Source organism: uncultured Bacteroides sp., from assembly GCF_902472605.1.
GTDB lineage: Bacteria > Bacteroidota > Bacteroidia > Bacteroidales > Bacteroidaceae > Phocaeicola.
Genome location: NZ_CABROP010000032.1, coordinates 1 through 40,501 on the forward strand (window position 1 = coordinate 1; position 40,501 = coordinate 40,501).

Annotated in this window: 27 protein-coding genes; 11 read left to right on the top strand and 16 right to left on the bottom strand. The window is 48.2% G+C overall.

All coding sequences use genetic code 11. The annotated features are described in order from the left end of the window. Window positions 1-181 precede the first annotated feature (181 nt). Window positions 182-2,638 (bottom strand): TonB-dependent receptor domain-containing protein, encoded by a 2,457-nt coding sequence (locus RDP42_RS08625; protein ID WP_308763345.1) that lies wholly within the window; start codon window positions 2,636-2,638, stop codon window positions 182-184. Window positions 2,639-2,770: 132 nt separating this feature from the next. Between RDP42_RS08625 and RDP42_RS08630 the strand changes: the two genes are divergently transcribed. Beyond that, the gene (locus RDP42_RS08630) at window positions 2,771-3,967 is read left to right on the top strand and encodes an alpha/beta hydrolase-fold protein (protein ID WP_308763346.1); all 1,197 of its coding nucleotides are present in this window, start codon (window positions 2,771-2,773) and stop codon (window positions 3,965-3,967) included. A 1-nt stretch (window position 3,968) separates the two neighbouring features. Here RDP42_RS08630 and RDP42_RS08635 read toward each other — a convergent pair whose 3' ends face one another. Both RDP42_RS08635 and RDP42_RS08640 read right to left on the bottom strand, forming a co-directional pair. Next, window positions 3,969-4,553, bottom strand: a complete 585-nt coding sequence (locus tag RDP42_RS08635) for a response regulator transcription factor (protein WP_204476142.1) — start codon at window positions 4,551-4,553, stop codon at window positions 3,969-3,971. An 11-nt stretch (window positions 4,554-4,564) separates the two neighbouring features. Beyond that, a complete protein-coding gene (locus RDP42_RS08640) occupies window positions 4,565-6,211 on the bottom strand; it encodes an FAD-dependent protein (protein WP_308763347.1) in 1,647 nt (548 codons plus the stop codon). Window positions 6,212-6,433: 222 nt separating this feature from the next. On the opposite strand from RDP42_RS08640, the gene RDP42_RS08645 reads away from it, so the two are divergent. From RDP42_RS08645 to RDP42_RS08655, 3 genes are read left to right on the top strand one after another with little or no spacing between them, the layout of a single operon-like run. After that, window positions 6,434-8,155, top strand: coding sequence for a hypothetical protein (locus RDP42_RS08645; RefSeq protein ID WP_308763348.1), 1,722 nt, complete (start codon window positions 6,434-6,436; stop codon window positions 8,153-8,155). Window positions 8,156-8,180: 25 nt separating this feature from the next. Beyond that, window positions 8,181-9,713 carry a DUF5723 family protein gene (locus RDP42_RS08650; protein WP_308763349.1) on the top strand — a complete coding sequence of 511 codons (1,533 nt, stop codon included), beginning with the start codon at window positions 8,181-8,183 and terminating at the stop codon, window positions 9,711-9,713. A gap of 20 nt (window positions 9,714-9,733) precedes the next feature. Further along, the gene (locus RDP42_RS08655) at window positions 9,734-11,200 is read left to right on the top strand and encodes a DUF3868 domain-containing protein (RefSeq protein ID WP_308763350.1); all 1,467 of its coding nucleotides are present in this window, start codon (window positions 9,734-9,736) and stop codon (window positions 11,198-11,200) included. Window positions 11,201-11,359: 159 nt separating this feature from the next. On the opposite strand, the gene RDP42_RS08660 is transcribed toward RDP42_RS08655, so the two are convergent. Next, window positions 11,360-13,576, bottom strand: a complete 2,217-nt coding sequence (locus tag RDP42_RS08660; RefSeq protein WP_308763351.1) for a beta-N-acetylglucosaminidase — start codon at window positions 13,574-13,576, stop codon at window positions 11,360-11,362. A gap of 122 nt (window positions 13,577-13,698) precedes the next feature. After that, window positions 13,699-15,072 (bottom strand): DNA repair protein RadA, encoded by a 1,374-nt coding sequence (gene radA / locus RDP42_RS08665; protein WP_308763352.1) that lies wholly within the window; start codon window positions 15,070-15,072, stop codon window positions 13,699-13,701. Between the two features lie 403 nt (window positions 15,073-15,475). Here radA and thrA point away from each other — a divergent pair, with 403 nt between their 5' ends. From thrA to thrC, 3 genes are read left to right on the top strand one after another with little or no spacing between them, the layout of a single operon-like run. Next, window positions 15,476-17,908, top strand: coding sequence for a bifunctional aspartate kinase/homoserine dehydrogenase I (gene thrA, locus RDP42_RS08670; protein ID WP_308763353.1), 2,433 nt, complete (start codon window positions 15,476-15,478; stop codon window positions 17,906-17,908). 12 nt (window positions 17,909-17,920) lie between these two features. Continuing rightward, window positions 17,921-19,135 (top strand): cofactor-independent phosphoglycerate mutase, encoded by a 1,215-nt coding sequence (locus RDP42_RS08675; RefSeq protein ID WP_204476150.1) that lies wholly within the window; start codon window positions 17,921-17,923, stop codon window positions 19,133-19,135. A 13-nt stretch (window positions 19,136-19,148) separates the two neighbouring features. Beyond that, on the top strand, window positions 19,149-20,450 hold the full coding sequence (gene thrC, locus RDP42_RS08680; protein WP_308763354.1) for a threonine synthase: 1,302 nt from the start codon (window positions 19,149-19,151) through the stop codon (window positions 20,448-20,450). Window positions 20,451-20,706: 256 nt separating this feature from the next. Here the strand turns inward: thrC and RDP42_RS08685 are convergent, their stop codons facing one another. Together RDP42_RS08685 and RDP42_RS08690 are read right to left on the bottom strand one after the other, a co-directional pair. After that, on the bottom strand, window positions 20,707-21,336 hold the full coding sequence (locus RDP42_RS08685) for a cytidylate kinase-like family protein (protein WP_308763355.1): 630 nt from the start codon (window positions 21,334-21,336) through the stop codon (window positions 20,707-20,709). Window positions 21,337-21,400: 64 nt separating this feature from the next. Beyond that, on the bottom strand, window positions 21,401-22,786 hold the full coding sequence (locus RDP42_RS08690; protein WP_308763356.1) for an MATE family efflux transporter: 1,386 nt from the start codon (window positions 22,784-22,786) through the stop codon (window positions 21,401-21,403). Between the two features lie 131 nt (window positions 22,787-22,917). Between RDP42_RS08690 and RDP42_RS08695 the strand changes: the two genes are divergently transcribed. The 3 genes from RDP42_RS08695 to xseB are packed head-to-tail and all read left to right on the top strand — an operon-like array spanning window position 22,918 to window position 25,819. Beyond that, on the top strand, window positions 22,918-24,309 hold the full coding sequence (locus RDP42_RS08695) for a S8 family serine peptidase (protein ID WP_374046967.1): 1,392 nt from the start codon (window positions 22,918-22,920) through the stop codon (window positions 24,307-24,309). Then, complete coding sequence (gene xseA, locus RDP42_RS08700; RefSeq protein ID WP_308763358.1) at window positions 24,299-25,600, top strand: exodeoxyribonuclease VII large subunit; 1,302 nt, start codon at window positions 24,299-24,301, stop codon at window positions 25,598-25,600. Before RDP42_RS08695 ends, xseA begins: the two co-directional genes overlap by 11 nt. 9 nt (window positions 25,601-25,609) lie before the next feature. Next, window positions 25,610-25,819 carry an exodeoxyribonuclease VII small subunit gene (xseB, locus tag RDP42_RS08705; protein ID WP_022353962.1) on the top strand — a complete coding sequence of 70 codons (210 nt, stop codon included), beginning with the start codon at window positions 25,610-25,612 and terminating at the stop codon, window positions 25,817-25,819. A 51-nt stretch (window positions 25,820-25,870) separates the two neighbouring features. Here the strand turns inward: xseB and RDP42_RS08710 are convergent, their stop codons facing one another. Beyond that, window positions 25,871-28,033 (bottom strand): S46 family peptidase, encoded by a 2,163-nt coding sequence (locus tag RDP42_RS08710; protein WP_308763359.1) that lies wholly within the window; start codon window positions 28,031-28,033, stop codon window positions 25,871-25,873. After that, window positions 28,033-30,204, bottom strand: a complete 2,172-nt coding sequence (locus RDP42_RS08715; protein WP_308763360.1) for a S46 family peptidase — start codon at window positions 30,202-30,204, stop codon at window positions 28,033-28,035. Before RDP42_RS08715 ends, RDP42_RS08710 begins: the two co-directional genes overlap by 1 nt. Window positions 30,205-30,374: 170 nt before the next feature. Between RDP42_RS08715 and RDP42_RS08720 the strand changes: the two genes are divergently transcribed. Continuing rightward, the gene (locus tag RDP42_RS08720; RefSeq protein WP_204476498.1) at window positions 30,375-31,070 is read left to right on the top strand and encodes a DUF4369 domain-containing protein; all 696 of its coding nucleotides are present in this window, start codon (window positions 30,375-30,377) and stop codon (window positions 31,068-31,070) included. Window positions 31,071-31,135: 65 nt separating this feature from the next. Here the strand turns inward: RDP42_RS08720 and RDP42_RS08725 are convergent, their stop codons facing one another. From RDP42_RS08725 to RDP42_RS08755, 7 genes are all read right to left on the bottom strand, one after another. Further along, window positions 31,136-31,873: a 1-acyl-sn-glycerol-3-phosphate acyltransferase gene (locus RDP42_RS08725; protein ID WP_204476499.1), complete on the bottom strand. Its 738-nt coding sequence runs from the start codon at window positions 31,871-31,873 to the stop codon at window positions 31,136-31,138. Then, a complete protein-coding gene (locus RDP42_RS08730) occupies window positions 31,870-33,057 on the bottom strand; it encodes a metallophosphoesterase (protein WP_308763361.1) in 1,188 nt (395 codons plus the stop codon). Before RDP42_RS08730 ends, RDP42_RS08725 begins: the two co-directional genes overlap by 4 nt. Window positions 33,058-33,076: 19 nt before the next feature. Next, on the bottom strand, window positions 33,077-33,982 hold the full coding sequence (locus RDP42_RS08735; protein WP_308763362.1) for a vitamin B12 dependent-methionine synthase activation domain-containing protein: 906 nt from the start codon (window positions 33,980-33,982) through the stop codon (window positions 33,077-33,079). Window positions 33,983-33,992: 10 nt separating this feature from the next. Then, the gene (locus tag RDP42_RS08740; RefSeq protein WP_308763363.1) at window positions 33,993-35,333 is read right to left on the bottom strand and encodes a dihydroorotase; all 1,341 of its coding nucleotides are present in this window, start codon (window positions 35,331-35,333) and stop codon (window positions 33,993-33,995) included. A gap of 11 nt (window positions 35,334-35,344) precedes the next feature. Then, window positions 35,345-36,091 carry a polyprenol monophosphomannose synthase gene (locus RDP42_RS08745; protein ID WP_204476517.1) on the bottom strand — a complete coding sequence of 249 codons (747 nt, stop codon included), beginning with the start codon at window positions 36,089-36,091 and terminating at the stop codon, window positions 35,345-35,347. 1,129 nt (window positions 36,092-37,220) lie between these two features. After that, window positions 37,221-38,129: a DNA cytosine methyltransferase gene (locus RDP42_RS08750; RefSeq protein ID WP_308763364.1), complete on the bottom strand. Its 909-nt coding sequence runs from the start codon at window positions 38,127-38,129 to the stop codon at window positions 37,221-37,223. Window positions 38,130-38,134: 5 nt separating this feature from the next. Beyond that, the gene (locus RDP42_RS08755; protein ID WP_308763365.1) at window positions 38,135-39,214 is read right to left on the bottom strand and encodes a HindVP family restriction endonuclease; all 1,080 of its coding nucleotides are present in this window, start codon (window positions 39,212-39,214) and stop codon (window positions 38,135-38,137) included. Window positions 39,215-40,501 lie beyond the last annotated feature (1,287 nt).

Below are 40,501 nucleotides of genomic sequence, written 5' to 3' on the forward strand. Positions count from 1 at the left end.
GGGAAAGTCGGGGCGTTGTCATAAAAAAAGAGGGTATGCATTTTGACACACCCTCTTGTTCTAAACGCACTTGCGTTTCAAGTAAAACGCCCTTACGTTTCAGATGAAACGCAAAGGCGTTTTTTTATATGTGGTTGTGTAATTTTTAAATATTTATCAATCAGTCGGTTATGATTTTGTATCAGAATCGGCACCGTATGTCGATGCCCACTTGTACGGGACGTCCCTTTTGGGCAAAGCCTCGGCTCATGGTTTCGAAGTAGAACGCTTGGTAATCCTTGTTCAGGGCGTTGTTCACCCAGATACCGATTTGCCCGTTTCCTTTGTTCAGGCTGAGGCGTCCGTTCAGTGTGCCGTAGAGGGCCTGGCTGGCGTTGTTCTGCTCTGTCCAGTAGATACGTCCTGCTGCCCGGTAGTTGGCATCGAGGGTGATGTTGTCCAGAATGGCATTCTTACGGAACGGGAAGATGTACTGTCCGCCTACGGTAAAGGTATGCTTGGGTACGAACGGTACATAATTGCCGTTGTAGTTTTCCGTTTCGCTCACCACATAGTCGGTAAAAGTGGCATAAGTATAACCGTAGTTTCCGTTCAGGCTGAACTGGTCGGTGAGCTGGGCACGCAGGCTGGCTTCGGCTCCCAGACTCCGGCTCTTACCGGCATTGACGGTAATGCGTCCCAGTCCGCTTTCGGCGAAGCGTGACAGCTGCTGGTCGCGGGTATCCATGTAGAAGGCAGAAAGGTCGGCCTGCAGTTTGCCGTTCAGCAGGGTGAGGTGCGAACCGATTTCGTAGTTCCAGGAATATTCCGGCTTGTAGAGAGTGGCAGCCTTCACGTCGGTTTGAGGAGCCTGGGCCATGCTGTTCAGCATATTTGCAATCATCTGCTTCTTGTCCTCGCTCAGCATGGGCACGTTATTGACGATAGGAATCGTTACATCGGCCACATCTTTCATCATGCTGGCCTGCATGTCGTTTTGCAGCAGGTCGGAGAACATCTGGATGTTGTATCCTCCCGAGCGGTAACCTTTGCTCACGCTGGCATAAATGTTGTTGCGTGAATCAAAGTTGTATTGCAGGGCAAACTTGGGCAACAGCTGGATGTAGTCGTGCGACAGCTTTCCGTTGTAATTGTTGTTCACATTGAAATCTTGTGCCGGTACCATCGGAATGACTTTGTTGCCAGGAGTCAGTGTGCCGCTCAGTGAGTAGGTATGGGTAAACTGGCAACCGCTGTAATAATTTAGCTTCAGGCTTTCGTAGTCCATGCGGAGACCGGCGGTCAGTGAAAGTCCTTCCAGACCGAAGAGGTCGTTGAAAGTGGATTGATGGAACACGGCTGCATTCAGGATAGGCGTGCCGAACTGTCCCGGAATGACCAGCTGTTCGCCGTTGATGACGTCATTGAAAGTCATTTTCATGGTCATCGGACCGGCCGATATGGTCGGCATGTATTTGTTGGCGTTGGTGTTGATGGTGCTGTTCAGCCAGTTGACTCCGTCTTTCTGGAAAGTGACAGGTGCTTCCGTATCCAGCCATTGGTAGAAACCGCTCACTCCGGTGGTCCACTGCCAGCGGCGTCCGGGTTTGGATTTCAGGACAATTTCCTCGCTCAGGGTCTTGGAGTTCTGTTTCTGCATCATGGTATAGATGTTCTGTTCCGTGAAGTCCTGGTCCAGGTCCATGTGGTCGCGCAGGTACTGGAATCCCGTCACACTGCTCAGAATGAAGTTGTCGGCCTGATATTCTAAGTTCAATCCACTGTTCAGCAGGTTGCGCTTGTAGCCGCAGGCGTTGTCGTAGGAGATGCGTCCGATGTATTGCGCACGGTCTTCCTCGCCGCTTACCTTTCCGGTGTATTCATACGGATAGCCACCTTGGTTGGTGTATTCGTAGTTCACGGTGAAGTCGAGTTTCAGATTATCGGTGGGCAGGTAGATGGCACGGATACGTCCGCCGAATTCATTGTCCGTATCAATGCGTTTGCCGTTGAAGTCATTCTTGAAGAATCCGCCTTTGTGGTCGTAGAACATCCCTACACTGAAAGCAAACTGGCTGGAGATGCGGTGGTAGTGGGTGAGCGACGCATTGTAGTTGTTGTAAGTGGCTGCGCCCAGACGAAGGTCTGTGCCCTGATAGGTGAAAGGCGACTTGGTGAACACACGGATGAGTCCGCCCATGGTGTTGCGTCCGTAGAGGGTACCCTGCGGTCCGCGCATGACGTCGATACGCTCGATGTCCGAGTAGTTGAAGTCGAAAGCCGACTTATCGATGAAAGGAATGTTATCGACATAGAGACCTACTGCCGGCGTATTGATACGAGAACCGATACCGCGGATATAGACGGAAGTGGTCAGTTTGGAACCGTAGTCAGGAATGAACAGGTTCGGAACCAGAGCCGACAGGGATTTTACGGAAGTGACCGAGTTGTTGCGCAAGGCACTTTGTGAAAACGAGGTGGACGAAGCGGCCTGCTGGCGCAGACGGTTGTTTTCCTTCGGCGTGGCAATGACGACTACTTCTTCAATGTCGATGACCTTGGTCGTATCTTTAGGCAAGGCATCTACAGGAGAAGTTCCGGCCCATACACAGGGTGCTGAGACGGCCCATAGAAAAGCGATAGCGGTATTTTTTTTCATTCTGCTGTAATATAGTTTAGTTAACGGGTGCAAAGTAACGCCAATTTGTCGGGACGGGCAATCCTAATAAATGAGGATTTTGCTAATTTTGTGTATCATAAAAAGAAGGTACATATAAATAAGGTATAAGATATGAGAAGAATTTTAAGTTTGGCGGCGATGTGTGTATTTGCACTTGGCGTCTGGGCACAGGAAACTGTGGCTGTCAATACGGGCAATTTGGTATCGCCTGAAGTAAAGAACCAGACCGTGACTTTCCGTTTGTGGGCCCCGAATGCGAAAGAAGTTTGTGTGGAGGCCGATTTCTTTGAAAAGCAACGTCAGCAGACTCCGTTGGGCGAAATGGAAGTAGCTGGCAGAATCCCGATGCAGAAAGATGCGAACGGGGTGTGGTCGTATACCACTTCCATGCCGAATCCTGAGTTGCACACCTATTGTTACTATGTAGACGGCATGCGTATGCTCGATCCCAACAACGTATACATGCTGCGTGACATTGCTACTTATACCAACTATTTCCTGGTCGATGGGGATTTGTCGCAGAATTATCTGGTGCGCGAAGTACCTCATGGCACCGTAGCAAAGGTGTGGTATCCGAGTCCTACACTGGGAATGGAACGCCGTCGGATGACGGTCTATACGCCGGCAGGCTATGAAGACAGCAAAGGAAGTTATCCGGTGCTGTATCTGTTGCACGGAGCCGGTGGAGACGAGAACGCCTGGAGTGAACTGGGACGTGCCGTGCAGATTTTAGACAACCTGATTGCGCAGGGAAAGGCTCAGCCGATGATTGTGGTGATGCCGAATGGAAACGGCGCTCAGGAAGCTGTGCCCGGAGAATATCCGAACAGCATGTACAAGCCTTCGTTTATGAATTCAAAGACCATGGAAGGTTCGTTTGAAAAAGCCTTCCCGGATATCATGAACTATGTGGAAAGTCATTACCGTACGGTGAACGACAAGGCACACCGGGCCATTGCCGGATTGTCAATGGGTGGATTCCATTCGTTGTATATCTCAGCCAATTATCCGGATAAGTTCGGTTACGTGGGGTTGTTCTCTGCCGCCATCAACCGGCAGGCAAAGGGTGAGAACGCATCTATTTATGAGAACCTGGAAGAAAAACTGGCTACTCAATTTGCAAAAGCTCCCAATTTGTATTTCATTGCCATCGGGAACAAGGATTTCCTATATCAGGACAACGTGAAATACCGTCAGTTGCTCGACAAGCATGGATACAAGTACGAGTATATGGAAACCGACGGCGGTCATGAATGGCGTAACTGGCGGAAATACTTGAATCACCTGCTTCCGGAATTGTTCAAGTGATTCACACCTGATCGGCTTCTACGTATCCGTGCATGACCGCATAGATGGCCAGGCCGGATACGGATTTGATACCTAATTTTTCGGTGATGTTTTTCCGGTGGGAGATCACCGTAGTCAGACTGATGTGCAGCTTGTCGGCAATTTCCTTGTTGATGAGTCCCTTGGTCACCAGTCGGAGCACCTCTATCTCACGGGCTGTCAGCTCATGCTCCGTATCGGCCGGTGTGGCAGGTACGGGATGATGCGTCAGCTCGTGTCCTTTTTTCCGGGTCATCATGATGGTTTTCACCAGCTGCTCCTGTGGCAGGAGAATGTTGAGGCTGGGAATTCCCGTCAGCAGCGTCGGCTCACCGGCAGAAAGGACGATGCATTTGGGCCTCCGTTCCAAAAAGAAGGCCGTATGCTCAAAATAGACTTGAGCCGACACGAAATAATGGGCATACATATCCGGCGTGTCGTCGATGAGTTGCTCGAAAGACGAGAACGTGCGGATGACTGCTTCGGGAATCAGCTCTTCCAAAATGGTGCGTAGTCCGAGAGCGGTCAGCGTATTGGGTTCAATAATGGCTATTTCCGGCTGGTGCATAATGGGGAAAGTTAACGGTTCAGGTAATGGGCCACAGCTTCCGCGCAACGTTCTCCGTCGATACCGGCTGAAACAATTCCTCCGGCATAGCCGGCTCCTTCTCCGCAAGGGAACAATCCTTCCACGGTGAGGTGTTGCAGGGTATCTTTGTCACGTACGATGCGTACGGGCGAAGAGGTACGGGTTTCTACGGCAATCATGACGGCTTCGTTGGTGAGGAAACCGCGGGAACTTTTGCCGAAAAGCTGGAAACCTTTGCTCAGGCGTTCGCTCAGGAAAGGCGGCATCCAGAAATGAAGGGGAGAGGATACCAGTCCCGGGCTGTAAGAGGTTACAGGCAAGTCATAACTCAGTTTTTTCTGGGTAAAGTCGGCCATACGCTGTGCGGGAGCCGTCTGTCGCATGTTGCCTTGTTGCCAGCAGACTTGTTCCAGTTTTTCCTGGAAACGCATCATGGCCAGCGTATGTACGGTTCCTTCCGGCAGTTTTCCGTCGCGGAGTATCAGTTCTTCGGTGAGCGATTCATTGGAGTGGGGAAGCGGGTCTGCCTGCAATTGTATCTCGGGTCGCAGCAAGTCTTCCGGATGGGTCTCGACCACCATACCGGAGTTGCTCCATTTGGTACCGCGGTTGCTCGGGCTCATCCCGTTCACCACTAACTGGTGGGGGCCACTGGCTGCCGGAACGACGAAACCTCCCGGGCACATGCAGAAGCTGTAGACTCCTCGTCCGTCTACCTGTTGTACGAAGCTGTATTCGGCAGCGGGCAGGTATTTCCCCCGTCCGTTCTTGTTATGATATTGTATCTGGTCAATCAGCATGGAGGGATGTTCCAGTCGCACGCCGATGGCAATTCCTTTGGTCTCCAGTTGCACACCGTGAGCATACAACCAGCGGTACACATCCCTGGCAGAATGTCCCGTAGCCAAAATCACCGGTCCTAAGAAAGTCTTTCCATCATGAGTCTCAATGCCTTTCACTTTCTGCCCTTCAATCAGTAGCGCGTCCATGCGGGTCTGGAAGTGGACTTCTCCGCCACAGGCCAGGATGGTGTTTCGCATGTTTTCAATGACTCTGGGCAGTTTGTCGGTTCCGATGTGCGGATGTGCATCCGACAGGATGGTCGGACTGGCTCCGTGCTGGCAGAACACATTCAAGATTTTTTCTACACTGCCCCGTTTCTTGCTGCGGGTATAGAGTTTCCCGTCGGAGTAGGCTCCTGCTCCTCCTTCTCCAAAACTGTAGTTGGATTCAGCGTCCACTTTGTGTTCCCGGCTGATGCGGGCCAGATCTTCCTTGCGTTCACGTACATTCTTGCCGCGTTCCACCACGATGGGGCGCAATCCTAATTCTATCAGTTTCAGGGCGGCGAACAAGCCTCCGGGGCCTGCGCCTACCACAATGACAGCCGGACGTCCTTCTACATTGGGATAGTTGGTACGTTCAAATTCTTCTTCCGAAGGCGTTTCGTTGACGAAAACACGGACGGTCAGATTGATGTAAATGGTACGCTGGCGGGCATCGATGCTGCGTTTCAGTGTACGGATGGCATTGATGGTACGGAGATCCAGCCCTTTTTCCCGGCTGATATATTGTTTGAGCGACTGCTCGCTGGCTGCCTGTTCGGGCAGAATACGGAGTTGATATTCGTGCGTCATATTACTTGTAACTTTTTTGCAAAGATAGGGCTTCTGTTTGGTTTCTCCAATCGCTTTAGAGGCCTGAATCTTATATAGATTTAAAGATTGTGATAAAAAGTATTGTAAAATTATCTACATTTGTGGTCAATTTCTCTCAACTTTTGTAGGTGATAAAGTGTTAATATGTACGACTGTTGAATTTTATTAAATAACATTATGATGAAATGTAAGGTAAAAAGAATGTACCCATTATGGGGATTTTTGTTGTCATTCCCCTTATGGAATGTATCGTGTGTAGATAACAAGTATGATCTCGACAAGGACATTGACCTGACAATTAATGTGGGGGGAGAGCATCTTGCAGTTCCTGTAGGAAGTACTGATACGGCTTTCCTGAGTAAAATCATTGAAGTGGAAGAAGGGGATATCTTGCAGCCGGATGCGGCTACGCATATATACCATCTGACAAAGCAGGATGATATTAATGTCAATCCTACTACAGTAAATAAGGTGATGATTACGGGGGCCGAAACGGATTTGTCGCAGCCAATTGTAGAGAATTTTGTGGTAGGTCATACTTCCTCTGTTACCGCAAATATAAAAATCTCTAATACATTAACAGCTACTGCGGATGAGATTGATGAAGCATTGAAAGAATTAGGTTCACTGAGTACCAATACTCCAGCCATTCTGAATTTGACTTTTGATTTGGAAGGAAACGGGTTGACTTATAGTAAAGTAGAAGCTAAAGAATTGGTTATTCAACTTCCTACCTTTTTGACCTTCAAAAAAGGAGAAGTTGAAGCCGGAAATAAGTTAACGCTGAATGGAGCTTTGACGCCTAAACAGTTGGACGTAGTCGGTTATAAATTTGGTGAAAAGGCAGGTGAAGGACTTGAACCGGATGAAAATAGAAGCTTGACTATTGAGGGAGATGTGGCAATGAATGGAGATGTTGTCACTTCTGGAATTAGTGGTTCGGGAGATTTGTCGCTGACTTTGCATGTGACGTTAAGTGAAATGGCTACCGATCGTGTGACTGGAGTTATCCAGCCGAATATAGAAGCGGAAACCACAAAGATAGAATTCAATGATTTGCCTGATTTCTTGCAGGATGAGGAAACTCGTCTGGATATTACCAATCCGGTGATTGTGTTGAGAGCAATCAATCCATTGGAAACCCCGGTAGAAATTGATGCAGTACTGACACCGAAGAAAAACAATGCTACGATTGAAGGACATGAAGTCCAAATCGGTGCCGGTTATGGTAAAACGGCGGTTACTTTGAATCCGGGTGAGAATGTCATTGCCCTTTCACGTATTGAAACAAGTTCAGTAGCAGGGATGACAAGTAATGTGGTTGTTTCCGACATAAATAATGTGCTGGAAATTATTCCGGATGACATCGATGTTTCTTTGAAGCCGGCTGTGACAAACCCCAACTACTATGGCGTGGAACTGGGACAGGACTATCAGTTGACAGCCAGTTACGATGTAGATGTACCGTTGAGCTTTGAAAAGGGTCTGAACATTGTGTACAGCGATTCTATCAAGGACCTGAATAAAGATTTGAAAGACTTGGACAAGATTACGTTGAAGAAAGCCAATATCGTATTGACGGTAGACAATGCCATTCCATTGGGCTTGCAGTTGAAAGCTGAAAATGTACAGATTAAAGATGTATATGGCCGTGAACTGACAGGCGTAGAGAAAACAATTGAGGAAGGCAAGGAATATATTACGGAAAGTGGGGATGGAGAAACACCTGCTACCAGTGAAATTGTCTTGAGTTTGACCACAGCCGACGATCCCGGATTCTTGTCGAAGATTGACAAAATCTGTTTTAAGATTACTGCAGCGACGGGTGCAACCACTGGAGTTCCTTTGAAAGATACGCAGTGGGTGAAAGTGACAAGTGTGAAATTGTCAGTCCCGGGTGGTGTGAATGTGGATTTGAACTAATAATGAACGAGAAAAAATAAAACAGATGAAGAAAAATATTTTATATACGATATTGTCCGGATTTGCGGCTTTTGTATGTGTAAGTGAAGCAGTGGCACAGCCTCAGATTAATCGTTCCGCTTATTTCTTGGAGGGAGCTACTTATCGCCACGAACTGAATCCGGCATTTATGGGAGAAAGAGGATATGTAGGTTTTCCGGGACTGGGCAATCTGTCAGTAGGCGCCCAAGGTACGGCAGGGGTCGGTGATTTCCTGTTCGTAAAACCAAATGGCGACCTGATGACCTTTATGCACGGAGATGTAAGTCGTCAGGATTTCCTGAACGGACTGCCTAACCGTATTAAAATGGGTTTTAATGTGAACGAGAACATCCTGTCTACCGGCTTTTATGCATGGGGTGGTTTCAATACTTTCGGACTTTCCATTAAAAGTAATACCAATTTGTCTGCTCCTGACCAGTTGTTTAAGTTCATGAAGAACGGAGTGGATGCACCGGAAGGTACTCATTACAGTGTGAATGATTTGAGCATTGTGTCTACCAATTATGCGGAAATTGCCTTTGGACATGCCCGTCAGATTAACGAGCAATGGACAGTGGGTGCGAAAATGAAATTCCTGGTTGGGTTGGCAAAAGCCACGGTGAAGATTGACCGTCTGGACATTGACGCTACTCCAGATGCCTGGAAAATCACTCCGTCGGGTGCACAGGCTTATCTTTCTGCCAAAGGATTGATTGCACCGACACGTGGTGAAACAGGTCGCTACGATGAAAGTGATTATGTGCTCGATGACAATGGAAACCGTACGAACCAGTTGAAACCGGGAGCGAAAGACTTGCTTTCATATGATGACTTGGATTTCGACACCAAAAAGATGGGTCCTACCGGATTTGGTCTGGCTTTTGATTTTGGTGCTACCTATCGTTTGAATGATGACTGGACCTTCTCGGCAGCCGTATTGGACTTAGGATATATTCGTTGGAAAAATACCTTGAAGGCTACCATGAACAACAGCTTTGAGTTCGATGGTTTCAACGAAATTCCGGTGAAATCAGACTTGGGCGACAACGATCCGAATTCTATCGATAACCAGGCCGACCGTGTAGTAGATGATTTGGAACAGATGGCGAAGTTCACGAAGGAAGGGGAAGGCTTGAAACGTACCACAGCCTTGGCTGCCACTTTGAACTTGGGTGCACAATATACCTTACCGGCTTATGACCGCTTGAAGTTCGGTCTTTTGTCTTCTACTCGTTTCCAGGGACGTCACTCTTGGACAGAAGCACGTATTTCTGCCAATGTCTCTCCTTTGACTTGGTTTGAAGCTTCTTTGAACTATGCACTTTCTAATTTCGGTTCCAGCACGGGACTGATGCTGAATTTCCACCCGAGAGGTTTCAACTTCTTTGTGGCAGCCGATGTGCCAATGGGAAAATATACGCCGAAATATTGCATTCCCATCAACCGTTTCTCAGCCAACGTGAATTTGGGTATCAATTTCACATTCGGTCCGAAACATAAGACCAAATACCATTGTGTAGAAGTACAGTCATTATAATTGAAAATTAAAAAGTAGATATGAGAAAATTAGTATATATGTGTTTGCTGGGTATGCTGCCTTTTAGTGCGATGGCAAGTGATATCAAGTACACCCGTCCGGCATTGACTTTGAAGAATGATACACTGACCATGGAATTTTCTATGGATGTAGCCGATGTACGTGTAAATAGTGAACAGACTTATGCCTTTACGCCGGTGCTTCGTGAAGGAAAAAATTATTATGCCATGCCTCCGGTCATTGTGACAGGAAAGAATGGAGATTACAAGATGCGTCGTTCGGAGCGTAAGATGGCCCGTCGTTTCGGATACGATAATCCGTATGTGGTGATTCACGGACGTCAGGATAACCGGGAAGATGTGGTGCGCTACAAAGCTGCCGTACCTTATCAGCCGTGGATGGACCATGCTTCCATGATTCTGTTGCAGGAAGGAAAGGAATGCTGCGAAGTAGATTTGCTCAATATCAAGGTGATTGAACCGGATATGGCGGTCAAGACTCCCGCCTTGCCGACAGAATTTGAGGTTTGTGAACCTTGCAAGGAGATGGTTTCATTGCTGACTCCGAAAGAAGAACCGTTGAAGGTACGTTCAGAACAAAGCACTTTGTACATTGAATTCCCGGTAGGAAAGACAGTCTTCGATGCGGATTATAAGAACAACCGGAGTGAGTTGCAGAAACTGAAAGAAATTTTGGAGCCGTTGGAAGATGGTGACCTGGTGACTTTCAAGTCCATCAATGTGTGCGGTTATTCTTCACCGGATGGCTCAGTCCGTACCAACGACAGAGTGGCATCCCAGCGTGCGGAATCTTTCGCCTTGAACCTGAAAGGCGGATATAAATTTCCGCAGGAAGTGCTGCATGTGACTTCTGCCGGAGAAGATTGGGACAGCCTGGTGAAAATGCTGGAAGAAGACAAACCTGCGTATGCAGATAAAGCTTTGGCAGTCATTCAGAAATATGACAATCTGGATGTGCGTGAGGCTCGTCTGAAAACGACTTTGGGTACAGCTACTTACCGTACCATGATGAATCAGTATTATCCTCGCTTGCGTCGCTTGAGTGTATCGGTAGACTATGAGGTGAGAGAGGTGCTGAACTCTGAAGCAGCCCGTTTGATTTATACGAATCCTAAACTGCTGAGCTTGCAGGAGATGTATCGGGTGGCAGCGATGTACCAGCCGGGTACGAAGGAATATAAGGAAGTCTATGAAATTGCAGCCAATACGTATCCTGAAGATGTGATTGCCAATATCAATGCGGCTTCTGCCAACATCATCAGCGGAGATTTCAAGAAAGCTGCGTCTTACATGGACAAAGTGAAAGAAGATCCGCGTGCTTACAACAACTTGGGTGTGTTGGCTTGGTTGGCTGGCCATACCGAAGAAGCCAAGGGATGGTTCCAGAAAGCTGCAAGTGTAGAACCTGAAAAGGCCAATGCCAATCTGGAAAAGATGGTACCTTATGAAACTGCTCCGCAGAAGTAATTCGCTATCATTCGTTGGATATAAAAAAGACCCGTACTTTCATTGGTATGGGTTTTTTTATGCCCTGACGGGGGCAATGTGGGCAAAATATAAATCGCTGCATCGGTTCCTCTGAGCGATGGAATGCCAATGCAGCGATTCTGAATGATTTTCCGTTCTTTATTTCTGTACTTTCAAGGTAAATTTCTTGAAATAAACCTGTGTCTCCTGTCCGGATTTGTTGGTCAGACGGACATACTTCAAGGAAGCATCCGTCGGGATGGAGGCGGTGATTTCTGTCTTTTCGGCGGCCTGTGACAGAGAAACGGACTTCCACTCCTGACCGTTACTGCTTACCTCCAGCGTGAATTGCGAAGCGACTCCCGGAGTGCCTAAGTCCATGGTCAGCGCCTCGAAGCGTATCGGTTGGTCTACGGCAATCTGTAGCATGGCACCAGCCGGCCATTTGATGACCTCGTTAGACGGGGACACATTCACATACTGATGGCGGGCACGTACCACCTGAGTCTTCAGCTGAGGCACGTCGCTGGTCAGCGTGTAAGGATTGTATTCGGCCTTGGTTTCCAGGTGAGTATTGTACTGGGTATTATAGGCGTTGGTTACCTGCGTGTATACCTGGTTTAGGGTAGGGAGCAGGATGAGGCTTCCTACCTTCACTCCCGGCTGATACGGGTTCTGGTTTTCGGTCATATCCAGTTCGTACATCAGGGTTTGCAAAGCACGGGCGCGGTCGTAGTAGGTCATGAAGGCAGCATCTTTTTCATTCAGGGCTTTGACCATTTGCAGTACACACTGACCGTATTCGCCGAGCAGTTTGCCCTGTTTCAGCCAAGGATGCATTTCGTGGATGAGGGCCGGGTTCTCGTTGTCGGCTAAAAGTACATCGCAGGCCGTTTCCAGACGCATACATTCCCGAAGTACACTGTCGACCGCCTCAGGGGCATTCATATCCCGTGCCAGCGCTTTCAGCATCGGCTGTAGAGGGACACTCTCGTCACGACGGAAGCCATGTCCGTTCGCTCCCAAGTCCGAACAGTGTGTGGCAAAGGTTTCCAGATAGGCAGCTTTTTGGGGCAGCAGGTCCTGGATGGCGTGTTTCCACGACTGAATGCTGTCGTAGGTGTCCAGGTTCCAGGTGTAGTCGGCCACACTGTACAAGGATATTTTGGAAGATTCCGCGTGTTCCATCGGATTGGATACGAAACCGGACATTTCGTCCTGGATTCCCTTGGCATTGCCATATACCGGTCCCAACAGCAGATGGTCGCGCACATAGTCGTTCACCGGGAAGTTCCACCAGATGTAGGCTTTGCGCTGGATGAGCGGGTTAATCCAGTCCAGTGTCGGCTTGTCGATGCAGGCAATCACCCGGTCGCCGGTCCACATGATTTGGATGCTGGGGTTGAGCATCTTGCCCAACGTAGTCAGGTATCCGCCTTTCACGTCCGACCAGCTCTTGTTGTATTCCGTAGGACACATCACCAGAGGGGTCACGTCGTGTTTTTGTTGGATAAAGTGGGTATCGATGTAATTCAACAGTTCGGCCTGACGTACCGGGTCTGTACCGTCGCCCGAAATATCGTCGAAGAACACGGCAAAGGAACGTACGCCCAACTGGTACATGGCTTCAAATTTCTGAATCAGGGCATCGCGGTCGGCTTCCGTCCATTTGATGTCTTTTCCCGGATGGATGGCCCATACGAAGTTCACCTCGTTTCGGGCAGCCTGTTCGATGAGCGCATGAATCTGAGCCGCTTCCTTTTCCGGATAAGGCTTGCGCCAGTTGGGGGAGGAGTGATACGGGTCGTCTTTCGGACCGTAGATATAGGTATTCATTTTGTTTCGGCCGTAGAACGCCAGTTGGCGCATACGGGCTTCGTGGCTCCAGGGTGTTCCGTAGAAACCCTCTACTACCCCGCGGAAGGCAATGTCGGGATAGTCTTCAATGGTGCAGAGGCTCAAATCTCCCTGATGTACCATCTGTGCGAGGGTCTGCACGCCGTAGAAGGCACCTCGTTCGTCCGCACCGGCAATCACGATGCAGTGATCGTCTACCTCTATATAATAGCCTTCTTTGTGTGAAGGAATTTTTTTGGTATATTTCTTGACGGCTTTATCACCTTTCTTGCCAAGAATAATCTTGAATGCGGTTTTTTCCTGCTTGTTGGGCAGAAGCTGTTTCAGGGCCTCGGCGGCATGCGGACAGCTGCCTTCGGTCAGCACGAGCTGATAAGAGGACGGCACGGCCACGGTCTTTTCGTTTTTGCTCAGTTCAAACTCCTGCACTTTGGGTTGCAGCAGACTGGCATCGGTCTGGGCCAGCATAGGTGTGGCACCCCAGACCATACAGAATAAGGGAAATAGATAATGTTTCATGAATATTATTTAGGTGTTTAGGTAATAATGTTATTGCAAACATACATAAATTGAGGTGTCCTTACAAAAGGCCCTGTAAAAAATGTATCGGTTGTGGTGATTCTTAATAAGGCGAAAGAAACTTATCCGAACAATTCGCGGAAAGCTTCTTCCACTTTTCTGACCGGTACAAGTTCTATTTTGATTTTCTTGCGGTCGATGCCCGAAAGGTTATGCTTGGGAATCAGCATCCGCTGGAATCCTAATTTCTCGGCTTCGCTGATGCGTTGCTCGATGCGGTTGACCGGACGGATTTCGCCACTCAGCCCCACTTCGCCTGCCATACATACACCCGTTTCAATTTCCGCATCCATGTAGATCGGAAGAATGGCGCTGATGACCGCTAAGTCGATAGCCGGGTCGTTGACCTTCAGTCCTCCGGCGATGTTCAGGAACACGTCTTTCTGTGCCAGTTTGAAACCGACCCGCTTTTCCAGTACCGCCAACAACATGTTCATGCGCCGGAGGTCGAAACCGGTGGCCGAACGCTGCGGCATACCGTAGGCAGCCGTGCTGACCAGGGCCTGTACCTCAATCAGGAAAGGACGTACCCCTTCCACGGCTCCGGCAATGGCTACCCCGCTCATCCCCTCATGGTCTTGGGTGAGCAGGAGTTCCGAAGGGTTGCTCACTTGCCGTAGTCCGTCCTGACGCATCTCGTAGATGCCCAGTTCGGCGGTACTTCCGAAGCGGTTCTTGATGCTGCGCAGGATGCGGTACATGTAGTGCTGGTCGCCTTCAAATTGCAGCACCGTATCCACAATGTGTTCCAGTACCTTCGGTCCGGCGATGCTGCCTTCCTTGTTGATGTGACCGATGAGAATGACCGGAGTGCCGGTTTCTTTGGCAAATTTCAGCAGAGAAGCCGTACACTCCCTTACCTGCACGATGCTGCCGGGAGAAGAATCAATGTTTTCCGTCGAGATGGTCTGGATGGAGTCGATGATGACCAGGTCGGGGGCCGCATTCTTGATGTGGGTAAAAATCTGTTCCAGCGAGGTCTCACACGCAATCAGCAGGTTGTCGTTGTCGGGATGGGGGATACGGACCGCGCGGAGCTTCAGCTGGCGGGCACTTTCTTCTCCCGATACATACAGGATTCTTTTATGGGCGAGGCGGAGTACGGTTTGCAGGACCAGGGTCGATTTTCCAATACCGGGTTCGCCGCCAATCAAGGTCAGAGAGCCTTGCACCAGTCCTCCTCCCAAGACCCGGTTGAGTTCTTCGTCTCCCATATCGATGCGCTGTTCTTCGTCCGAGGCGATTTCCTTTAACGGCTGGGGTTTGGAACGGACCGATTCAATGCCATGTGCCACGTGTTTGGCCACTGGAGTTTCTTTCCGTACCACTTCTTCCACGAAGGTGTTCCACTGTCCGCAGGAGGGACATTTTCCGGCCCATTTGGGGGATTCTTGTCCGCAATTCGTGCAGACATAGACTGTTTTTTCTTTTGCCATATTTGTCACGATAATTCCAGACAAAGGTACGAAATCTTACGCTTATTTATGACCCTGCCAAAAAAATATCACTTAAATGTGCGTTTGTAGAAAAATGTTGTTATATTTGCCGACAGAAAAACAATTATCTATGACTGAACGCTGTCTTCATATCATCTTGTTGATGGGGCACGGGTACATGCCTTTCATCACTTCTGCCACAGGGATGACCCCTCGGGGGTAAAGGATAGTATGTTTGGTGTTTCTACGTGATACACGTCTGCGGATGCAGACATCTCAATTATTTTATTCATTCAATTTTAATTTAATGTATTTGTTTCCGTGTGGAATGAGTGCAAGGACTTCGTTTTCACGGGAATAAACCGGACAATCGGGACTCCGGTGATAAAAATGATATAAACCTATGAAAGTATTGAAATTCGGCGGCACATCCGTAGGTTCCGTCAATAGCATGTTAAGCGTAAAGCGCATTGTAGAAGCAGTAGATGACAAAGTGATTGTAGTGGTTTCTGCCTTGGGAGGAATTACCGACAAATTGATTTGTACCTCGAAAATGGCGGCTTCGGGCGATGATGCTTATGAAAAGGAAATGAAGGAGATTGTGAACCGCCATATTGAAATGGTGTACACGGTCATTCCTGCGGGGCGGGGTCGTGAACTGCTCCTGGACCTGGTCAATGAACTGCTGAGTGAATTGAAGGATATTTTTCAGGGCATTTATTTGATTCGGGACCTTTCTCCCAAAACGTCGGCTACGATTGTCAGCTATGGAGAACGGCTTTCTTCCATCATCGTGGCTACTTTGATCCAAGGAGCCATGTGGTTTGATTCCCGCACGTTTATCAAGACAGAAAAGAAACATAACAAGCATATCCTGGATTCAGAACTGACCAATCAGCTGGTGCGTGAGACGTTCAGTGAAATACCGGACGTATCCGTGGTACCGGGCTTTATTTCGACCGACAAGAATACCGGTGAGGTCACCAACCTGGGCCGGGGTGGCTCGGATTACACAGCCTCTATCATTGCGGCTGCACTGGATGCAGACATTCTGGAGATATGGACCGATGTGGATGGCTTCATGACAGCGGATCCCAGGGTCATCAGTACGGCTTATCCGATTAAGGAACTGAGCTATGTGGAGGCCATGGAGTTGTGCAACTTCGGAGCGAAGGTGGTGTATCCGCCGACTATCTATCCGGTATGCCACAAGAATATTCCGATTCTGATTAAGAATACGTTCAACCCGGAGGCACCGGGTACCATCGTCAAGCAGGATGCCGACCATTCTTCCAAGCCTATCAAGGGTATTTCGTCCATCAACGATACTTGCCTGATTACCATGACCGGTTTAGGTATGGTGGGCGTGATTGGAGTCAACCACCGTATTTTCAAAACCCTGGCAGAGAACGGCATCAGCGTGTTCCTCGTATCCCAGGCTTCTTCCGAGAACTCTACCTCCATCGGTGTGAGAAACGAAGACGCAGATTTGGCTTGTGAGGTGCTGAATGAGGAATTTGCCAAGGAAATTGAAATGGGCGAAATCTCTCCGATGAAGGCAGAAGGCAATCTGGCTACGGTAGCCATCGTGGGGGAGAACATGAAGCATACCCCGGGCATTGCCGGAAAACTGTTCGGTACGTTGGGACGGAACGGTATCAATGTCATTGCTTGTGCACAGGGCGCATCGGAAACCAATATTTCTTTCGTGGTAGATGGAGCTTCTCTGCGCAAGACGCTGAACGTGATTCACGACTCGTTCTTCCTGTCCGAATACCAGGTGCTGAACCTGTTTATCTGCGGCACAGGAACGGTCGGTTCCAGCCTGATTGAACAGATACATGGACAGCAGGAAAAATTGAAACAGGAACGGGGCTTGAAGTTGCACGTGGTGGGAATTGCCAACGGACACAAGGCTTTGTTTACCCGTGCGGGAATCGACTTGGAGCATTTCCGGGACGAATTGAATGAGAAAGGAATTGTTTCTTCTCCTCAGGTACTTCGGGATGAGATTGTGGGCATGAACATCTTCAATTCCGTATTTGTGGATTGTACGGCCAGTCCGGACATTGCAGCTCTCTATAAGGACTTGTTGAGCCATAACGTGTCGGTGGTGGCTGCCAACAAGATTGCGGCTTCTTCAGATTACGACATCTATGCGGAACTGAAACGGATAGCCCGTCAGCGAGGAGTCAAGTTCCTGTTTGAAACCAACGTAGGAGCCGGACTGCCTGTCATCAATACGATTAACGATCTGATAAACAGTGGAGACAAGATACTGAAGATTGAAGCGGTGGTAAGCGGTACGTTGAACTATATCTTCAACCGCATCAGTGCCGACATGCCGTTGAGTGCTACCATCCGTCAGGCCAAGGAAGACGGCTATTCAGAGCCCGATCCGCGTATCGACCTGAGTGGAAAGGATGTGATTCGGAAACTGGTGATTCTGGCCCGTGAGGCAGGTTATCGCTTGAATCAGGAAGATGTGGAAACTCACTTGTTTATCCCGGACAAATATTTTGAAGGTACGCTGGATGATTTCTGGAAGAACATTCCGAAACTCGACAAAGAGTTTGAAGAGCGTCGCCGCGAAGTGGAACAGGAAGGAAAACGCTGGCGTTTCGTGGCCACGCTGGAAAACGGACATGGAAAAGTGGCCTTGCAGGAAGTGGACAGCAACCATCCGTTCTATAATCTGGCCGGTACCAACAACATCATTCTGCTGACCACTGAACGCTACAATGAATACCCGATGCTGATTCAGGGATATGGCGCAGGTGCCAGTGTGACGGCCGCGGGTGTGTTTGCAGACATTATGAGTATTGCCAATATCTAAAATCAGACCATTATGAAACATCTCATTATATTAGGCGACGGCATGGCCGACTGGGCGGTGCCTTCGCTGGGGGGAAAGACTTTATTGCAGTATGCACAGACTCCTTACATGGATCAACTGGCACGCATGGGACGTACGGGTATGTTGAAGACCGTAGCCGACGGGTTTCACCCCGGAAGTGAGGTGGCCAATATGTCGGTAATGGGATATGACCTGCCGACCGTGTACGAAGGCCGTGGCGTGCTCGAAGCCGCCAGCATCGGGGTAGATCTTCAGGAGGGAGACATGGCCATGCGGTGCAACATCATCTGTGTGGAAGGAGATACGTTGAAGAACCATTCTGCCGGACATATTACTACCGAGGAAGCCGATGAACTGATTCGTTTTCTGGACGAGAAACTGGGGTCCGACCGTATTCATTTTTATACCGGAGTGCAGTACCGTCATCTGCTGGTGATAAAGGGAGGTGACAAACGGCTGGCCTGTGTGCCTCCGCATGACATTCCGTTGCAGCCTTTCCGCCCGAATATGGTAAAAGCGCTGTGCCCGGAAGCGCAGGAAACGGCCGATTTGTTGAACGACCTGATTCTGAAGTCACAACAGCTACTGCCTACCCATCCGGTCAACCTGAAACGGGTGGCGGAAGGAAAAGACCCGGCTAACAGCATCTGGCCCTGGAGCCCGGGATACCGTCCGCAGATGGAACCCTTGGCCGAGAAATATCCGTCCATCCATAAAGGGGCGGTGATTACGGCCGTCGATTTGATTCGAGGTATCGGGCGTTATGCCGGTTTGCGCTGCATCGATGTGGAAGGGGCTACCGGACTGTACAATACCAATTACGAAGGAAAGGCCCAGGCAGCCATTGAGGCATTGAAGACCGATGATTTTGTGTATCTGCATGTGGAGGCCAGCGATGAGGCTGGACATGAAGGCGATGTACCTTTGAAGTTGCAGACGATTGAAAACCTGGACCGTCGGATTGTAGGTCCGGTCTATGAGGCGGTAAAACAATGGGAGGAACCTGTCGCCATAGCCGTGTTGCCCGACCATCCTACGCCTTGCGAGTTGCGTACCCACACCAATGAGCCGGTGCCGTTTCTGATTTACTATCCGGGCATGGTGCCCGATGTCGTACAGACGTACGATGAAGTAAGCTGTAAGGAGGGCGGCTACGGGCTTCTGGAAAAAGACGAGTTTATGAATTTATTTATGGACATTCAGTAACCAAATTGACAATATGAAGTATTACAGTACAAACGGAAAAGCGCTGGACGCTACTTTGGAAGAAGCTGTGGTCAGAGGTCTTGCAGCCGACAAGGGCTTGTATATGCCTCGTGAGATTAAGGCATTGCCGCAGTCTTTCTTCGACGAGATTGATACGCTTTCTTTCCCTGAGATAGCTTATAGAGTGGCCGATGCCTTCTTTGGAGAAGATGTGCCTGCGGAGACTCTGAAACAGATTGTATATGATACCTTGAATTTCGATGTGCCGGCAGTGAAGGTGAAAGACAATATTTATTCTTTGGAACTGTTTCATGGACCGACACTGGCGTTCAAGGATGTAGGCGGCCGTTTTATGGCGCGTCTGTTAGGCTATTTCATCCGCAAGGAAGGGAAAAAACAGGTCAATGTGCTGGTGGCCACTTCGGGCGATACGGGAAGTGCCGTAGCCAACGGTTTCCTGGGGGTAGAAGGGATTCATGTCTATGTGCTCTACCCGAAAGGAAAAGTCAGTGAGATTCAGGAAAAGCAGTTTACCACACTGGGACATAACATTACGGCCATTGAGGTAGACGGTACCTTCGATGACTGCCAGGCTTTGGTGAAGAATGCCTTCATGGACAAGGACTTGAACGAACACATGCAGCTCACTTCGGCCAACTCCATCAATGTGGCCCGCTTCTTGCCTCAGGCATTCTACTATTTCTATGCCTATGCCCAGATGAAGAAAATCGGAAAGGCAGACAACTTGGTAGTCTGTGTACCGAGTGGCAACTTCGGCAATATCACCGCCGGTCTGTTCGGCAAGCGCATGGGATTGCCCGTGAAGCGTTTCATTGCCGCCAACAACCGGAACGATATCTTCTATCAATACCTGAAGACGGGAAAATACAATCCGCGTCCTTCTGTGGCTACGATTGCCAATGCGATGGATGTGGGCGACCCAAGTAATTTTGCCCGTGTGTTGGATTTGTACGATGGCAGTCATGACGCCATCGCTTCTGAAATCAGCGGAGAGACTTATACCGACGACCAGATTCGCGAAACGGTGCAGAAAGTATACGAGGAAACCGGTTATCTGCTCGACCCTCACGGGGCTTGCGGTTACCGTGCCTTGGCCGAAGAATTGAAAGAGGGTGAAGTAGGCGTGTTCCTGGAAACTGCTCATCCGGCCAAATTCCTGCAGACGGTGGAAAGTATCATCGGCGTGAAGGTCAAGATTCCGGAAAAGTTGCAGGCTTTCATGAAAGGAACCAAGCAGAGTGTGCCGATGTCGAAAGACTTTGCCGCTTTCAAGGCTTACCTGATGAAGCAGTAATTGTTCGAAAGCAGACGAAGATAAGGGAAGTTCTCAGTACTTCCAAAGAAGTACTTTAGTACTGCCTAAGGAGTACCGCAGTACTTTCAGCGGAGTACTCCAGTACTTCAAAGGAAGTACTGAGTGGATAAGCATATCATACACTCAGCTTTTACAACTATTGGGATTGTAGCGGTTGGGCAGATAGAAAAAAGGAAGGGACTGTTCGTTTTTCAGTGGAACAGTCCCTTCCTTTTTCGAGGATGTCTTATTCTGTTTAAAGATGAAGTTTCAGTTTGACAAAGTTCTTGATGAATTCCACGGTGCTGTCAATACCCAGTACGGAGGAGTCGATGCACAAGTGGTAAGTGGCTGCGGCTCCCCATGTCTTGTAACTGTAATAGTTATAGTAAGCCGAGCGTTTCTTGTCTGCCTTTTCCATCAAGTCCTCGGCATCTTCGGCGCTGATGTGGTGCAGTTTCATCAAGCGTTCGATGCGGGCTTCGGGAGAGGCTGACACAAAGACGTTGGCGCAACGGGGATGGTCACGGAGAATGTAGTCGGCGCAGCGTCCGACAAACAGGCACGATTGTTTTTCAGCCAGCTGGCGGATGACGTCGCTCTGAATCTTGAACAGCGAATCGTTGCTCAGGTAGGAATTATAGGGATAGGCTCCTTCCGTTACAAAAGGAAAACGGGTGCCGAACAATCCCCCCAAAATGGTCTGTGAGGCTTTTTCATCGGCTTTCTCAAAGAATTCCCTGCAGAGTCCGCTCTCTTCAGAAGCTAAGTTGATCAGTTCTTTATCGTAAAAGGCAATGCCCAGATCATTTGCCAGTTTTTCGCCAATTTCTTTTCCGCCGCTTCCGAGCTGGCGTCCGAGATTAATCACATAATGTCCGTCCATAGTGTAATTCCTTTAGTTTGATATAAAGCAAATATAAATCATTCTATGGAAAAATGCGACTTTTTTATCTTTTATTTTCGTCAGCGGTTGGACTGTGCCGCTGTTGTTGCTTGAAGTGTTTGAACTGGGCGTAGAGCATGGTGCCTGCAATGATACTGGCCGTAATATCCGAAATCGGCATGCTGTACCACACACCGTCTACTCCCCAGAAGAGAGGAAGAATCAGCAGGCAAGGAATCAGAATCAGTACTTGCCGGCTCAGCGAAAGGATGATGGCTTTCTTGGCCATTCCGATGCTTTGGAAGAAATTGGAGGTCACCATCTGAAAACCGATGATGGGGAAAAAGAGGACGACCACCTGCAAGCCATTTGCGCTCAGCTGGATGAGCTGTGCATCCGTCGTAAAGGCCGATACAGCCAGTTCCGGCATCAGTTCTCCCACGAGGAAGCCGGTGGTGGTCACAATGGTGGCGGCAATGACGGTATATTTCATGACTTGGTTCACCCGATGATAGTGCTGGGCACCGAAATTATAGCCGGCAATGGGTTGCATGCCCTGGTTCAGTCCCATCACAATCATGACAAACAGGAACACGATGCGGTTGACAATGCCGAAAGCTCCGATGGCCAAATCCCCGTCGTACAGCTTCAGTCCCTTGTTGATAAGGATGACAATGAAGCAGGAAGCTAAGTTCATGAAGAAGGGAGCCAGTCCGATACCGATAATGTTTTCCACCAGCGTCATCTTGAGCCGATAAATCCCTCTTTTCAGATGCAGGAGTTCTTCCTTGTTACAGAAAATCTTGATAAGCCAGCATAAGGAAATGACCTGTGCCAGTACCGTGGCTATGGCAGCACCGCGGATTCCCATGTGGAAGGTATAGATGAACAGCGGGTCCAGCAGCGTATTGATGACTACGGTCAGGATGGTGGCCGCCATGGCCTTTTGCGGATGTCCGGCCGAGCGCAGCACAGAGTTCAGTCCCAGGTACATGTGGGTGATGACATTTCCTAAAAGGATGGTAATCATGTAGTCTCTGGCGTAAGGAAGGGTCGCATCGCTGGCCCCGAAGAAATACAGAATCGGGTCCAGAAACAGCAGGCTGACAAGGGTGAACAGCAGCCCGATGAGCAGGTTGAGTGAAACCACATTTCCCAAAATATGCTGGGCGGTGGTATAATCCTTCTGTCCCAGTTTGACAGAAATGAGGGTGGAGGCTCCGACTCCTACCAGTGAGCCGAAAGCGGCGGCCAGGTTCATCAGCGGAAAGGTGATGGCCAGTCCGGAGATGGCTAACGGTCCGACTCCGTGTCCGACGAAGATACTGTCTACCATGTTGTAGAGGGAGGAGGCAGTCATGGCAATGATGGCTGGGATGGCATATTGCATCAATAGTTTCCCGATTCTTTCTGTTCCCAACTCGGTGGCTGTTCCTTTTTGTGATGTCATACTCTCTTATTCTTTTTCTTATTAATTGTTATCCAGAAATCTTTAGATTTTCTAAAAAATCGGGCAAAGGTAAGTTTTTTTCCGGAATCAGGGAAAACTTTGTGTATCTTTGCGCTCCAAAAATAAGAGCTATGTGGATGAAATTGAATAGAGTAGGAGTCTTCCTTTGCCTGTTGGCCTGCTTGGGGAGCGCTTCAGCAGAAACGATGTATAAATACCGGGTCCAGCTTACGGACAAGAAAAAGACCACGTATTCATTGGCACATCCGGAGGACTTCTTGTCTGCACGGGCCTTGGCGCGTCGGGCGCATCAGGGATTGGCGGTCGATTCTACGGACTTGCCTGTATGCCAGGTGTACATCGACCGTCTGAAAGAGCAGGGGGGACAGTATGTGTTATCCAGCAAGTGGAACAATACGGTGCTGATGGAGGTGCCGGATGAGTCGGTGGCCCTCCGTTACCTGGATAATCCGTTTGTCCGTTCGGTGAAGAAAGTCTGGACCTCTCCCGATTCCATCCCCCCGAGAGTGGCTCACCGGAAAGACCTGGTGAAAAATCAATGGAAGAAACAGGATGATTATTATGGCATGGCTTCCAGCCAGATAAAAATACATAACGGAGACAGTCTGCATCTGGCCGGTTTCAAAGGACAGGGCATGCAGATTGCCGTCATCGATGCCGGGTTCTTCAATGTGGATGCCATGAAGATCTTCCGTAAAACCTCCATTTTAGGCACGCATGATTTTGTGAATCCGAATTCGGACATTTACGGCGAACACAATCACGGGATGAAGGTGTTTTCGTGCATGGCAGCCGATGAACCGCACGTAATGGTCGGTACGGCCCCGGAAGCCAGCTACTGGTTGTTGCGGAGTGAGGACAATGACACGGAACAGCCGGTAGAAGAAGATTACTGGGCGGCTGCGGTCGAGTTTGCCGACAGTGTGGGTGTGGACATTGTGAATACGTCGCTGGGATATTACTCTTTTGACGACCCGGTAGATAACTATACATACCGTGAACTGGACGGGCGTACTTCCCTGATGGCTTCTTCGGCTTCGTATGCGGCGAAGAAAGGACTAATGGTGGTGTGCAGTGCCGGAAACTCAGGCATGGATACCTGGAAAAAGATTACGCCTCCGGCGGATGCAGACGGCATCTTGACCATCGGAGCGATAGACAATATGGGAGTCAACGCGCCTTTCTCTTCCATCGGTGATACGGCCGACGGACGTATCAAACCGGATGTCATGGCGGTAGGTGTGCATTCGGCTGTGGTAGGCGTGGATGGCGGTACCTCTTTTGCCAACGGTACGTCGTTTGCTTCTCCTACGTTCTGCGGACTGGTGGCTTGTCTGTGGCAGGCTTGTCCGTGGTTGACGGTGCCCCAGTTGATTGAGATTGTGCACAAGGCCAGTGACCGTAGTGCCTATCCGGACAATATTTACGGTTATGGCGTGACCGATATGTGGAAAGCCTATCAGATGGGGTTGAAATTGAAAACGGACGGTAATGGAAAATAAGCCTTTGTCTTTGCTGGAACTGAATTCACTGGTCAGGAGGAGCATCACTTCCTGCTTGCCGGATGAATATTGGGTGCAGGCGGAACTGAGCGACGTACGCGTGAACTATTCCGGCCATTGCTACCTGGAGTTCGTGCAGAAAGACGCGACGGGCAATGCCCTGCTGGCCAAGGCCCGGGGTATTATCTGGGCGAATGTATTCAGTCGGTTACGGGCGTATTTTGAGCGGGAAACCGGTCAGGCTTTTGTGTCCGGACTGAAGGTGCTGGTCAAGGTGACGGTCGATTTCCATGAACTGTACGGTTATTCGCTGACGGTGGTCAACATCGACCCGACGTACACGTTGGGCGATATGGTACGCCGCCGCAAGGAGATTCTGCGTCGGCTGGACGAAGAAGGCATCCTGACACTCAATAAAGAACTGGAACTGCCGGTGCTGACGCAACGCATTGCCGTGATTTCATCGGCTACGGCGGCCGGTTATGGCGATTTTTGCAACCAGTTGCAGCACAATGCCTTCGGCTTCGTGTTTTATCCTTGTCTTTTTCAGGCGGTCATGCAGGGAGAGCAGGTGGAACAGTCCATCATTCAGGCCCTCGACCGTATCAATGCCACGCGCGACCTTTGGGATGTGGTGGTCATCATCCGAGGGGGAGGAGCTACTTCCGACCTTTCCGGCTTTGACACTTACGAGCTGGCGGCAAACTGTGCCCAGTTCCCGCTTCCCATTATTACCGGAATCGGGCATGAACGCGACGATACCGTATTGGACCTGATTGCCCATACCCGGGTGAAGACTCCGACGGCTGCCGCCGAGTTCCTGATTAACCACTTGCGGCAGACGGCCCAGGAGCTGGAAGGATACGAGGAAATTATTTATGAGGAAGTTCCCCGCTTGTTGCAGCAGGAGAAACAACGGCTGGAGGCTTTTGTGACCCGTATTCCCGGACAGGTACAGATGCGTTTGCAGCGGGAAAACTTCCGGCAGGAACGTTTTCAGAACCGGATAAAGACGGCCTGGCAGTCACGTTTGTTGCAGGAAAACTACCGTTTGCAGCTGATGCCCCGCGTACTTTCGGCCTTGCAGAACCGGGTGCAGCGTGAAACGCATCGGCTGGAACTGTTGGCGCAACGGGTGTCTTCCGCCTCGCCGGAAGTCTTGTTGAAGAAAGGCTACAGCCTTACCTTGCTGAACGGAAAAGCAGTGACAGACGCTTCCTTGCTGAAACCGGGGGATGAAGTGGAAACCCGTCTGGCAAAGGGGCGGTTCAGAAGTAGAGTAATCAAATGAAACAATGATATGGCAGCAAAGAAAGAAACCTACTCAGAGGCCATGAAGCGCCTGGAGGAAATCGTGGCTCGCATTGAGAGCAACGAACTGGATATTGACCAATTGGGTGAGTATCTGCAGGAGGCGCAGAAGCTGATCAAGTTCTGTAAGAACAAATTGTATAAAGCCGATGCGGAAATCAAGAAGATTCTTGAAGAAGAAAGTGACGCACAAGCTTAAACCAAAAAAAGCCAGACCGGAAAGTCTGGCTTTTTTATTGAATGAATCGGGTTATCGGATAATGGTCATTTCCTTGAGCAGATGGCCTGCACCCGCAAACTTGTCGATGATGAACAAGGTGTAGCGGATGTCCACGCAAGCGGCCCGTTGCAGTTGAGGATTGTAGGCGATGTCGCCTGTCAAGCCTTCGTAGTTGCGGTCGAATGCCGTACCGATGAGTTCTCCTTTCGCATTGAAGACCGGAGAACCTGAGTTACCGCCCGTGTTGTCGGTGGCAGTGGCAAAGCAGACCGGCATGCGTCCGTCGGGCATGGCGTAAGGACCGAAGTCTTTCTTTTCATACAGTTCCTTCAGTTTGGCCGGTACCACAAATTCCGGATTGTTCGGGTCTTCTTTTTCCATTACCCCTTTCAGGGTCGTATAATACAGGTATTCTTTTCCATCGGCCGGTTCGTAAGAACCGATTTTGCCGTAAGTCAGACGCAGGGTCGAGTTGGCATCCGGATAGATAGGCTGTCCGTGTGCCTTTTTCAGTTGTAGCATACCTGCCACCCAAGTCTTGTGGGCCGCATTGTAGGCATTGGTCTCTTCCTGCATGGCATCGCTTGTCGCCTGGTAACCGTCGCGTACGGATGCAGCGTATTTCACCATCAGGTCGTTCTCCAGTTGAGCGGCATCCGGATGTGCCAGAAAGGCTTCCAGTGCTTCCGGACTTCTGAAGATAGACCGGTCGAAGCAAGCGTCTACAAAGGCATCCGTATTTCCCTGGAAGTCCTTGTCGATGGTCTGGAAAATGTCAATCCGTTGGGCCGCCGGAATCAGTCGGGCATACAAGGCGATGAGCTGTTTGGATACCTTGCGGTCCACTTCCGGATTGTAGTCCTTGTTGAAGAACTTCTTTCCGGCTTCTCTCAGGTCGGCTACCGCTTCGTCAATGTCTTTCTGTTTCTGGCCTTCCAAGGCTGCTTTCAGTGCTTCCGTATCCGGCACTTTGAAGAATTCCGTACCTAACATCAGGGCCTCGTAGATGGCTTGTTGGTGATAGATTGCCTCATGACGCTGTGCCACAATCTGCTTGATGGTCTCGTAAGCTTTCCGGTAGCTGTCGTTGCCGATGGAGTCGCCGAAGGCCAGCAGTTGCTGCTGTTCCCGTTTCTTGCGGTCGAGCACCTTCAGACGTACCAGTCCTTCGTTCATGCCGATGGCGTTCTTCCAGTAGTTGGCCGATGAAGCATATTTGGCTGCATACTGGATGCGCGTGTGCGCGTCCTTGGCCATTTCTTCGCCCAACACCCGCAAGCGTACGCCGCGGATGGTGTCGCGCATGAAGTTGGTAGTCTGCATACGTTCTTCCACTTCGTCGCTGATCATGTAGCGCCAGTTGCGTCCGGGGAATCCCATGACGAACGTGAAATCACCTTCTTTCACCCCTTTCAGGTTGATGGCGATGTGTTTCTTCACTTTCAAAGGCACGTTATCCGCACTGTATTCAGCCGGTTTGCCGTCCTTGTTGGCATAGATGCGGAAGATAGAGAAGTCTCCGCAGTGACGCGGCCACATCCAGTTGTCGGTGTCCGCTCCGAACTTTCCAATGGAAGAGGGAGGAGCTCCCACCATGCGCACATCCTTGTAGGAAGTTTTGACAAACAGGTAGTATTTATTGGAACCGTAGAACGGTTTCAGTTCCAGGGTAGTGAACTCGTCGGTACGGATGTGCTCTTTCTTGGCAAACTTTTCGGCCACTCCCGCCAGGAAAGACGGAGAAAGATAATTCGTCCCGTCCGGGTCTTTCGACTTCTTCAGCTGTTTCTGCACGTATTCCGTCACGTCGAGTATCCGGTCGATGAAGGTCACGTTCAGTCCTTCGCAAGGAAGTTCCTGTTCCCGGGTCATGGCCCAGAAACCGTCTGTCAGGTAGTCATGTTCCACCGAGCTGTGCTGTTGGATATACCCGTATCCACAGTGGTGGTTGGTCAGTACCAGTCCTTCGGAAGAGATGACTTCTCCGGTGCATCCTCCGCCAAAATGTACCACCGCATCTTTCAGGCTGACATTGTCGGGACAGTACACCTTGTCGATGGCAATGTCCAGTCCCAAGTCCTGCATCACAGCCGCATTCTGCTGCTTCAGGTCGGTCAGCATCCACATACCCTCGTCCGCATGAGCGGCGAGGGTGAATGTGGCAAATAAAGTGAGTAAAATTTTATGCTTCATTATTCTACGATGGTCATTTCGTCAATCAGGTTCTTGCAACCACCCAACTTTTCTACAATGAACAGCACGTAGCGGATATCTACGGCGATGCAGCGCTGGAGGTTGTTGTCGAAGTTGATATCGCCGGAAAGAGATTCCCAGTTGCCGTCGAAGGCCGCTCCAATCAGCTCTCCGTTGCCGTTCATCACCGGAGAACCAGAGTTACCGCCGGTAATGTCGTTGGTGGTCAGGAAGCAGGCCGGCATTTCGCCGTTCGGCAAAGCATAGCGTCCGTAGTTCTTGGTGGCGTACAGCTCTTTCAGTTTGGCCGGTACCACGAATTCCGGATTGTTCGGGTCTTCTTTTTCCATTACCCCTTTCAGGGTAGTGTAGTATTTGTAGTGTACACCGTCTTTCGGGTCGTAAGATTTCACGTTACCGTAAGTCAGACGGAGAGTGAAGTTGGCGTCCGGTGCTTTCGGAGTCGGTGCGTACATTTCGCAAAGACCGCGTACGTAGGTTTTGTGCAGCAGGTTGATGTCGCCGTTAGCCTTGTCCAACTGGTCGGCCAGTTCCTTGTATTTCTTGGTGACAGCATTGGCATATTCAGCCGACAAATCTTTCTCAATGGCTTCTGCGGTCGGATTTTCGACGAACGCATTGAAATTCTTTTCGTTGGCAAAGATGCTGTTGTCGTAGAGGGCATTTACATACGCATCATAATCGCCTTTGAAGGTCGTTTCGATGGTCTGATAGAAGTCAGGCAGGGCTGCTGCCGGTACCTTTTCAGCATACAGCGGAATCAGGGCTTTGGCCACTTTCCGGTCTACTTCATGGTCGTAATCCTTGTTGTGGATATCGGCGTAGGCTTCCTTCAGGGTTTCGATGGCTGTTTCGATGTCTTTTTTCTTGTTCTTTTTCAGTGCGGCAGCCAGATCCTGCAGGGCTTTCATCTTGGAGCTGCGTGCGAATTCGATACCGCCTCTGAAAGTTTCAGTGAAATAAGTCAGCTGTGTACGGAGCGGAGTCACGCGTTTTACGTACTCATCAATCTTACCGACTACAGCTTGATAGTCTGCATTCTGTTTTTCTTTGGCAAAAGCAGCGAATTTAGCTTCCTGTTCAGCCTTTGCTTCCAACACGTGGTTGTCTACGATGGCCTTGTTCATACCGATGGAGTTTTTCCAGTAGTTGCTGGAACCGGCAAACTTGCTGGCATACTGGATACGTACCTTGTCGCTGGCTGCCATTTCCTTGCGGAGAATATCCTGGCGGGCTTCACGTACGGTGATGCGCGGAATGTTGGTACCTTCCATGCGCAGACGTACTTCGCTTTCGGTCAGGTAACGGCTGGTGCTTCCAGGGAATCCCATGATCATGGCATAGTCGCCTTCCTGCAATCCCTTCAAAGAGATGGTCAGGTACTTCTTCACTTTCAAAGGCACATTGTCCTTGCTGTAGGCAGCCGGGTTTCCATCTTTGTCGGCGTAGATACGGAACATGGAGAAGTCGCAGGTGTGACGTGGCCACATCCAGTTGTCGGTTTCTCCACCGAACTTACCGATAGATGAAGGGGGAGCAGCTACCATACGGATGTCGCTGTAAGTCTTGATGAAGAACAGATAGAATTTGTTTCCGGCATAGAAAGGAAGTGCCATGGCAGAAATACCGGGTTTTCCTTTCAGGTCACTCTTTTTCAATTCTTCGTCTGCCAGTTTCTTGAGGTACTTGCTTCCGAAGGATTCCGTTTCACTGATTTTGCCTTTCTGGATGTCTTGGTTTACTTTGTCGGTCACATCCACGATGCGGTCTACAAACTTGAAGGTCAATCTCGGGGTCGGCAGTTCTTCCTGATAGCTCTTGGCCCAGAAACCGTCGGTCAGGTAATCGTGTTCCACGGAACTATGTTGTTGGATGGCACCGTAGCCACAGTGATGGTTGGTCAGAATCAGTCCGTTGGGAGAAATGATTTCGCCCGTGCAACCACCTCCGAAGATTCCTACAGCATCCTTCAAGGTAATCTGGTTCGGGTTGTAGATTGCCGTGATGTCCATTTTCAAGCCTTGCGCTTTCATTCGGTCGGCAAGGTTCTGCTCCTGCATGAGTTGGAGCAACCACATTCCTTCGTCGGCTTTCGCCGGAGAGAAGACGGCACAAATAAGTGCGAGTGCGAGTACTTTTAGCTTTTTCATATTGTGATGATGTTAATTCAAGAGCACAAAAATAGCAAAAAAACGTATATCGTTTTCATCTGCTTACATTAAAAGGTAATAAACCACTATCTTAGTATAAATTTTGATAATTTATTTCGGCTCATCCTTGAAAGATTATACCTTTGTCCACAAATTTAAACGGTTGCAGCATGTATAAACTTTATTTTTTTCTGTTGTGTGCACTGCTCTGCACTTCTTGCAGTAAGAAATATAAGATAGAAGGTACTTCATCGGTTTCAATGTTGGACGGCAAAATGCTTTTTATAAAAATCCCGGTGGGTGATAGATTGGTCAACATTGACTCGGCTGAAGTGATTCATGGCTTATTTGAGATGCAGGGGAAAGTGGATTCTACCGTACTGGCTTCTTTGTATATGGATGATGACTGTATTATGCCTTTAGTGATAGAACCAGGACATATTGCCATACAGATTGACAATGCGGGGATCACAATTAAGGGGACTCCGTTGAATGATTGTTTCAATGATTTCGTGATGCAGAAAAATTCACTGGATGATCGTGCATACGAAGTGGAACACGAAGAAAGTCGGATGATTATGGACGGAAAAGATTTGCAGACCGTTCATGAAGAAATCCAGAAAAAACGAGACCAGCTGTCGGAAGAGATGAATCAGCTGACCAAGACTTTCATTCAGGACAATTACGAGAATGTACTGGGTCCGGGAGTCTTTCTGATGTTGGGCAACAGCCTGCCTTATCCGCTTCTAACCCCGCTCATGCAGGAGATTATAGAAGGGGCGCCCGACTCGTTCAAGAACAATTACATGATACAAGAGTATGTGTCGGTGGCGCGCGAGAATATGTCGCATGCCCCTTTTCATTAAAAAAATAATCGGGTAGAAAGAAACCGCTTTCTACCCGATTATTTTTTTATGCTCTTTTCTTTTCCTTATTTTCTTCCTTTGTATTCTTCCGGCAGTCCCTTTTCGATGGCCTGGTAAGATTCTTCCATCAGCAGGGCAAGGTTTTCCTGTCCTTTGCCTTTCGGATAAATAGGTTCATGGATGGTCAGTTTCAGCGGATGCCAGGAAAGCAGTTTGCCGGTACGCGGCAGAATGTTGAATGAACCGTTGATGGTCATGGGAACTACAGGCAGTTGCAGCTGGTCGGCCATGAGGAACGCGCCTTTCTTGAATTCATTCATGTGCCCCGTGAAAGTTCTTCTTCCTTCCGGGAATACCACGAGCGAAGTACCTCCCTGCAAAATCTTTTCCGCCCGTTTGATGGTTTCGTACACTTTTCGCGGACTGGATTTGTCGACGAAGATGAAGCCGGCCGATTCACAAGCCTTTCCCACGAAAGGAATGTTGCGCAAGCTTTTCTTCATCATCCACTTGAAGTTCCGTCCCAAGAATCCGTAAATCAGGAAAATATCGAAAGCTCCCTGGTGGTTGGCCAGAAACACGTACGAGGTCTTGTGGTCGATATGCTGATGGCCTTCTACCTTGACGGGGATTAAAAACAGGAAACAGGTAAGCTGCGACCATATCTTGCCAGGATAATATCCCCAAAAATGGCCGTTCCCGAGCCAGCATCCCAACATGGTGATGAGTGCCGTCAGAATGGTTAATACGATAAAAATGGGTAGTCCGATACAGATTTGGTAAATGATGTATAAGAATCTCATAATTTGATAGAGTTATTTTGAGGGTTATTTGAATATGCTTTTTTCAAGGTGATGACCGTGATTTCCGGCCAGGCTCCCAACCGCATGGGGAAGAGCACATAGCCCAGTCCGATGTTGACATACAGTCCGCGAGGGCCTTCCAGATACAATCCCCGGTGTTCCGGATAGATGAACCGAGACACGGAGAAACCGAACAGGCTGATCTGCATGTCGTGGGTGTGTCCCGACAAGGTCAGCTGCACGGAGGTGTCAGGCAATACTTTCCGCCGCCAGTGGGTCGGGTCGTGGCTCAGCAGCACCGTAAACATGCCTTCGGTTCCTTTCAAGGCTTTCGGCAGGTCGCCCCGGTCGGGGAAGGGAGGTTTACCGCTGTTTTCCACTCCCGCCAAGGCGAGAGAGTCTTTCCCTTTGTAGATGATGTGCGAATCATTCAGCAGCATGTGCCAGCCCATACGGCCTTCACGGGCAATCAGGCTGTCCACATTGGTCAGACGGGCCTGTTCGTTTTCCCATCGGACATACGTCCCGTAATCGTGGTTTCCCAAGACGGAATACACGCCGTCGGGCGCTTTCAGCTGGGAGAATATCGGCATGAACTCCAACAGTTCATCGGCCCGGCTGTTCACCAGGTCGCCGGTGAATACGGCCAAGTCAGCTTTTTGTTGATTGCAGAGGTCGATGGCTTTCTGGAGTGCTTTACCGTCCCCCTTCCAGCTTCCGGAATGGATGTCCGAGAGTTGCAGGATGCGGTAGCCGTCGAAAGCCTCCGGAAGGTCGGGCGAACAGAACGTCACCTCCTTCACCTGAAAATATTCCTTGCCTTTGATCGCTCCGAACAAGATGTATCCCAAGATAAGTACCGCGGGCACCAAGGAGATGCTGCCGTGAGGCAGGTGGCAGCGGAAAAGCTTTTGGAGCAGTCTCAGCAAAATGCTGACCAGCATGAAAATCGTTTTCGGGATGGTGACACACAAGGCCACAATCAGGTACGTGCCGAAGTAGTCATGCAGTGAGTTGTGCCCGATAAGGAATACAATCAGCACGGCAATCAGGACGAGGGTAAGCCACCAGAATTTTTTCTTCCATTTCCGGTACGGTCCATCCGACAGATAGGTCTTGCAGATGTACCAGTCGGGTAGGAGGAACAAGGCCAGAAACAGAAGGGAAACTCTTAGTAGAATCATATGGCTGGATTTGAATAGGTTAGGATTGTAAGTTGGCGGCCAGGTATTTCCGCAACACATCGGGACTCATTTCCCGTCGTGCGGCATAATCCATGAGCTGTTCCTCGTCGATTTTTCCCACGGCAAAATAGCGGGAGGCTGGATGCGCGAACATCAGTCCGCATACCGACGCATGCGGCTGCATCATCCCGTTCTCGGTGAGGCGGATGCCGATGCGTTTCATGTCGATGAGGCGGTCGAGCAGGAAGCTGACCGAAATATCCGGCAGGGAGGGATAGCCCACGGCAGGACGGATGCCCTGATAATCTTCGTTCAGGAGCTGCTTCATGGTGAGGTGCTCGTCTTTGGCATAGCCCCAGACTTCCTTGCGCACGGTTTCGTGTATCTTTTCGGCAGCTGCTTCCGCCAGACGTTCTCCCAGCGTCTTGATGAGCAGAGCCTGGTAATCATCGTGCAGGAACTCTTCTTCCATGGCCGGGTCGATGGTGGTGGCAAATCCCCCCACCGTATCCTTGATGCCCGATGAAAGCGGGCGTACAAAGTCGCTCAGGCAAAGAAACGGGTCGTCGGGACGTACACGGGTCTGCTGGCGGAGCAAGGGGAAAAAAGTTCCATCCAAGATCAGGTTGTCGCCGTCGGCATTGGCCTCCATGAGGCGGTAGATGGCATAGACGTGATATTTCCCGTCGATGTGGTTGAGCATGCGCACGGCCTCCTTATGCAATTGCATGGCTTCGGCAGCCTTGGCACGGTCGGATTCCGGAAACGAAGCCAGCCAGCCGGCCCGGCAGGCATCACAGCCATGAATGTCGGCAATGGTGGCAAAGCGAGGCTGGAATCCCCACGCGTGGAAAAAATAAATCCAGTTGATGTACTCGGCCAGGTCGTGTATGTCGTATTGGACGGTGGTGATGTCTGTTTTCATACGGCTTTTCTTATCGTTCAAACTTCAGGGCTTGTCCGCGGTGAGCTTTGTCCACTTTTCCATTCTCATAAACCACGGCCCCGTTGACAAATGTTTTCTCTACTTTTCCGTGGAATGTGCGTCCTTCCATCGGACTCCAGCCACATTTGCTTTCAATGCAGTCGGGCGTGACGGTCCATTCCTTGTGCGGATTCAGCAGCACCAGGTCGGCCTGATAGCCCGGACGGATGAAACCTCTCCGGCTGATTTGGAAAAGCTGGGCAGGGGCGTGGCACATTTTCTGTACCAGTTGCTCCATCGAAAGCAAGCCTTCGTGTACCAGTTCGTAGATGCTCACCAGCGAGAACTGCAGGGTAGGCATGCCGGATACCGCTTTCAGCGCACCGCCTTGTTTCTCCGACAGCAGATGAGGTGCATGGTCGGTGGCAATCACGTCAATCAGGTTCGTGGTCAGTGCCTTTCGCAGGGCATCGCGGTCGGCTTTCGTCTTGATGCTCGGGTTGCATTTGATGCGGGCGCCCAGGCGGGCATAGTCCTCGTCGCAGAACATCAGATGCGATACGCAGGCTTCTGCTGTAATCTTCTTTTCAGTCAGCGGACGGTCTTCAAACAGACTCAGTTCACGTGCCGTACTGATGTGCAGAATGTGCAGGCGGGCTCCCGTTTCCTTGGCCAGTGCCACGGCCAGTGAGGAAGAACGATAGCAAGCCTCCTCATCCCGTATCAGCGGATGGAAAGAGATGTCGAGGTCCTCTCCGTATAATTGTTTATAGTGTTCGGTATTCTGACGGATGGTATTCTGGTCCTCGCAATGCGTGGCAATCAGCATACCCGCTTCCGAAAATATCTTTTTCAGTGCCTCCATGCGGTCTACCAGCATGTTGCCCGTGCTGGCCCCCATGAAGAGCTTCACGCCGCACACCCGGGTCTTGTCCAGTTCCTTGAGCAGGTGCGTGTTGTTGTTGGTCGCTCCGAAGTAGAACGAGTAGTTCACGATGCACTTGGTGGCGGCATCCTGAAACTTGTTGTCCAGTGCTTCCAGGGTAGTGGTCTGCGGATTGCAGTTCGGCATATCCATGAAGGCCGTCACTCCTCCGGCAGCGGCAGCGGCTGTTTCAGAAGCCATATCCGCCTTCTGCGTCAGTCCCGGGTCGCGGAAATGTACATGGTCGTCTATCACTCCCGGCAGCAGGAAGCATCCCTCTGCGTCAATCTGTTCGTCACAGTCGGTAGCAGGTTTTCCGTCTCCTTCGATGATTTCCTGAATCTTTTCTCCTTCAATAACCACGGAACCGGCAAACCGGCGTCCTTCGTTTACAATGATTGCATGATGTATCCACGTACGTTTCATAAACACTTTTTTCAATTAGAGTTCTTGGGGTATTTCTTGAACCAGCTGTCCCATTTCAGCTGGATGACACCGAACACGGCTTCTCCGAAAATGCTGCTGTTCATCTTGGAAGTACCCAACTCGCGGTTGATGAAGATGACAGGAACCTCGGTAATGTGAAAACCGCATTTGTAGGCCGTGAACTTCATTTCAATCTGAAACGCATAGCCTTTGAAGCGGATATGGTCCAGATGAATGGTTTCAAGCACTTTCCGGCGGTAGCAGACAAAGCCGGCAGTGGTGTCGTGAATGGGTAGACCGGTGATGAATTGCACGTATTTGGAGGCAAAGTACGACATCAGTACCCGGCCCATCGGCCAGTTGACTACATTGACCCCGCTCACGTAGCGTGAACCGATGGACACATCGGCGCCGTCGTCGTGACAGGCCTTGTAAAGCCGAGGCAGGTCGTTGGGGTTATGGCTGAAGTCGGCATCCATCTCGAACACATAGTCGTATCCGTGTTCGATGGCCCATTTGAATCCGGTGATATACGCGGTGCCCAGTCCGAGCTTGCCTTTCCGTTCAATCATGAACAGGCGTTCGGGGAACTCGTTTTGCAGCCGGCGAACGATGTCGGCCGTGCCGTCGGGTGAGTTGTCTTCGATGACCAGGATGTGGAAACATTTTTCCAGTCCGAATACCGCCCGGATGATATTTTCGATGTTTTCCTTCTCGTTGTAAGTAGGAATTATCACAATACTGTCACTTGTCTGCATGGTATTTCTATATATGTCGTGCAAATATACGCATAAAATATGGATTCCTTTTCTTGGCAGGTTTTTTTCTTCACAGGAGTCCTGTTTTTGGGGAAGACCTCCCGGCTTGGGGAGGGCAGGCTTGTCGGGGTTGGCGGGGTTGCTACCCATTTTTTCAAACTTTATATATACAGGTGTGGAAACAAGTCATTTGAGTCTGTTTCCACACCCTACTATATAAAAGTTTACAAACTACCTGTCAACCCTGACAACCCCGACAAGATTTCCTTTCTTTAGTTAGTAAAATACTCTTGTAAGATTCTTTTTATCAGGCGCTTACGGGAAGTTGGCTTTTATGGTTTTCTCCTCTCTGGGTTTGTCATCCGTTTTTTTAATTTTATATATACGAGTGTGGAAACAAGTCATTTGAGTCTGTTTCCACACTAAGTCCCATGTGGAATTTGAGAGATTAAACCGGATGCGGACGGGAGTAAAAAATGTCATTTGTATTCCTATTCAATAGTGAGACATTTCAGTATAAGCAAGGCAGGTTGTGAATACCTTGGTATCTGTATCTATGTCAACCTAACAAGAAAGTTTGAATCGGAATTCAATAAGACTACTTTCTGTAATGTGGAACTAACTAAGAACAAGAAGACGTAAGTCATCATCAATGAAAAATTCGGATTTATAGACCGTAACAGGGGGCTCTGAATGTAATAGAATATTAAAAACTTAGCAGTTTAGAGAATGTGTATTTGTGTATCAATAATATGGTTGGATTTGTCGATGTGGATTAAGACAAGACCATCAATCGATTTCAGAATGGACTAAAAATGCGTAAGCAGTTTTGAATGTTCTTACTGATATATTTTATGTTGTCAACGATGTAATTCATTGATATGATTGTTCATTACGGTACAGATAAATATAAATCTATCTTTAGCGAGGACAAAGTGGCCGATGTAAAGAGTATGATGCAGAACTTTAATGAAATCAAAGTGTAACAGTAAACAATAGGACTTAGCTGTATGATTATGCCGGTAGTCGATGTCCTTTTGATAAACTACATCGGTGACCTACAAGGAGATTGCCGATGTAGCTAATAAGTATGATTGGGAAATTGAACATGGACAGAATGGTAGATTTCTCAATGTGATTCTTGCTGTGCTATAATGTAACTATTAATAGCGGATGCAACGAACTCTCCTAATTTTACAGGCACAGCATTTCCTATCATTTGTTCTAAATCACTTTTTCCTCCAATAAAAATGAAATCTTCAGGAAAAGTTTGTATCATACTGCGTTCTTTAGTTGTCAATGGCCTAACTCCAACTAAACTTTGTATAGGATCATTTGAATGTATCTTATAGCCATTGGGAATAGGGCGATTTACTCCTCTGATAGTTGGACTTGGTTCATTCACGCTAAAAATCCCCCTTCTTGCATAGCTCCTTGGATGTCTATAATAATAATTAATGTTTAAACGCTCTCCGAAATAATCTTTGACAGTCATTTCTTTGTCTGAAATTCTTTTTTTGATAGTTTCAAGCATAAAGTCATCTTGTTCTCCCCAATGCCCAATCATTATAAATCTTTTTCTTCTTTGAGGTACACCGCATAATGCTGCATTTAAGACTATTTGCGTTAATCCATATCCTGATTGTTTGAACATATCACGAGCAACTGCCAGTTTTGTAGATTTTGTTATGGTAGAAACATTTTCCATAACAAACCAAGCAGGTCTCAAAGCAGATATAATTTTAGCAAAGGAAATTGTCAAATCTCCTCTACCGTTATTTTCGTCTCTTTTGCCTGCACTACTAAAGTCTTGACATGGTGGACCACCAATAATCATTTCAGGCTGGTATTTTGCGATGTGTTTTATTGCTGTATCTTCATCCGATAAATTTACATTAAATATAGGATGTGTAAAATTAGCTTCATGAACGGCAATAGCAGGCTGCCAGTTATCATATGCAGCCACGACATCAAAGCCTGCATTTTCAAAACCTAAACTTAAACCACCACACCCACTAAATAAATCTACGACTTTCATATATGCTAATCAAATAATTCAGGACTATATACAATAACTGCATCAAAACGCCTTTCAGGACTTAGGAAATTTTGTCCACCTCCTAATATGATATTCTTTATTTCACTTTTATTAATTCTTGGATGGGTTAATTGTGGACTTTTCAATAACGCATAACTTTGTATTCCACTTATTGCAAAAGCTTTATCATTGGCAATATTGTATGAGTGTAATCTGACAATTCTTCTGTAGTCAAATTGTTCATATACAGCATAATCAAAAAGCATTAAGTATAGCCAAATAATAGTCCTCATAGGTCTATTTATCTTAGTCTTATCAGCTTCCTGCAAACAACACATTTGTATAACGGATAAATTTGACCACACAAAAACATCCAAACAGTCATTAGCTAATATGGCACTTCCTTTCACGGTTTTCCAAATAGGTTGGATAATTAGAGGTGTCTGTTTCTTTTGTAAATGTTGACTGACATTTAAAATTGCATTTAATATCTTGTCGTAGTGAGGTAAAACGGCATCAATTTCTTCCCAATGGTTTATTTGAGGTACGGTACCTAATAACTCTCGCAATGTATTTCTTCCTTTTGTGCCTGCAAAACAATTACATAAACTACATGCTAAAAAATTTATAGTTGGAGGACGTACTACAATTTCACTACAATATTTATCTTCTGATAAATTTTTGGTAGTGCTATCCGGTATTGCCGTTAATTTGACTTCTAATCCTATTAAACTCTCATTGGTGTTGCTATCAACCATTACCAAATCTATTTTCTCTCTTTCACCTATATAGAATTTTTCAAAACCGACATAACCAGCTTCGAAATTATAAAACGCATTTTGACTTAGTGGGTCTATTTTGAATAGTTCTGTCGCAGTTATTGAGGTATGTATGACATTGTTTTCTATATCTGTTTTAAGATATACAGGCTTAATCCCTTTATAACCCATATATGCAACTAATGATGCAGGAAAAGAACTATTAAACTGATTTTTACCCCAATACTTTTCCTGGGAATAATCTCTGTTAGAATTATTATGGTCTTGAGCAAATAAGCCAGGAGCTATTATCTTATTATCTGCCATATATATTTTTGTTTTACAATAAGTAAATTTTACACATTCACTTGTAGGATACCAGCAACTTTATAAAGGATTGGAATAGGTGATTATACTTTTATTTATCGTATGCAGATTGACTATATTAAAACTTTTACTCAATCTATGTGGCAATCTGTTTGGCTGATACCTATTTTTCAAAAAATCTTTGAATCTATGTCATGCGAGTTTTTATATAAATGCAAAGTTACACAATTTTATTGTGCAAACATCATAAAGCTATAAAATTCGCCTCAGTAAGTCACATTTTATGGCTTATTTTACCTTTTTCCTTTTTGGGGTCTTGTAATGTGTTGGTTTTCAATATTAATTATAAATTTCTTGATAATTCTTTTGTGCTTTTGGCTTCGTATCGTCATAAATGTGATGAATCATAAAAATAGTCTGTTAATTTATTATTAAAATGTTTGTCAGAAGGTTCATTCTTTTTTCTTCTTTGTTTTTTACCTAAAGCTATCTTATATCTTGTGTTACTATGATACATTATTATTTGTCATTTCTATAGTTTGTCGTTGACTATCAACACATAGAATGCTTCCATACCTTTCTATAAAAGTTTACAAACTACCTGACAACCCCGACAAGCTTTTTTCTCTTCAGCTGGTGGGTTCTCTTGTAATGTTCTTTTTATCAGTAGTTTATAAGGGATTTCCTTTTACGGTTTTCTCCATTCTGGAGATGACAGGTTTGACGGGTTTGTCACCCATTTTTTCAAACTTTATATATACAGGTGTGGAACTTCTAATTTTACATGTTCCACACCTGTATATATAAAAGTTTACAAACTACCTGACAACCCCGACAAGGTTTTCTCTTCAGTTAGGAAAATACTCTTGTAAGATTCTTTTTATCAGTAGTTTACGAGGAAATGAATTTTATGGTTTTCTCCATTCTGGGGTTGACAGGTTTGTCGGGGTTGACGGGTTGGCAGGCATTTTTATAACTTCTATATATACGGGTGTGGAAAAATATAAAAGTTGTATTTTTCCACACCCGTATATAGGAAGTTTAGAAAACCGGTGCCAACCCGTCAACCCGTCAAGGTTGGGATGGATTGGGGGGCTGGCTGTCCTGAAATGCAAGTGCGTTTTGCCTGAAACACAAGGACGTTTAGACTCAAACGCAAGTTCGTTTGAGTTGGAAGACAAGTACGTTTTACTTGAAGCGCAAGTGCGTTTTTTCGGATGCTGTATGAGAGGTGAGGTGTACTGAAAATAGTTGTCAGTTTTAAGATTAATTCCTGACTAAGTTGAC

Coding starts and splice junctions, on each gene's coding strand:
- RDP42_RS08625 (WP_308763345.1), bottom strand. CDS start 2,638: ATGAAAAAAAATACCGCTATCGCTTTTCTATGGGCCGTCTCAGCACCC.
- RDP42_RS08630 (WP_308763346.1), top strand. CDS start 2,771: ATGAGAAGAATTTTAAGTTTGGCGGCGATGTGTGTATTTGCACTTGGC.
- RDP42_RS08635 (WP_204476142.1), bottom strand. CDS start 4,553: ATGCACCAGCCGGAAATAGCCATTATTGAACCCAATACGCTGACCGCT.
- RDP42_RS08640 (WP_308763347.1), bottom strand. CDS start 6,211: ATGACGCACGAATATCAACTCCGTATTCTGCCCGAACAGGCAGCCAGC.
- RDP42_RS08645 (WP_308763348.1), top strand. CDS start 6,434: ATGTACCCATTATGGGGATTTTTGTTGTCATTCCCCTTATGGAATGTA.
- RDP42_RS08650 (WP_308763349.1), top strand. CDS start 8,181: ATGAAGAAAAATATTTTATATACGATATTGTCCGGATTTGCGGCTTTT.
- RDP42_RS08655 (WP_308763350.1), top strand. CDS start 9,734: ATGAGAAAATTAGTATATATGTGTTTGCTGGGTATGCTGCCTTTTAGT.
- RDP42_RS08660 (WP_308763351.1), bottom strand. CDS start 13,576: ATGAAACATTATCTATTTCCCTTATTCTGTATGGTCTGGGGTGCCACA.
- radA (WP_308763352.1), bottom strand. CDS start 15,072: ATGGCAAAAGAAAAAACAGTCTATGTCTGCACGAATTGCGGACAAGAA.
- thrA (WP_308763353.1), top strand. CDS start 15,476: ATGAAAGTATTGAAATTCGGCGGCACATCCGTAGGTTCCGTCAATAGC.
- RDP42_RS08675 (WP_204476150.1), top strand. CDS start 17,921: ATGAAACATCTCATTATATTAGGCGACGGCATGGCCGACTGGGCGGTG.
- thrC (WP_308763354.1), top strand. CDS start 19,149: ATGAAGTATTACAGTACAAACGGAAAAGCGCTGGACGCTACTTTGGAA.
- RDP42_RS08685 (WP_308763355.1), bottom strand. CDS start 21,336: ATGGACGGACATTATGTGATTAATCTCGGACGCCAGCTCGGAAGCGGC.
- RDP42_RS08690 (WP_308763356.1), bottom strand. CDS start 22,786: ATGACATCACAAAAAGGAACAGCCACCGAGTTGGGAACAGAAAGAATC.
- RDP42_RS08695 (WP_374046967.1), top strand. CDS start 22,918: ATGTGGATGAAATTGAATAGAGTAGGAGTCTTCCTTTGCCTGTTGGCC.
- xseA (WP_308763358.1), top strand. CDS start 24,299: ATGGAAAATAAGCCTTTGTCTTTGCTGGAACTGAATTCACTGGTCAGG.
- xseB (WP_022353962.1), top strand. CDS start 25,610: ATGGCAGCAAAGAAAGAAACCTACTCAGAGGCCATGAAGCGCCTGGAG.
- RDP42_RS08710 (WP_308763359.1), bottom strand. CDS start 28,033: ATGAAGCATAAAATTTTACTCACTTTATTTGCCACATTCACCCTCGCC.
- RDP42_RS08715 (WP_308763360.1), bottom strand. CDS start 30,204: ATGAAAAAGCTAAAAGTACTCGCACTCGCACTTATTTGTGCCGTCTTC.
- RDP42_RS08720 (WP_204476498.1), top strand. CDS start 30,375: ATGTATAAACTTTATTTTTTTCTGTTGTGTGCACTGCTCTGCACTTCT.
- RDP42_RS08725 (WP_204476499.1), bottom strand. CDS start 31,873: ATGAGATTCTTATACATCATTTACCAAATCTGTATCGGACTACCCATT.
- RDP42_RS08730 (WP_308763361.1), bottom strand. CDS start 33,057: ATGATTCTACTAAGAGTTTCCCTTCTGTTTCTGGCCTTGTTCCTCCTA.
- RDP42_RS08735 (WP_308763362.1), bottom strand. CDS start 33,982: ATGAAAACAGACATCACCACCGTCCAATACGACATACACGACCTGGCC.
- RDP42_RS08740 (WP_308763363.1), bottom strand. CDS start 35,333: ATGAAACGTACGTGGATACATCATGCAATCATTGTAAACGAAGGACGC.
- RDP42_RS08745 (WP_204476517.1), bottom strand. CDS start 36,091: ATGCAGACAAGTGACAGTATTGTGATAATTCCTACTTACAACGAGAAG.
- RDP42_RS08750 (WP_308763364.1), bottom strand. CDS start 38,129: ATGAAAGTCGTAGATTTATTTAGTGGGTGTGGTGGTTTAAGTTTAGGT.
- RDP42_RS08755 (WP_308763365.1), bottom strand. CDS start 39,214: ATGGCAGATAATAAGATAATAGCTCCTGGCTTATTTGCTCAAGACCAT.